Origin of the sequence: Capillibacterium thermochitinicola (assembly GCF_013664685.1) — a bacterium.
In the GTDB taxonomy this organism is placed as follows: domain Bacteria; phylum Bacillota; class UBA4882; order UBA10575; family UBA10575; genus Capillibacterium; species Capillibacterium thermochitinicola.
Genome location: NZ_JAAKDE010000023.1, coordinates 1 through 57,671, shown reverse-complemented (window position 1 = coordinate 57,671; position 57,671 = coordinate 1). Strand labels below are relative to the sequence as shown.

General features: G+C 50.8%; 55 protein-coding genes and 2 other annotated features (1 of these 57 running past the window's edge). Of the genes, 49 read left to right on the top strand and 6 right to left on the bottom strand.

Features of this window, described 5'->3' with window-relative positions; all coding sequences use genetic code 11:
- The 5 genes in view from infB to G5B42_RS09875 are tightly spaced (at most 32 nt apart) and all read left to right on the top strand, a layout consistent with a single transcriptional unit that may run on beyond the window.
- Nucleotides 1-329, top strand: partial view of a translation initiation factor IF-2 gene (infB, locus tag G5B42_RS09895; protein ID WP_181340310.1) — the final stretch only. Its footprint begins 2,218 nt before the window's first position; the window shows 329 of its 2,547 coding nt (coding positions 2,219-2,547); the start codon falls outside the window, past its left edge; it ends in the stop codon at nt 327-329.
- 14 nt (nt 330-343) lie between these two features.
- On the top strand, nt 344-700 hold the full coding sequence (gene rbfA / locus G5B42_RS09890; protein ID WP_181340309.1) for a 30S ribosome-binding factor RbfA: 357 nt from the start codon (nt 344-346) through the stop codon (nt 698-700).
- Nucleotides 701-702: 2 nt separating this feature from the next.
- Nucleotides 703-1,677 carry a DHH family phosphoesterase gene (locus G5B42_RS09885; RefSeq protein WP_181340308.1) on the top strand — a complete coding sequence of 325 codons (975 nt, stop codon included), beginning with the start codon at nt 703-705 and terminating at the stop codon, nt 1,675-1,677.
- 23 nt (nt 1,678-1,700) lie between these two features.
- A complete protein-coding gene (truB, locus tag G5B42_RS09880) occupies nt 1,701-2,633 on the top strand; it encodes a tRNA pseudouridine(55) synthase TruB (RefSeq protein WP_181340307.1) in 933 nt (310 codons plus the stop codon).
- Between the two features lie 32 nt (nt 2,634-2,665).
- Nucleotides 2,666-3,622, top strand: a complete 957-nt coding sequence (locus G5B42_RS09875) for a bifunctional riboflavin kinase/FAD synthetase (RefSeq protein WP_181340306.1) — start codon at nt 2,666-2,668, stop codon at nt 3,620-3,622.
- Nucleotides 3,623-3,755: 133 nt separating this feature from the next.
- On the opposite strand, the gene G5B42_RS09870 is transcribed toward G5B42_RS09875, so the two are convergent.
- The gene (locus G5B42_RS09870; protein WP_181340305.1) at nt 3,756-4,592 is read right to left on the bottom strand and encodes a histidinol-phosphatase; all 837 of its coding nucleotides are present in this window, start codon (nt 4,590-4,592) and stop codon (nt 3,756-3,758) included.
- A gap of 129 nt (nt 4,593-4,721) precedes the next feature.
- Here G5B42_RS09870 and G5B42_RS09865 point away from each other — a divergent pair, with 129 nt between their 5' ends.
- The 4 genes from G5B42_RS09865 to G5B42_RS09850 all read left to right on the top strand — a co-directional run bounded on the left by G5B42_RS09865 (nt 4,722) and on the right by G5B42_RS09850 (nt 7,825).
- Complete coding sequence (locus G5B42_RS09865; protein ID WP_181340329.1) at nt 4,722-5,624, top strand: diaminopimelate dehydrogenase; 903 nt, start codon at nt 4,722-4,724, stop codon at nt 5,622-5,624.
- 133 nt (nt 5,625-5,757) lie between these two features.
- The gene (locus tag G5B42_RS09860) at nt 5,758-6,462 is read left to right on the top strand and encodes a ribonuclease HII (RefSeq protein ID WP_181340304.1); all 705 of its coding nucleotides are present in this window, start codon (nt 5,758-5,760) and stop codon (nt 6,460-6,462) included.
- A 4-nt stretch (nt 6,463-6,466) separates the two neighbouring features.
- The gene (locus tag G5B42_RS09855) at nt 6,467-7,516 is read left to right on the top strand and encodes a hypothetical protein (protein ID WP_181340303.1); all 1,050 of its coding nucleotides are present in this window, start codon (nt 6,467-6,469) and stop codon (nt 7,514-7,516) included.
- Nucleotides 7,517-7,543: 27 nt separating this feature from the next.
- The gene (locus G5B42_RS09850; RefSeq protein WP_181340302.1) at nt 7,544-7,825 is read left to right on the top strand and encodes an EscU/YscU/HrcU family type III secretion system export apparatus switch protein; all 282 of its coding nucleotides are present in this window, start codon (nt 7,544-7,546) and stop codon (nt 7,823-7,825) included.
- A 92-nt stretch (nt 7,826-7,917) separates the two neighbouring features.
- Here the strand turns inward: G5B42_RS09850 and G5B42_RS09845 are convergent, their stop codons facing one another.
- On the bottom strand, nt 7,918-8,370 hold the full coding sequence (locus tag G5B42_RS09845) for a hypothetical protein (protein ID WP_181340301.1): 453 nt from the start codon (nt 8,368-8,370) through the stop codon (nt 7,918-7,920).
- Between the two features lie 179 nt (nt 8,371-8,549).
- Here G5B42_RS09845 and G5B42_RS09840 point away from each other — a divergent pair, with 179 nt between their 5' ends.
- The 10 genes from G5B42_RS09840 (at nt 8,550) to G5B42_RS09795 (ending at nt 20,763) form a co-directional block, all read left to right on the top strand.
- Nucleotides 8,550-8,930 carry a YraN family protein gene (locus G5B42_RS09840; RefSeq protein WP_181340300.1) on the top strand — a complete coding sequence of 127 codons (381 nt, stop codon included), beginning with the start codon at nt 8,550-8,552 and terminating at the stop codon, nt 8,928-8,930.
- Entirely contained in the window at nt 8,930-10,465 is a 1,536-nt protein-coding gene (locus G5B42_RS09835) for a YifB family Mg chelatase-like AAA ATPase (protein ID WP_181340299.1), read from the top strand. The genes G5B42_RS09840 and G5B42_RS09835 overlap by 1 nt, the downstream gene beginning before the upstream one ends.
- Nucleotides 10,466-10,598: 133 nt before the next feature.
- Nucleotides 10,599-11,096, top strand: coding sequence for a nitroreductase family protein (locus G5B42_RS09830; protein ID WP_181340298.1), 498 nt, complete (start codon nt 10,599-10,601; stop codon nt 11,094-11,096).
- 175 nt (nt 11,097-11,271) lie between these two features.
- A complete protein-coding gene (gene argS, locus G5B42_RS09825; protein ID WP_181340297.1) occupies nt 11,272-12,996 on the top strand; it encodes an arginine--tRNA ligase in 1,725 nt (574 codons plus the stop codon).
- Nucleotides 12,997-13,265: 269 nt separating this feature from the next.
- Nucleotides 13,266-13,952: a hypothetical protein gene (locus tag G5B42_RS09820; protein ID WP_231133455.1), complete on the top strand. Its 687-nt coding sequence runs from the start codon at nt 13,266-13,268 to the stop codon at nt 13,950-13,952.
- A gap of 18 nt (nt 13,953-13,970) precedes the next feature.
- The gene (locus G5B42_RS09815; protein WP_181340295.1) at nt 13,971-15,038 is read left to right on the top strand and encodes a TRAP transporter substrate-binding protein; all 1,068 of its coding nucleotides are present in this window, start codon (nt 13,971-13,973) and stop codon (nt 15,036-15,038) included.
- A 654-nt stretch (nt 15,039-15,692) separates the two neighbouring features.
- Entirely contained in the window at nt 15,693-15,923 is a 231-nt protein-coding gene (locus tag G5B42_RS09810; protein ID WP_181340294.1) for a hypothetical protein, read from the top strand.
- Between the two features lie 77 nt (nt 15,924-16,000).
- The gene (locus tag G5B42_RS09800) at nt 16,001-17,983 is read left to right on the top strand and encodes a family 16 glycosylhydrolase (protein WP_181340293.1); all 1,983 of its coding nucleotides are present in this window, start codon (nt 16,001-16,003) and stop codon (nt 17,981-17,983) included.
- Between the two features lie 310 nt (nt 17,984-18,293).
- Nucleotides 18,294-18,488 carry a hypothetical protein gene (locus G5B42_RS11970; RefSeq protein WP_231133454.1) on the top strand — a complete coding sequence of 65 codons (195 nt, stop codon included), beginning with the start codon at nt 18,294-18,296 and terminating at the stop codon, nt 18,486-18,488.
- A gap of 13 nt (nt 18,489-18,501) precedes the next feature.
- Nucleotides 18,502-20,763 (top strand): family 16 glycosylhydrolase, encoded by a 2,262-nt coding sequence (locus G5B42_RS09795; RefSeq protein WP_231133452.1) that lies wholly within the window; start codon nt 18,502-18,504, stop codon nt 20,761-20,763.
- Nucleotides 20,764-20,867: 104 nt separating this feature from the next.
- Here the strand turns inward: G5B42_RS09795 and G5B42_RS09790 are convergent, their stop codons facing one another.
- Nucleotides 20,868-22,652 (bottom strand): Rqc2 family fibronectin-binding protein, encoded by a 1,785-nt coding sequence (locus G5B42_RS09790; protein ID WP_181340292.1) that lies wholly within the window; start codon nt 22,650-22,652, stop codon nt 20,868-20,870.
- A 145-nt stretch (nt 22,653-22,797) separates the two neighbouring features.
- Here G5B42_RS09790 and G5B42_RS09785 point away from each other — a divergent pair, with 145 nt between their 5' ends.
- The 3 genes from G5B42_RS09785 to ytfJ all read left to right on the top strand — a co-directional run bounded on the left by G5B42_RS09785 (nt 22,798) and on the right by ytfJ (nt 26,657).
- Nucleotides 22,798-25,485: a cation-translocating P-type ATPase gene (locus tag G5B42_RS09785; RefSeq protein ID WP_269206207.1), complete on the top strand. Its 2,688-nt coding sequence runs from the start codon at nt 22,798-22,800 to the stop codon at nt 25,483-25,485.
- A gap of 184 nt (nt 25,486-25,669) precedes the next feature.
- Nucleotides 25,670-26,245 carry a DUF2953 domain-containing protein gene (locus G5B42_RS09780; protein ID WP_231133448.1) on the top strand — a complete coding sequence of 192 codons (576 nt, stop codon included), beginning with the start codon at nt 25,670-25,672 and terminating at the stop codon, nt 26,243-26,245.
- On the top strand, nt 26,226-26,657 hold the full coding sequence (ytfJ, locus tag G5B42_RS09775; RefSeq protein ID WP_181340289.1) for a GerW family sporulation protein: 432 nt from the start codon (nt 26,226-26,228) through the stop codon (nt 26,655-26,657). The genes G5B42_RS09780 and ytfJ overlap by 20 nt, the downstream gene beginning before the upstream one ends.
- Before the next feature lie 39 nt (nt 26,658-26,696).
- Here the strand turns inward: ytfJ and G5B42_RS09770 are convergent, their stop codons facing one another.
- On the bottom strand, nt 26,697-27,140 hold the full coding sequence (locus tag G5B42_RS09770; protein WP_181340288.1) for a response regulator: 444 nt from the start codon (nt 27,138-27,140) through the stop codon (nt 26,697-26,699).
- A 36-nt stretch (nt 27,141-27,176) separates the two neighbouring features.
- Here G5B42_RS09770 and G5B42_RS09765 point away from each other — a divergent pair, with 36 nt between their 5' ends.
- The gene (locus G5B42_RS09765) at nt 27,177-27,389 is read left to right on the top strand and encodes a ferredoxin (protein WP_407926910.1); all 213 of its coding nucleotides are present in this window, start codon (nt 27,177-27,179) and stop codon (nt 27,387-27,389) included.
- A gap of 4 nt (nt 27,390-27,393) precedes the next feature.
- Here G5B42_RS09765 and G5B42_RS09760 read toward each other — a convergent pair whose 3' ends face one another.
- Nucleotides 27,394-30,543, bottom strand: coding sequence for a hypothetical protein (locus tag G5B42_RS09760; RefSeq protein ID WP_231133446.1), 3,150 nt, complete (start codon nt 30,541-30,543; stop codon nt 27,394-27,396).
- A gap of 161 nt (nt 30,544-30,704) precedes the next feature.
- Between G5B42_RS09760 and G5B42_RS09755 the strand changes: the two genes are divergently transcribed.
- The 26 genes from G5B42_RS09755 to G5B42_RS09635 all read left to right on the top strand — a co-directional run bounded on the left by G5B42_RS09755 (nt 30,705) and on the right by G5B42_RS09635 (nt 56,379).
- The gene (locus tag G5B42_RS09755) at nt 30,705-31,424 is read left to right on the top strand and encodes a M23 family metallopeptidase (protein ID WP_181340286.1); all 720 of its coding nucleotides are present in this window, start codon (nt 30,705-30,707) and stop codon (nt 31,422-31,424) included.
- A complete protein-coding gene (locus tag G5B42_RS09750; RefSeq protein ID WP_181340285.1) occupies nt 31,424-32,311 on the top strand; it encodes a site-2 protease family protein in 888 nt (295 codons plus the stop codon). Before G5B42_RS09755 ends, G5B42_RS09750 begins: the two co-directional genes overlap by 1 nt.
- On the top strand, nt 32,277-34,151 hold the full coding sequence (locus G5B42_RS09745; RefSeq protein WP_331274106.1) for a TIGR03960 family B12-binding radical SAM protein: 1,875 nt from the start codon (nt 32,277-32,279) through the stop codon (nt 34,149-34,151). Before G5B42_RS09750 ends, G5B42_RS09745 begins: the two co-directional genes overlap by 35 nt.
- Nucleotides 34,144-34,824, top strand: a complete 681-nt coding sequence (locus G5B42_RS09740) for a TIGR03936 family radical SAM-associated protein (protein ID WP_181340284.1) — start codon at nt 34,144-34,146, stop codon at nt 34,822-34,824. Before G5B42_RS09745 ends, G5B42_RS09740 begins: the two co-directional genes overlap by 8 nt.
- An 11-nt stretch (nt 34,825-34,835) precedes the next feature.
- The gene (locus tag G5B42_RS09735) at nt 34,836-36,035 is read left to right on the top strand and encodes an Rne/Rng family ribonuclease (RefSeq protein WP_331274104.1); all 1,200 of its coding nucleotides are present in this window, start codon (nt 34,836-34,838) and stop codon (nt 36,033-36,035) included.
- A 22-nt stretch (nt 36,036-36,057) separates the two neighbouring features.
- Complete coding sequence (locus G5B42_RS12300; protein WP_331274103.1) at nt 36,058-36,504, top strand: TRAM domain-containing protein; 447 nt, start codon at nt 36,058-36,060, stop codon at nt 36,502-36,504.
- Between the two features lie 44 nt (nt 36,505-36,548).
- Nucleotides 36,549-36,621: a sequence feature (ribosomal protein L21 leader region), on the top strand.
- A gap of 9 nt (nt 36,622-36,630) precedes the next feature.
- Entirely contained in the window at nt 36,631-36,939 is a 309-nt protein-coding gene (gene rplU / locus G5B42_RS09730; protein ID WP_181340283.1) for a 50S ribosomal protein L21, read from the top strand.
- Nucleotides 36,939-37,289, top strand: a complete 351-nt coding sequence (locus G5B42_RS09725; RefSeq protein ID WP_181340282.1) for a ribosomal-processing cysteine protease Prp — start codon at nt 36,939-36,941, stop codon at nt 37,287-37,289. Before rplU ends, G5B42_RS09725 begins: the two co-directional genes overlap by 1 nt.
- Nucleotides 37,279-37,569 carry a 50S ribosomal protein L27 gene (gene rpmA, locus G5B42_RS09720; protein WP_181340281.1) on the top strand — a complete coding sequence of 97 codons (291 nt, stop codon included), beginning with the start codon at nt 37,279-37,281 and terminating at the stop codon, nt 37,567-37,569. The genes G5B42_RS09725 and rpmA overlap by 11 nt, the downstream gene beginning before the upstream one ends.
- A 153-nt stretch (nt 37,570-37,722) precedes the next feature.
- Nucleotides 37,723-38,994 carry a GTPase ObgE gene (gene obgE, locus G5B42_RS09715; protein ID WP_181340280.1) on the top strand — a complete coding sequence of 424 codons (1,272 nt, stop codon included), beginning with the start codon at nt 37,723-37,725 and terminating at the stop codon, nt 38,992-38,994.
- A gap of 382 nt (nt 38,995-39,376) precedes the next feature.
- The gene (gene proB / locus G5B42_RS09710; protein WP_231133465.1) at nt 39,377-40,507 is read left to right on the top strand and encodes a glutamate 5-kinase; all 1,131 of its coding nucleotides are present in this window, start codon (nt 39,377-39,379) and stop codon (nt 40,505-40,507) included.
- A gap of 13 nt (nt 40,508-40,520) precedes the next feature.
- On the top strand, nt 40,521-41,771 hold the full coding sequence (locus G5B42_RS09705) for a glutamate-5-semialdehyde dehydrogenase (RefSeq protein WP_181340278.1): 1,251 nt from the start codon (nt 40,521-40,523) through the stop codon (nt 41,769-41,771).
- Entirely contained in the window at nt 41,768-42,373 is a 606-nt protein-coding gene (gene nadD, locus G5B42_RS09700; protein ID WP_181340277.1) for a nicotinate (nicotinamide) nucleotide adenylyltransferase, read from the top strand. The genes G5B42_RS09705 and nadD overlap by 4 nt, the downstream gene beginning before the upstream one ends.
- Before the next feature lie 153 nt (nt 42,374-42,526).
- A complete protein-coding gene (locus tag G5B42_RS09695; protein WP_181340276.1) occupies nt 42,527-42,784 on the top strand; it encodes an RNA recognition motif domain-containing protein in 258 nt (85 codons plus the stop codon).
- Between the two features lie 133 nt (nt 42,785-42,917).
- The gene (gene yqeK, locus G5B42_RS09690; protein ID WP_231133440.1) at nt 42,918-43,505 is read left to right on the top strand and encodes a bis(5'-nucleosyl)-tetraphosphatase (symmetrical) YqeK; all 588 of its coding nucleotides are present in this window, start codon (nt 42,918-42,920) and stop codon (nt 43,503-43,505) included.
- Nucleotides 43,506-43,545: 40 nt separating this feature from the next.
- Nucleotides 43,546-43,893, top strand: a complete 348-nt coding sequence (rsfS, locus tag G5B42_RS09685) for a ribosome silencing factor (RefSeq protein WP_181340274.1) — start codon at nt 43,546-43,548, stop codon at nt 43,891-43,893.
- A gap of 138 nt (nt 43,894-44,031) precedes the next feature.
- Nucleotides 44,032-44,235 (top strand) — a binding site (T-box leader).
- Between the two features lie 42 nt (nt 44,236-44,277).
- Entirely contained in the window at nt 44,278-46,731 is a 2,454-nt protein-coding gene (gene leuS, locus G5B42_RS09680; RefSeq protein ID WP_181340273.1) for a leucine--tRNA ligase, read from the top strand.
- A 137-nt stretch (nt 46,732-46,868) separates the two neighbouring features.
- Complete coding sequence (gene spoIVB, locus G5B42_RS09675) at nt 46,869-48,215, top strand: SpoIVB peptidase (RefSeq protein ID WP_181340272.1); 1,347 nt, start codon at nt 46,869-46,871, stop codon at nt 48,213-48,215.
- A complete protein-coding gene (gene spo0A / locus G5B42_RS09670) occupies nt 48,212-49,078 on the top strand; it encodes a sporulation transcription factor Spo0A (protein ID WP_331274102.1) in 867 nt (288 codons plus the stop codon). The genes spoIVB and spo0A overlap by 4 nt, the downstream gene beginning before the upstream one ends.
- A 7-nt stretch (nt 49,079-49,085) precedes the next feature.
- On the top strand, nt 49,086-50,207 hold the full coding sequence (gene steA, locus G5B42_RS09665) for a putative cytokinetic ring protein SteA (protein ID WP_181340270.1): 1,122 nt from the start codon (nt 49,086-49,088) through the stop codon (nt 50,205-50,207).
- Nucleotides 50,208-50,219: 12 nt separating this feature from the next.
- Nucleotides 50,220-51,128, top strand: a complete 909-nt coding sequence (locus tag G5B42_RS09660) for a copper transporter (protein WP_181340269.1) — start codon at nt 50,220-50,222, stop codon at nt 51,126-51,128.
- Between the two features lie 6 nt (nt 51,129-51,134).
- Nucleotides 51,135-51,815 carry a glycosyltransferase family 2 protein gene (locus G5B42_RS09655; protein ID WP_181340268.1) on the top strand — a complete coding sequence of 227 codons (681 nt, stop codon included), beginning with the start codon at nt 51,135-51,137 and terminating at the stop codon, nt 51,813-51,815.
- Between the two features lie 89 nt (nt 51,816-51,904).
- Nucleotides 51,905-52,762 (top strand): hypothetical protein, encoded by an 858-nt coding sequence (locus G5B42_RS09650; protein ID WP_181340267.1) that lies wholly within the window; start codon nt 51,905-51,907, stop codon nt 52,760-52,762.
- The gene (locus G5B42_RS09645; RefSeq protein ID WP_181340266.1) at nt 52,763-53,614 is read left to right on the top strand and encodes a deoxyribonuclease IV; all 852 of its coding nucleotides are present in this window, start codon (nt 52,763-52,765) and stop codon (nt 53,612-53,614) included.
- Nucleotides 53,611-55,755 carry an ATP-dependent DNA helicase gene (locus tag G5B42_RS09640; protein ID WP_181340265.1) on the top strand — a complete coding sequence of 715 codons (2,145 nt, stop codon included), beginning with the start codon at nt 53,611-53,613 and terminating at the stop codon, nt 55,753-55,755. Before G5B42_RS09645 ends, G5B42_RS09640 begins: the two co-directional genes overlap by 4 nt.
- A 405-nt stretch (nt 55,756-56,160) precedes the next feature.
- Nucleotides 56,161-56,379 carry an aspartyl-phosphate phosphatase Spo0E family protein gene (locus G5B42_RS09635; RefSeq protein ID WP_181340264.1) on the top strand — a complete coding sequence of 73 codons (219 nt, stop codon included), beginning with the start codon at nt 56,161-56,163 and terminating at the stop codon, nt 56,377-56,379.
- A 258-nt stretch (nt 56,380-56,637) separates the two neighbouring features.
- Here the strand turns inward: G5B42_RS09635 and G5B42_RS09630 are convergent, their stop codons facing one another.
- Complete coding sequence (locus tag G5B42_RS09630; protein WP_181340263.1) at nt 56,638-57,294, bottom strand: hypothetical protein; 657 nt, start codon at nt 57,292-57,294, stop codon at nt 56,638-56,640.
- Nucleotides 57,295-57,671: the final 377 nt, after the last annotated feature.

Below are 57,671 nucleotides of genomic sequence, written 5' to 3'. Positions count from 1 at the left end.
AACCCGAATACCGCGAAGTGGTGCTGGGGCGGGCTGAAGTCAGGGCTACCTTTAAGGTGCCGAAAGTAGGCACCGTGGCCGGCTGCTACGTTACCGAAGGAAAGATCACGCGCAACAGCGAAGCGCGGGTGCTCCGGGATAATGTGGTTGTCTTTGAAGGAATAATTAATAGCCTGAAACGGTTTAAAGACGACGTTCGCGAAGTGGCCAGCGGTTTTGAATGTGGTATCGGCCTGGAAAGGTTCAACGATATTAAAGAGGGCGACGTCATCGAAGCCTTTACCACCGAAGAGATTAAAAAGACCACCACCGAGGATTCGCTGAAATAAAGGGAGGGTCAAGGATGTCCGAATACCGGGCGGAACGCCTTGCGGTATTGATCAAAGAAGAACTCGGCAACATACTGCAAAAGGACCTTAAAGACCCACGGATTGGTTTTGCTTCGATTACCAACGTCCGGGTTTCGCGGGACATTGGGCATGCCAAGATCTATATCAGTGTCTTTGGCGATAAACAGCAGCAAACCGCGACCATGGAAGGGTTGGAAAGCGCAAAGGGCTACATCCGTTCCGAGCTGGGAAAAAGGATCCGCATGCGGTATGTACCCGAGATTAGCTTTGTTTTCGATAATTCACTGGAAGAAGGGGCCAAAGTCCTTTCGCTCCTCAACGAAATCAAGAAAGAGGGAGGCGAAGACTGACTTTGAGTTTACCTTCTTCTTGGGAGCAAGTGATCGCTACGTTAAAAAAACACGACCGATTTACGCTTGGTTGTCATCAGCATCCCGACGGTGATGCGATCGGTTCTTTGTTGGCCCTTGGCTTGTCTTTGGAAATGGTCGGCAAGCAAGTGGATATGATTCTGCCCGACGGGGTACCCCTCACCTTCCACTTTCTGCCGGGGGTTCAAAAAACGGTTAAACAGCCAACCTTTCGTCCGGAAGTGGTGATCAGTGTTGATTGCGCGGAGCGGATGCGTCTTGAGTTACCGGAGGAAATCTTCACTGGCGAACCCTTGCTGGTCAATATCGATCACCATATTTCCAACGACCATTTTGGTCAGGTGAACTTGGTGTTGCCCGAAGCCTCGGCGACCGGGCAGATCATCTATCACTTGCTGGAGAAATGCGCTTTTCCGATTGATGCGGCAATCGCCAGCGCGCTTTACACCGCGATTGCCACTGATACCGGCTTTTTCCGCTATTCGAACACGACCGGAGAAGTATTGTCCATCGCTTCGCGCTTGGTCGAAGACTACAAAATATCGCCTTCGCAGATTGCCGAACGCGTTTATGAGGAGAAAAGTTACGCTTCCATCCGTCTCTTGGGCGAAGTCCTTTCCACCCTGCAGATCTCCGGCAACCAGCGTTATTCCTGGATGTATTTAGACCAGGAGATGATCCGGAGATACGAGGTGGAAATGGAAGAGATTGAAAGCTATGTCAATTACACCAACTCGATCCGGGGGGTCGAGGTTGGCTTATTTTTTAAAGAAATGAAACCCGGCGAAGTGAAGATCAGCTGGCGGTCGAAAGCCGGTGTGGATGTAAGCCGTCTGGCGGCCCATTTTGGGGGTGGCGGGCATTTACGGGCAGCCGGCTGCTCCGTGAAAGGTTCTTTATCGGCGGTGATGGCGGAGGTGCTTTCCTTCGTCAACAAGTATTTTGAAGAGAATTAGGGGGAAGAAATGGCTTTTTTACGATGACGAACAATGGTTTTTTGGTTATAAACAAACCTTCGGGTTATACCTCCCACCAAGTGGTGGCGCAAGCCCGCCGGATTTTGGCGGAACGCCGGATCGGCCATACCGGCACGCTGGATCCGATGGCCACCGGCGTGTTGGTCCTAGCGATTGGGAAAGCAACGAAACTAATCTCTTTCCTGGATGAAGAAAGGAAAATGTACCGGGCGCGTCTGGTCCTAGGTTTGTCAACCGATACGCAAGATCTGACCGGCCGGGAGCTTTCCGTCCAGCCGGAGACGGAGGTTTCCCGGGAAAAGTTGCTGGCCGCCCTGGCCTTCTTCACCGGTGAGCAAGAGCAAACCCCGCCGATGTATTCGGCGGTGAAAATAAACGGGGAACCTTTATATAAACTGGCGCGGGCCGGGAAGGAAATTAACCGGGCGAAAAGAAAGATTACCATTTACCGTTTGGAAGTAGCTGAGCCCTTACTTCCCGTCTACGGCTTTAAAGAAGGGCCGGTCCTTTTAATTGAGTGTTCACGGGGGACCTATATCCGTACCCTTTGTCACGATCTCGGTGCCCACCTAGGGGTGGGTGGTTGTATGGGTGATTTGGTCCGCTTGGCTTCCGGTCCATTCCGGTTGGCCGAAGCCCTGACCTTGGATGAACTGGCGCAGGTGGTAAACGCCGGCAAGCTGAGGGAGTATTTGATCCCACCGTCCGCCGCCTTGTCCCATCTGCCCATGGTGCGGTTAAATGAAACCAATGCCGGACAGATTCGGAACGGCGGTCGGCTTTTCCCCCGTGATTTAACGGAGATACCGCCCCCGGAGGCCTGTCTGGACCGGGGGTTGGTGCAGGCGGTGGATGTTGATGGTTCTCTGCTTGCCGTTCTAAAATACCACCAAGGGCCACCCGCTTTTTGGCAACCAGTACGCGTTCTCACTTAAAAAATAGCACCGCTGCGGGGAGGAATGGGCGGATGAAACTATGGAATTCGTTTTCGATGATGCAAACAGAACTGGCCAAAACCGCTGCTTCCGGCTTGGTGGTGACGATCGGTAACTTTGACGGGGTACACCGCGGGCACCAAAAAATATTGGCGCGGGTGAAAGAGCTTGGTCGCGCCCATGGGTGGCTGGCCGTGGTGGTGACTTTCCGGGATCATACAGCAAAGATTCTAAAGGGGGAAGCACCCGGGCTTCTTCTCTCCGTCGAGGAGCGTTGCGCGCGCTTTGCCGCGCTGGGAATCGACGGCACCCTTCTTTTGGACTTCACTCCGGAGCTGGCCGCCATGGAACCGACGCCCTTTTTAGATCAACTGCTGGCTTTGGGGGTTCGGGCGCTGGTGGTGGGGCATGATTTTCGCTTTGGGATCAGGGGTACCGGTGACACCAATTTGATCTTAACTTATATGCAGAAACACGGATGTTATAGCGAAGTGGTGCCCCCGGTCAAGGTGCGGGGAAGGATTGTCAGCAGTACGCAGATCCGCACTTATTTACAGCAAGGAGAACTGGAGGCCGCCAATGAAATGATTGGCCGGCCCTTTAGTCTGTCCGGTATTGTCAGTAGGGGACAGGGGCTGGGCAGAGTTCTAGGTTTTCCCACCGCCAATCTGTCTTACCCGGCCGGCCGGTTACTCCCGAAGTTCGGTGCCTATTTTGTCCGGGTCTTCCTTAACGCGGAGGTATATTATGGTTTGGCCAATGTTGGCTGCAAACCCACTTTCGACCACTGCGTTCCGTTGGTGGAAGTTTTTATTGATCAGTTTTCCCGCGAAATCTATGGAGAATTTTTAACCGTGGAGTTTTTACATTTTTTACGGGAGGAACGGAAATTCGCTTCGCCCGAAGCGTTAAAAGCCCAGTTGCTTCTCGACCGGAAACAAGGGGAAGAACTTCGCCGGAGGATTCTGGCGCAGAAAGCTTGCAATTGAACTTAAAAAATAAGGGGCCATGTCACTTCGGCCCTTTTTTAACCTTCACTTCGCCAGGAATACTGTGCCAAGTTCAAGTCAGCGGATAAGACCAATTAGCCCATGTGGGGCAGTGTATTGGGGGTAAAGGCAATCACTCGCCCGCGCAGCGGGCAACGGGCGCCCGGTGGTGAGTGCGATTTGCCAAGGAAGACAGGTCGGCCCGTCGCAAACCGTACTGATCGATCAGTCTCTCCACCGCCGCGGTTTCGCCCACATCCTTTGGCTGGTGGGCATCGGAGTTGGCAACGACCGTAATTCCTTTATAACCGGCAGCCAATTCCCAGAAAGGGGAGAGGGGATAGGGAGGACGGAGCCCGGCCGTGGTTTTAAGCATCGGTTTTCGCAACCCATAAGCATTGACCTCTAAGGGAACTTTATAGGCCGCGGCGGCTTCCAGAATCCGTTTTGCACACTCAATGGCGTGTTCGTCCCAGAATTCATAGGAGTTGCCAAAGAGGTCGGGATGGGCGATGAAGGCAAAGAGGCCGGAAGCGATCGTTTCGACCATATGGTCGGCATAGGCCAGCAACGCTTCTTTGCTCTTCAAGTAGGAATGGACTCCCACCCAGCTACCATTATAGGGAACAAAATGGTTGCCGGCGATTAAGTAGTCAAATTTCCTTTTTCCCAATAACTCTTCCCGGTAAAAGGAGCTGTATTCCGGACTATATTCGCATTCCATGCCTTTTAAGATCGTCAGTTCCGGGTAGGTAACCCGGGCTTTTTCGACAGCCTGGTCATAGCTGTCCAGTTCGGACAGGTCCATGCGGATCATGCTCCAACGCGTATCAGGTAAGAAGGGGAGGGGGGTATGATCGGTTACCCCTAAAACCCCTAGTCCTTTTTGTACAGCAACAGCGGCATAATCGACAACATCGGCATCGGCGTGTTTACAACGGTAAGTGTGGGTATGATAATCTTGACGCATGAAGAATCCTCCATTAATATTGGTTTATATATACAAACTTCCGTCCTTTCATACTATTTCCTGCCTTTTACGTTTAGTTTAAACAAAACTTAGCCGTAAGTTAATATTTTAAGGAGGGACTTGATGAAGATGAAACGATACCAGGCGGCAATTATTGGCTATGGTAATATTGGCCGTTTTTTAGTGGATGCGATTGAGACGGCACCCGATTTTCAACTGGCCGGTGTAGTGCGGCGGCCGGAATCGGTGCAAAAATCCGCCGCCCAATTGACGGGCATTCCGGTGGTTACGTCTTTAACGGAGCTGGACACGGTCGATGTGGCTTTTCTTGCTTTGCCGTCCCGTTTGGTTCCCAAAGCAGCGGCGGAAATTCTGGCCATGGGTATTAACACGGTTGACAGTTACGACATCCATAGTGATCTGGTTAATTACCGTCAGCAATTGGAGCCAATTGCCAAAACCCACGGGAAAACCGCCGTGATTGCCGCCGGGTGGGATCCGGGTACCGACTCGCTGATCCGGTGTCTCTTTCAGTTTATGACCCCGCAGGGGATTACTTACACCAATTTTGGCCCCGGAATGTCAATGGGGCATTCCACGGCGGTCAAGGCCATCCCCGGCGTTTTGGATGCGCTTTCCTTAACCATTCCGGTTGGCACCGGCTTGCACCGGCGGATGGTCTATGTGAAGCTGGCCCCGGAGGCCGATCCGGAAGTTGTGGAACAAGCAATCAAGCAAGACCCCTATTTTGTCCATGATGAAACGGTTGTCACCTTTGTCCCCGAAGTGCAAGGTTTGATTGATATGGGCCATGGTGTGCTTCTGGAAAGAAAGGGAGCGTCGGGGCGCACCCATAACCAGCTGCTCAAGTTTGAGATGCGGATTAATAATCCGGCTCTCACCGCCCAGGTTATGGTGGCGGCCGCCCGGGCCGGCTTAAAACAGCAGCCGGGTTGTTACACCATGATTGAAATACCGGTCATCGATTATCTGTATGGGGAGCGGGAAGAGCTCATCGCCAGTCTGGTCTAAATTATTGCTTCAGAAATCTCCGGTTTGACCGATAAAACTAATGGAATGCGTTAATCCGTGACAGCTAAACCTGCCCTGCAGTAGGCAGGTTTAGTTATACTGTTTCCGGGCGAAAAGATAAGGAGCGCGACCCATGGGGAAGAGAAAAGAAAAGGATGAAATCCTCTGGCGTCAACGGGAAGAGGAAAGACTACATACCATGTATCAGTTGGAACACCAGTTGCAAGCTGCCGGTTACCGGCGGATCGCCGGAGTTGATGAAGCCGGCCGCGGGCCTTTGGCCGGGCCGGTGGTGGCCGCGGCCGCCATTATTCCCCCCGCCACTTTTATTGGCCACCTAAATGACTCCAAAAAATTGACGGCCAAACAAAGGGAGTTTGTCTACGAACAACTCATGGCGGCCAAGATCCCCTATGGCCTGGGCCAGGCGTCCGTGGAAGAGATCGACCGCTTAAACATTCTAAACGCTTCCCGGCTGGCGATGATGCGGGCGGTCCGGAACCTACCCGTGCCACCGGATTTTTTATTGATTGACGGGTATGCCTGGGCGGGGGTTGACATACCCCACCGCGGGGTGGTCGGCGGTGATGCGCTCAGTCTTTCGATTGCCGCTGCTTCCGTCTTGGCCAAGGTTACTCGTGACCGTCTGATGGTTGAACTGGATCGGGCCTTTCCCGGCTATGGTTTTGCACAACATAAAGGGTACCCCACTGCCGAGCATTACGCCGCTCTGGCCCGCCTGGGGCCTTGCCCGATCCACCGGCGCAGTTTTAACCTGCATCTTCAGTTAACCTTGGACCAGGCCGCGGGGGCAACTTCGGGGCGGAAAGGAGTTTAGACAGATGAACTCCGGATATTTACCCCCTTATCACCCTGGGACGAAGGGTTTTATCAAGGGGCAACTTGAACAAAGCAAAGACGGGCAGGTGGTTCTGAGAACAAAGCAAGGGGTTTTTCCGGTAAAAGTGGAAGGGGAGGGGATTCCCCTCGGCGCCGAGATTGTCTTCCGCCTCCTCCGGGAAGAGCCGGGACTGGTCGTACTTTCTCCTTACCGTCTGGAGACCCTTTGGGAGACCTTGCCCTTTTTTAAAGAATTGTTTGCCGGGGAGGAAACTTTGGGCCGGCAACTACTCCTTGCCGCCGTCCAGGAAAAATTACCGTTGACCCGGGAAGTTCTCTTAAATCTGAAAAAGGGGTTAATTACGGCGGAAAAAGAATGGGGAGTCCAAATTCATCCCCGTGCCGTTGCTTTTCTACAAGCAAGGAACATTCCGCTGGCACCACGGACCCTCCTGTGGGCCCTTTATCTCTTGTTTCCGGCGGTCCAAAAGGTGATGTGGCAACAGACCGGGGTGCAACCGCCCATCCTTCCCTTTTTGGCCAAAAGCCATGCCGAAGAGGAGGGGGATACCGGGGAGGAAAACCCCGCCGCGCAGACCGGGGACGAGCTTGTGGAGGCGGTTTTCCGGGAAGCGAGGATCTTTATGCGGCAGCAAGCCGACCGGGATCCGGGTTTGCCCCATCTTCTTTTTTACTATTGCCCCACTCCCAAGACGGAGATCCGCTGGGCGGGACGGGGCTTTGGTTTCCCCGAGGAAAAGAACGGAGACGAAGAAAAGGAAGGACGCGAACAAAACCAGCCCTGTTACGCTTTTTGTTTAGCTTACCAATCTCCGGTCTTTGGCAAAATGGAGATTATTGGGGTTAACAATCAGTCCGGCTTAAATCTGAAAGTGTTGGCGGATCGTGCTGTTTTAAGCCAGAATCTTTTTGCCGGTTTGCAAGCCTATCTGGAAGCGAAAGGCTGGCCCGTCCGGTCGGTTAAAGTTGAGGAGTACCAGGCAGGTGAGGCGGCGAGCCTTCAGCCGCTGCGGATTGATGGGTGGTTATAATGCTGCGGATTGCTGGGTGGTCAAAAAATGGAAGAGAAGATGATTAAAGCCATTGCCCTGCGCTACCGGCAGGCGGAGGACGAAGCCCCGGTTGTCCTGGCCAAAGGCCAAGGCTATGTCGCAGAAGCCATTTTGGAGTTGGCTCGTCAGGCCAAAATTCCGACGGTGGCCGACCCCGCTTTGTGTAAGCTCTTGGAAGGCGTTGAAGTTGGTAGCTGTATTCCGCCGGAGGCTTACCAGTTAACCGCGGAGATCCTGGCCTTCATCTGGCAGTTGGAAGAAAAGGCGGGAAAGCGGCGTTTGGTTTAGGGACCTCTCCCGGAGGGAGGTCCTTCTTTTTGTCAAGTAACCTTTCCGAACCATTCTACTACTGGTTCCTATAGTAGGCGGTTCGGCAGAGGTTATCTTTTTAATCTGTAATCTGTTTTTATGTATTTTTTGAACAACAGGCCCAGGATCACCCCAAAAATAACAGCACTAAACAGTTGGGCGTAATAATCACTGATTGGCCGGTACGGAATCAGATTGCGTCCTTCGATCAGCCACATAAAAAGGACTTCCAACAAGATCCAGCTTTGCAGGTTGAGAAAAACGCTTTTTAAAATTAGATTTTCCCAGCCGAAGTGCTCGACGGCCATACGGTATAAGATCAACGCGATACTGGCGCCTAAGGACATCGATAAAAAAGCACCAAGCAACCGGGTGGGCCGGTTTAGGGTAATCATCAAGCTGCTTAACTCGAAAACGCTGTACTTGGCGTATCCCATAAGTTTTAGCACACTGGTCAGTATCTCATAGGGGATGGCCGCTAAAGCACCGATGATCATTGATAACGTCGGTTTATTTGTTTTCATGGAAACTCTCCCGTACCGTTTATGCCTATTTTTAACGATAAAACAAGAGGTTATTCGGTTTAAAAAAAGTGGGTCAATAACGGTGTCAAAAGCCAAAATATACTGTTATTGGGAATAAATTGAAGGAAAAGAAAAAAGGAGCGCGAAATCTAAGCACAAAACTGGTAAAGGTGAGGGTAATGGACCGACGGCGGCTGGGGAATTACGGCGAATTCATCGCCCGCCGGCTCCTGGAGGAACGGGGTTACCGGATATTGCACCAAAAGTATTACACCCGTTACGGGGAGCTTGACCTGATTGCCAAAGACGGAACGCAAATTGTCTTTGTTGAAGTAAAGACCAGAAGCGGGAAAGCTTATGGCGGCGGTCTGGAGGCGATTACCAAACGGAAAAGGAACCATTTGGTCCGCGCCGCCCTTTATTTTTTACAACAACACAATTATCAGGATCTGCCCTGCCGGTTCGATATTCTTGCCCTCGAGTTGGACCGCCAAGGAAAACTGCTTACCTACCAGTTAATCACCGATGCTTTTGGGGTGGAAGGGGGTAACTATTACTGATGTTTGCCAAGGTGACTAGTGGTACGGTGGTTGGCATTGACGGGTTTCCGGTCGAAGTGGAGGTCGATCTTTCCGCCGGACTTCCTTCCTTTGATTTAGTTGGTTTAGCCGATACTGCCGTCAAAGAAGCAAAAGAACGGGTGCGGGCGGCGATCAAAAATTCCGGGTTTTCTTTCCCGGGCCACCGGATCGTAATTAACCTGGCTCCGGCCGATTTACGCAAAGAGGGAAGCGGTTTTGACCTTCCGATTGCCCTGGGTATTCTTTTGGCTCAGGGTTGTTTTGACGAAGAAGCCCTGAATGGTGGATTCATCGTCGGGGAATTGGCCCTTGACGGCTCAATCCGGCCGGTCCGCGGGGTCTTACCGTTGGCGCTCGCCGCCCGCGACAGCGGACGGGAGTTCCTGATGTTACCGGCCGGTAATTTTTCAGAGGCCTTGGCCGTAAGGGGGATTAACTTAGTCCCGGTTTACCATCTCCGGGAAGCGGTTGAGTATCTGCAAACAGGAAAAATTCCAGCAGTCAAAGCAGAGGGACAGGCCGAAACCGCCGCTGCTGTTGAGACGGAAGACTTTGCCGATGTCAAGGGGCAGGAAACGGCGAAACGAGCCCTGGAGATTGCTGCGGCCGGCGGGCATAATATAATTTTGGTTGGTCCGCCCGGCTCCGGAAAAACGATGCTTGCCCGGCGGCTCCCTTCCATCCTGCCCGACCTGAGCCAGGAAGAAGCCCTTGAACTGACAAAGATCTATAGTATCGCCGGTTTGTTACCGCCGGGCGTCACTCTTTTACGGCAACGCCCCTTTCGTAGTCCGCACCATACCACCACCAAAGCCGGTTTGGTCGGCGGAGGAAACTATCCGCGGCCCGGTGAAGTGACTTTAGCCCACCACGGTGTCCTTTTCCTCGACGAGTTCCCCGAGTTTCCCCGGGAGGTGCTGGAAGTCCTCCGTCAACCACTGGAGGACGGCAAAGTGACCATCGCCCGCACCACCCTTACCCTGGTATATCCCAGCCGGTTTATGCTGGTGGCGGCGATGAACCCCTGTCCGTGTGGTTTTTACCGGGATCCGCTCCAGGCTTGCCGGTGTACGCCCACTCAGATCCAAAGGTATTCAGCGCGGATCTCCGGCCCTTTGCTGGACAGGATCGATTTTATGGTGGAAACCCCACGGCTGCGTTATGAAGAAATGACCGCCCCCGGCAAAAACGGAGAAGAATCAAAACAAATCAAGGCCAGAGTAACGGCTGCCCGCCGGCGGCAGGAAGAGCGGTTCAAAGGAAGAGGTTTGTATTGCAACGCCCAGATGGGCCCGAAAGAAATAAAAAAATACTGTGCCTTGGATCAGGAGGGGAAGAAGTTAATGGCCGCGGCGGTACGCAGTTTTGGGATCACCGCCCGGGGCTATAACCGTCTGCTCTGCGTGGCGCGGACGATTGCCGATCTGGCCGGCCAGGAAGCGATCGAACCTGCCCATTTGGCCGAGGCCCTTCAGTACAGGCGGTTGGAATTCTTGACGCAGGAGGGGAGATAGTATCCGCCACCGAGATTGTTATAATTGGTTAAAGGAAAGGAAAACTGCGGAAAAAGTCAAATAGATCCAAAGGGCCATAAGAATCACCACAAAAGTGGCCCCTAAAACATTACACCGGGGGGTTGGGTTAACGATGAACGCAATCGAGGTAATCAAAACAAGAAGAAGCATTAGAAAATACAAAAACCAGGAAGTGCCGAGGGAAATAATTATGGATATTCTAGACTGTGCCAGGCTTGCCCCTTCCGGGTACAATAATCAGCCCTGGCATTTCGTGGTGGTGACCGATCAGGAATTAAAAGTGAAGCTTTCTCAGCTCGCCAAGTATGGCAGATTTATAAAAGATGCTTATGCGATGATTGGGGTTTTCTGCCGGAAGGATGCGGCTTGCTTTTTTGAAGACGGTTGTGCGGCAACAGTTAATATCCTCCTGGCGGCCTGGAGCTATGGCCTGGGAACCTGCTGGATAAATTCATATAAAAAGGAACACTCGGAAGAAGTAAAGGCTTTGCTGAAATGCCCGGAATCCTACGAGCTTATCTCGATGATTTCCCTAGGCTATCCGGATGAAACTCCTGTCGTCAAGAAAAAGGAGTTAAAAGAATTAGTAAGTTTCAATGGTTTTTGCTGATGAAAAGCATGAGGCGCCATAGGCCATAAATTGGCGCGGTTCACAATAAATCTTTCAGTTGCAAAGAAGAGCTGATTTGGGTAATATATAGTAAATAGGGGACTTGTGTTAAGTTCAAGGGCAATTAGGCTTTGCCGATGTGAAAAATAGGATTATGACGAAATAAGGGAGAGCAATGCAGACGAACAGTTATCTTGATTATAAGGAAATAATCGCGGATACAGTAGGAAAGGTGTTAGCGGAGACCGGGTTGGAAAAGCAGGCGATTTACGCTTTACTTGAATACCCACCCGACGAGAAGTTGGGTGATCTCGCTTTACCCTGTTTTCAATTGAGTAAAATCTTGAAAAAAGCCCCCAACTTGATTGCTCAGGAGTTGGAGGCCAAAATAGATCCGGCTCCTTATTTTGAAGCGGTCAAGGCGACCGGACCCTATCTGAATTTTTTCGTGGCTCCGGTTACGCTGGCCGGAGAAGTATTGGGCAAAATCATGACTTGCGGGTCCAACTACGGGGCACACGCCATCGGCGGGGGACAGAATATTGTCATTGATTTTTCGGCTCCTAATATCGCCAAACCTTTCCACGTAGGTCATTTGAGCAGTACAGTGATTGGCAATGCCCTGTATAAGATCTTTGAGTTTCTGGGCTATAACTGTGTTGGCATTAATCATTTGGGCGACTGGGGAACCCAGTTTGGCAAGCTGATCACCGCCTACAAGAAATGGGGATCCGCCGAAGCGGTGGAAAAAGGACTAATCAAAGAGTTGCAGCGGTTATATGTCAAGTTTCATTCCGAAGCGGAGCAGGATCCATCGTTGGAAGATGAGGCCCGCGAATGGTTCCGGAAAATCGAGAACGGGGACGAAGAAGCCCTTTCCCTCTGGCGGTGGTTTAAAGATATCAGTTTGGAAGAGTTCCAAAGGGTCTATGACCTGCTGGAGATCTCTTTTGACTCGATGGCCGGCGAAAGTTTTTACAATGATAAAATTGACGCCGTGCTTGACGAGTTGAAAGAGAAACAGCTGCTGGTGGAGAGCGATGGGGCCGCCATTGTCAACCTGGAAGACTACGGAATGCCGCCCTGTTTGATTTTGAAAAAGGATGGCAGTACCCTCTACGCCACACGGGATATTGCGGCCGCCCTGTACCGCAAGAAGACCTATCAGTTCGTAAAAGCGCTGTATGTAACGGGGGCTGCGCAAAGTCTCCATTTCAAACAGTGGTTCAAAGTGGTGGAACTGATGGGCTACGATTGGGCGAAAGATTTAGTACATATTCCTTTCGGCCTGGTTAGTCTTGAAGGTGAAAAGTTATCCACGAGAAAAGGCCGGGTTGTTTTACTGGAAGACCTGTTAAGGACAGCGATCGAGAAAACACTGGCCATTATCAATGAGAAAAATCCCGGCCTTGCGCGGAAAGAAGAAGTCGCGCAGATGGTCGGGGTTGGGGCCGTTGTTTTTGGGGCATTGAGTGTCAACAGGATTAAGGATGTAACTTTCTCATGGGAAGAAGCATTGAGTTTTGAGGGCGAGACCGGCCCGTATCTCCAATATACGCACGCCAGGGCGTGCAGTATTCTGCGTAAAGCCGGGTTTTCGCCGGAGGTGGACACTTTTGCCCCGGAAAAACTCAACGACCCGGCGGCGCTGCGCGTCGTCAAGACGCTATATCTCTTCCCGGAAAAAGTGCTTAGTGCCGCCAATGAATATGAGCCTTCCATCATCAGCAGGTATTTAATCGACCTTGCCCACGCATTCAACGGGTTTTACCATGAATGCCAAGTTTTGGTGGATGACCCGGATCTACAACGAGCAAGGCTTGTTTTAGTTTGGGCAGTTAAAACCGTTTTAGCAACTGGTTTGGGTTTGCTGGGCATCAAAGCGCCGGAGCAAATGTAATAACGGGAGTGTTGGTACCTTCCAACGATCCAATCCTGGTGGAAGGTTGTGTGACGATGAAGGCGTTACTTCGAATCTTGTCTTTATGTTTATCCGTAACGGTTTTTCTCTCCGGTTGCGGATGGGAACAGGACTCCTTTTATTACCAGGGAATCCTTTTTGAGGGTTTTGATCCTGCGAAACACCAGCCTTCACCCGCATTTCTTAAGAATATCACGCCTACAAAAGTTACGCTTTCCCCACGGCAGATTAAAGCCCTCAAAAAGTGCGTGGACTTATTGTGCGAACACGGCTTACGTTATTTACTGGAGTATCCCGATCGTTTTGTCATCGTTGAAGCTCCCTACTCTTTTGCCGACAAACCCCAGATGATTGTCTACCTTGACAAGGAAAAAGTTAATTTGACTTTCACCATCGACGATGACTGGGAGAACAAACTGCTCAACGCGAACCTGGGTTTAATGGAGCACAGTGGACAGTTTCATTTTCAAGGTACGCCAAAGCTGCCTAACCTCCTGCGGATTATCATTCATGAGATCGGTCATTTAGTCGAGTTTGAGCGGTTGAAATTTAACTGGCAAGGTAAATTTGTTCCCCATCCTTTAAATAAGGAGTTCGTCAATATCTCTTGGGACCAGGACCGCTACTGGCAGGATAAAGAAGGTTTCTCGGAGAAACTGCACAATATCCAATCGGTTGAGGGTTTGCTCCTTTTTCTGCAGTGGTTTAAAGAAGAATCCTCCTTTTTCAGTCTAAGCAGCAGTATGGGGATGAATGAGGATTTCGCCGAGGCTTTTGTTTATTATATTTTGAAAGAGTACTACAACTACGAAATCAATTTTGTTTATCAAGGCCGTGTAGTGCTGGACAACTTACAAGCGCCCAACCGTTACCGCAGACAAAAAATGGCGTTTGTTGCCAACTTGCTGCAGAACGAACTGATGGAGAATAAATGAACAATGGGAGGAAGGACGATGCGCCGAAAAATAACTGGTTTCCTATTGCTCCTCATGTTGTTTGTGGTATTAGCCGTACCCGGGCGCACGGAAAATTACAGTTTGCAACTGACGGCCGCCACTGCCAACGCCGCCGGTGAAGTAGGGGCGGTGGTGTTAACCGAATTTCAAAGACTGGTTCAAGAACGGACCAAAGGTTATATCAATGTCGTAATTTGCTTGGATGGTGTTTTAGGCAGTGACCAGGAACTGGTCAAAGGACTGCAACGGGGAACGGTCGACATCATTACTGTTTCCGCCTTTAAATATGCCGAGTATGTACCGGAATTTACCGTGCTGGAACTGCCTTTTCTCTTTTTCTCCACCGACCATTTGAAAACAGTTATGGCGGGGACTTTGGGAGAGGTTTTGAAGGGAAGAGCCCTGGAAAAGCGGGGCGATTATGTTTTAGGGTATATCACCGACGGACCCGTCAATATCGTCAGTAACCGAGCCTTAACCAGTTTGTCCCAGAGTCGCGGGCTCCGTTTTCGTACGTTGCTTCTGCCAACGCACCGCCGAACCTGGGAGATTATGGGCATTACCCCGGTGACCCTGGCTTATTCCGAATTTAAAATCGGTTTGCAGGTGGGGATGGTGGATGCGGTCGAAACCAATTTCATTGACTACAAAAAGATGCGGGTTTATGATACCGCCCGTTTTATCCTCCAAAGCGAGCATTACTTTCCTGTCCAAATCCTCATGTTAAGTAAGAGAGCCTGGCAAAGGATCCCCATGGCTTACCGGGAAATCGTCCGGGAGTGTGCCCGGGAAGCCGTTGCCTATGGTAGTGATGAACTGATTTGGCAGAACCGGGAAACCGCCCGGGAATTAACGGAGAAATACGGGGTAAGAATTACCGAACTAACCCTCCCGGAGAAAAAAACCAACTACCAAAAGTTGGTTGCTTTCCAGGAAGAAACTTTTAATGCCTACGGTTTGAAAGAGATCTGGCCGGAAGTGAAAGCTACTTATTTGGAATACCAAACGCAATTAGAAGCGGAGCTCGAAAGGATCAGGCAAAGCCGGGAAAAGGAGAAAGAATAGTGACATAAAAATGTACCCAGCGGATAAAAGCCCTTTCCAAATGGAAAGGGTTTTTTGTGTTCTTGGAGGGTCCATAAAAAGTGTCGGCCCAAAAATTTTTGCTTTAAGAAAAAGGAAATATCATATTAATGTCGAATGCTACTTTCGTAAAAAGAACAAATTGGTATCAAATATTTTACCGATTTTTTAACAGGAAAACCGAAACCGTTTTCGATTTTTAAATCGTCATAGGGAGGATAATCTTGGCGCCTGCTGATAGATATAAGAAAGGAAGCTTGGGTTTTTATTTTTAAATTTATTATACCAAAGACCGAAACCGATTTCGTAATTAAAATATTATAATTGAGATTCTAATCGATATCTCTAGTTTATATATATGAAATAGATAATAGTTTATTTGGTTTGAATTGTTGTCCATTTCGCGAAAGGTGAGCTATCGGCATAAAAAAGGACAACCATCAAATGTAGACCGGGATTAAACGCAATTATTTCGGTTCTTTTCGCCGAAAACCGAAACCGTTTTCGATATCTGAATTGCTTACTTTTAATTGTTGGACAAAGAAGGGGGTGGCTAAGTTCAACAATGGGTAATAGCATTCAATAACGTGCAATACGGAGGAACTCGAGTTTTTAAGAGGAAAAGGAGGTTCTGTTATGTTTAAACGTAAGAAACTAGTTTTATTTACTTTGTTGCTTATTACCTTCATCGTCGTTTTATCGGGTTGTTTTAAAAGTGGAAATGGCAAAAAAACTGCTACATATCAATTAACAGTCAATGTGACGGAGGCAACGGAAGGCAATCCCATCTATGGCGATATCATAGTTTTATCCGAAAAAGGCGCAAAAGTCGCCCAAAAAACTGGCAATGCAGCCCAGTTTAATTAAAAAAGGGGACATATACCGTAAAGGTTAATGATCCCGGTTTTGAAACCTGGTCGCAAAAAGTATCAATCAGCAAGAACATGACGCTGTCTGTTGTTTTACAACCCAAAAACCAGGTTGCAAATGGGGATTTCAGCAAAAATTTCTTGTCTTCGACAACTGACGGGGCAAGCGTATGGGATACAAACGGGACCTGGCAATTGGCCTTGAATGTAGCAGAGGCAGCCGGCAATGCTTATGCTGAAAATGGCATCGGGGTCGTTGCAGTCACGGCCGGTGCGGGCGGTGAAGGATGGAATGTGCAGCTTTTGTACGCGCCGGTCGCCGTTGAGAAAGGTGCAACTTACCGGGTTTCCTTTGACGCCAGAAGCGAAACAGCGGGAAGCCAAATTGCGTTTATCGTTGGCGGCGGCGAGGACGTTGGTTGGCGTAAATATTTCAATGCGAGCTTTAATTTAACTACGGAGATGAAGAATTACACTGAAGATTTTATCGTGGAAGTTGATAGCAATGACAACGCCCGTGTTGAAATTTGGCTCATAAACAACGATACTTATTATTTTGACAATGTCAAGCTGATCAAGATCGCCGAAACCGACTTTGCTAGCTTGCCACAACCGGGTACTTTAACCGAAGCTGACGAAGATAAAGTTGAAGACTGGCAGTTAGTGTGGAGCGACGAGTTTGACGGTCCCGAGATTGAACGCAGCATCTGGAACTTTGAAGTCGGGAACGGACACGACAAAGGGATTCCCGGTTGGGGTAACAACGAGCTTCAGTATTATACCGATGGCGAAAATGTATCCATTGAAGATGGCAAACTGGTTATTGAAGCAAGAGAAGAAGTAAGAACCGATCAGTATGGTACTTATCAATATACCTCCACCAGAATGACGACGGAAGGTAAATTCGAGATCAAATATGGCCGTGTTGAAATTCGCGCGCGGCTTCCGATCGGAAAAGGGATCTGGCCTGCCTTCTGGATGCTGGGTAACGACATCGGTACCGTAGGCTGGCCAAAGTGCGGCGAAATTGATATTATGGAATATCTGGGGCATCAACCGGACACCGTGTATGGAACCGTGCATGGGCCGGTATCGCGAGAAATGGGAGTCAGCTCCGGGTATAGGCTGGAAACTGGGAATTTCCACGAGGAATTCCACGTCTTTGCGATGGAATGGGATCCCGATGAGATCGAATTCTATGTTGATGACCAGCTTTACCACGTGGTAAACAAGTACGAAATTGGTTTAAGCGACTGGGTATTTGATCATCCCCATTTCTTCATCATCAACCTGGCGGTTGGCGGCAACTGGCCGGGTTATCCGGATGAAACCACAGTTTTCCCGCAGAGAATGGAGATTGATTACATCAGGGTATATGAAGACGTAAATCCGGACAGTATCGATGGCCTCGAGGAGTGGGACTGCGATTATGAAAGATGGTGGAAAACTGAACCGGAAGTGGATCGCGTAACCGGCGACAAAGATCCGGAATACTACTTTATGGCCGACGATCCAACACTTATTGATGTCATATACGGTTGGGATCCTAACTCAAAAGATGGGGATATTACTTTGGACACGTGGGGAACATGGGCTCCTTATAAAATCGACGCATTTTATGCCGGAAAAAATTGCTGGGAAGTTACCGCAGCAGGGGGCTGGAGTCCAGAGGTGATGGGATCAGCACTGGCTTTGATGGGTGATGTTTATAGTACAGGTGCGCCACCGGCCGATTTTCCGGCAGACCTTTCAACCTATGACTACATCAAGTTGGAAGTGGCCGTCAGTGAAGGAAGTACATTTAACGATATAAAAATTAAATTGGCCCTGCCTCAAGGGAAAGGACATCTTGAGCCTGAAATTAGCCTAAAGGATTACGGCTTTGATCCGGCTGTCCAGGGCGAATGGCAGTCTATTTCGATTCCTCTGTCGGCCTTTGAATCTACAACCGGTGAATATGACTTAAGTGAAGTTACCCAAATCGGGCTGTTCTCTACCTTTGGACAAGTAGGTGTCGATAAGTATTATGTAACCGACTATTATCTCCTCAAGATCTAGTAAGATCGGTCCGTGCGTTTTTGCAATTAAAGTACCAGCTTAACCTGGACTGTAAAGGACGGGATCCAAAGAAAGGACGGTGTCCGCCCCGCCGGGCGGACACCGTCCTTTTCTGGGAACGAATCCTTCCATGCAGCCGAAAATTTTCCGGGCGTACCGCCAAAGCTCATGCCAAATCTTGTCTTAGGTTGCTTGCAGCAATAATTCGTCCGGGGCGACCTGTCTGGTTGGCCCCGTTTCATTATTTGCCGACGGACCGCACGGGAAAAATCCATGTAAAACAGGAAGGGGACAAGGAAATGCCTCCTGGATGCCGAAAAATGGTATTATGGAAGAAGCGCGGCCTGGCATTAAATATTTCCCAATTACTTTATCGCCATTCGAAACCGTTTTCGGCAAGCACTCACTTTGGCTTTCAGGGAAAAAGAAGGGACAAGCAAGGGGGTGGCTGTTTCGGCGTACGTTAAAGTTAACCCAGATTAAAGGGGAGGAAAATAGTGTTTAAAGGAGGTCTATCCATGTATAATCCGAAGAAACGGGTTTTCCTTTCTTTGATGGTTGTTGTTTTCATGATCGGTTTAATGGTGGCCGGAAAGGTACTAGCGGCCGAAACCTACCAGTTAATTGTCGAGGTGACCGAAGAGACGGAGGGCAATCCCATCACCGCCGAGGTAACTGTAATTGAAGGGGACAGGGTGGTTGCCCAAAGCCACGGCAGTATCGTTCAGTTTAAATTGGGAGCAGGCGATTATACGGTACAGGTTGCCGATTTTGGCTTTGCAACTTGGACCAATAAAATCGCGTTGACCGGGAACACGACGCTGCCGGTTGTTTTGGTGCCGGAGAATCTGATCCTAAACGGCGATTTTAGTAAAGATTTCATCCCGTTTACCAATGCCGGCGCCGGGGTGCTGGACACGAACGGCACCTGGCAACTGGCGTTGAATGCGAAGACCGCAACCGGTGAAGTTTACATCGAAAACGGCGAGGGGAAAGCGGTGATCGCGACCGGTGCGGGCTCCTATAATGTCCAGCTTTTAAACGCCCCGGTGGTCATTGAAAAAGGCGCCACCTACCGGGTGACCTTTGACGCCAGAAGCGAGAAGGAGGGTAGCACGATATGTTTTGCGATTGGCGGGGGCGCCGATGTCGGCTGGCGCAAATATCTGAGTGAAAACGAAGGGCGTTTCGCCTTAACGACGACCATGCAGACCTATAGCAAGGAATTTACCATGCATTCCCCGACGAATGAATATACCCGCATCGAAATCTGGATGTTGAACAATGATACCTATTACTTTGACAATGTCAAGCTGATCAAGATCGCTGAAGCCGACCAGGCAAGTATGCCGCAACCAGGTACTTTAACCGAAGCCGACGAAGATCAGGTGGAAGATTGGGTGCTGGTCTGGAGCGAAGAGTTTGACGGGGAAGAGATTGACCGCCGGATTTGGCGCTTTGAGATTGGCAACGGCCACTACAACGGCATTCCCGGCTGGGGGAACAATGAACTTCAGTATTATACCGATGGCGAAAATGCCTTTATCGAAGATGGGAAACTGGTCATTGAGGCCAGAAAAGAGAAGAGAACCGACCAGTACGGTACTTTTGACTATACTTCCACCAGGATGATTACCAAAGACAAGTTTGAGATCACCTACGGGCGCGTGGAAATTCGGGCGAAACTTCCCATTGGACGGGGGATCTGGCCGGCTTTCTGGATGTTGGGAAGCAACATTGATACCAAAGGCTGGCCAAGCTGCGGCGAGATCGATATCATGGAATATCTGGGACACCAACCGGACACCGTCTACGGGACCGTGCACGGGCCGATCTCGGCCGGACCGGGGGTCGGCTCCGGGTATACGCTGGAAGCGGGGAACTTCCACGAAGATTTCCACGTCTTTGCGATCGAGTGGGATACCGACGAAATCGAATTTTATGTCGATGACCAACTGTACCATGTGGCGAACAAGTATGAAATCGGGGCCAATGACTGGGTGTTTGATGAACCCCACTTCTTCATCATCAACCTGGCGGTCGGGGGGAATTGGCCGGGTTATCCCGATGAAACCACAACTTTCCCGCAGCGCCTGGAGATCGATTACATCCGGGTATATGAAGACCGGGACCCGCGAAGCATCGACGGCCTTGAAGAATGGGACTGTGCGTATGAACGCGCCTGGAAACAACCGGTAAGCGGGCCGCAGGGGACGCCGGAGGCGCCGGTGGTAATCCAAGTGACTGGGGACCAGGATCCCGAATACTACTTCATTGCCGATAATCCGTCCCTCGTCGATGTGGTATATGGCAGTAATCATAATGCCCATGACGGCGATATTGCGTTGGACCCGTGGGGCACACCCTATACCATAAAACAGAACGTTACTTTTGCGGGCAAGAACTGCTGGCAAGTGACGGCCTCCGGCGGTTGGGGATCGGTAATGGCTTTCATGGGGGATGTCTATAGTCCGGCGGCACCACCGGCCGCCTTCCCGGCCGATCTCTCAACCTATGACACTATCGAGTTAAAACTGGCCGTCAGTGCCGGGAATACCTTCGCCGACATTAAAATGAAATTTGCCGGTGCCGAGCATGAGTTTAGCTTGATCGACTACGGTTTGGACCTGGCGGCGACCGGGTGGCAGGAGATTACGATCCCCCTGTCCGACTTTGCTTTTGATCTGAAAACCGTTACTCAGATTGCCATCTTTGCGCTTGGGGGCAAAACGGGTGCCGATCACTTCTATGTGACCGACTATTATCTGAAGGCGGAGTAAGTTTGGGATGCGCTTTACCGTGCTGAAAGTAGAGCCTAAAGACTTAATCAACCTTAAATAACGGTCGGAAGAATCCAGGAGAGCTAGGTCTCCGCCCGGCGGTTTTATTGGACGGAAGGGTCTATGGCCCCCAACCGGGCCAAGATTTCGGGATCCGGCTCAATAATCAGGGTTTGGTAACGGTTATAAACCACAAACCCGGGAGGAGCACCGGTGGGTTTGCGCAGGTGTCGTCTTTCGGTGTAGTCAACTGGGACTTTGCTGGACCCGCGGGCTTTACTGTAATAAACGGCCAGGTTGGCAGCGGCCAGTAAAACGTCGGGCGGAACCGGCTTCCCTTGGGTGCGGATGATCACATGGCTGCCGGGGATCTTTTGGGTGTGCAGCCAAAGGTCATGGGGGGCGGCGGTTTTCATGGTCAGTTGGTCGTTTTGTTTGTTATTGCGGCCGACCAGGATCTCCCAACCGTCAGCCGCCCGGAAAAGGGAAGGCCGGTTTTTCACCGGAGTGTTGGTCTGTTGTTTAGGTTGGTTTTTAGCTTTAAGAAGACCGGCTTCGGTCATTTCCGCCTCAATTTCTAACAGATCGGCGAAAGAAAGGGAGTTTTCCAGGGCACTTTCCAGTGAAGCATAGTATTCCAGTTCCACTTCGGTCCGCTCCAGTTGGGCGCGGATCTTTTCCAGCCCTTTTTTGGCCTTGTTGTATTTTTTGTAATATAGCTGGGAGTTGGCGACGGGACTCAAAACCGGATCGAGGGGAATGGTCACTTCCGCGGCTTGCGGATGGTAATAGTTCGGGGCGACCAGTTCGGTTTGGCCCCGTTTAATTTCGTGTAGATGGGCGGCGATCAACTCTCCGTACAACCGGTAGGTTTCGGCATCGGCCGCACTGGTCAGCTCGGCCTGTTGCCGGGCGCGTTTTTTGGCGGCTTTTTGGATCGCCTTTTTAATTATGCTTTTAAGCTCGGCCCGTTTTTGTTGGTAGACTGCCTCCTGGTTGCGCCGGTGCAGGGTGGCGACGATGGCGCTGTTGACATCCGCGATTGGTTCTAACCTTTCCGCGGGGAGATGAAGAGGTTGGTATGGGAAGAAGTCCAGGGGTGAGCCGGAGGGATCAAGATAAAGAAAACAGACCGGCTCTTTCGCAATCCGCCGGTGCCAGGCGATAACCTCGTCATATAGGCGCCGCAGCAAATCGGTGGTGGCTTCGGCCACGGCCATGGTCGTGGTCACGCCCGCCCGCTGCATAGTCTCTTCTAGGAGCGGGCGGGAAAGTCCGAAGATCTCTTTCGCCAGGACCGTTCCGATCGCTTGTTCGCCGGATGAAAACTGAAAGATCCTTTCCCACTCCGCCCGGGTGAGGTTGGCCGGATGGTAACGCCCGGGTGTCGCCGGCGGCAAGTAAGGTTTGCCGGGAAGGATCTCCCGCTCCCGCTGGGTTGTTTCGGCAAGCCGCCGCAGCGCATCAACGATGATTCCCTCTCCGTTAACTAAAATAAGATTGCTGTTGGGGCCCATCGCTTCAAAGACCAACGAAAACGTCGTTAAACCGGCTTCCGGGTCGTAGACTTCAATTTGCAGGCGGATAATCCGTTCCCATGTAGGTTGCTCCAGCCGGATAATCCGCCCCCCTTGCAAATATTTGCGTAGCAGCATACAAAAGGCCGGAGGGCGGAGGGGATTCTCCGGCTTCTCTGTAACCAGGTGGGCGCGGTAAAACTGAGGGTGGGCCGAGATTAAAAGCTGGAGTTCACGCCGGGGAAAAGGATGGAAAACTTCAATGATCACCGTTTCTTTATCGGGTTGATAAATTTTGTCGATCCGGCCGTTCCTCAAGTGTTCATTTAATTCTTTGGTTAAATGCGCAATCGAAAAAGCGTCAAAGGGCATGCTGATTCCTCCATTTCGCCAACAGTATAGCATTCCAACCGGTGGTTCGCAAGGAGATTCCGGACATAAAACCATTTTTACCCCGCATAGGAATAGAGAGATAAACTTCTGCGGGGTGAAACCTTTGTCCAGACACTGGTGGCAAATGACACCGGCCGAATTGGCAATGAAGCTCCAAACCGACATTAACCGGGGCCTGCGGGTGGCGGAAGCACAAAGACGTTTGGCGCAGGATGGTGAAAACCGGTTACAGACAAAAAACCGCCTTTCCCCTTGGAAGTTGTTCTTTACCGAATTTGCCGATTTCATGGTTTTGGTTCTCTTAGGTGCGGTTGTGATCTCCGTTGCCCTCGGCGAATGGCACGATGCCCTGACGATCCTGGCCATTGTCTTTTTGAATTCAATTTTAGGCTTTGTCCAGGAGTACCGGGCGGAACGTTCTTTGGAAGCCTTGCGCGAATTATCCGCACCACAAGCCCACGTCATCCGGCAAGGCGCGCGAAAAACCATTCCGGCCAGCCAAGTAGTCCGGGGCGATCTGGTTCTGGTGGAAGCCGGTCACCGGGTGCCCGCGGATCTGCGCTTATTGGAGGTTACCGGGCTTGAGGTGGATGAATCACCGTTGACCGGGGAATCGATCCCTGTCCCGAAAACCAATCGTCCGCTTGATTCCCCCCAATTGGAGTTGGGAGACCGTAAGAATATGCTCTTTGCCGGTACCACTGTGACGCGGGGACGGGGCAAGGGAATCGCGGTAGCCACCGGGATGCACACGGAGTTAGGGAAGATTGCCGGAATGCTGGCCGAAAGCGAAGCCGGACTAACCCCGCTCCAGAAACGTTTAGAGCATTTAGGCAAGATTCTGGTGCTGGTTTGCATTGTTATTTGTGTGTTGGTCGGCGTCATCGGGATCGCCCGCGGTGAAGACTTCCGGCTCATGTTTCTCTCCGCCGTTAGTTTGGCCGTGGCCGCGATACCCGAAGGTTTACCGGCCATCGTTACTATCGCCCTGGCTTTGGGGGTCCAGAGGATGATCAAACGATCGGTGATTATCCGGCGTCTCCCCGCAGTTGAAACTTTGGGTTGCGCCACCGTGATCTGCTCGGATAAAACCGGAACTTTAACGCAGAACCAAATGATGGTGACCACCTGTTATCTTGGGGGGAAAGAGATTGAGGTGACGGGGGACGGGTTTGCCCCCAGTGGTCACTTTAAATGGCAGGGCCAAGAAATCCGACCATTAGAAGATTCCTCTGCTTTTCCCGACCCATCTGGTTTGCGGATGCTTTTGGCCGCGGGTTTGTATTGTAACAATGCGGACTTGGAATTAATACCCAAGACAAAACAATGGCGCTTGACTGGTGATCCGACGGAAGGGGCGCTCCTGGCCTTGGGTTTAAAAGCGGGACTTAACCGGGAACGGGTCAAACGCCTGGCGGAACTGGAGTTTACTTCGGAGCGGAAACGCATGAGTGTCCTGGTGGAGGAGAACGGGGCCCGTTTTCTTTACACGAAAGGGGCGGCCGATCTGCTTTTGGAACGGTCGACCAAGATCCGGTGGTGGGGAACGGAAGTAGCCCTCGATGAACGGCATAAACAGCAATTATTCCAGGCCATGGAAAAAATGGCCCGCCGCTCTTTACGGATCCTGGCTCTGGCTTACCGGCCTTGGACCGCCGAAAAGTCTACTTTATCCGAGGATGACGAACGGGGACTGGTCTTTTTAGGGATGGTTGGGATCAAAGATCCGGTGCGCCCGGGGGTCAAAGCCGCGATCAACCTGTGTCGTCAGGCCGGGATCCGGACCATCATGATCACCGGCGATTTTCCTGTTACCGCCCGGGCCGTCGGCGAGGAGTTGGGGTTGCTGCGCCGGGACGGTTTGGTCCTGACTGGTACAGAGTTGGATCGTCTGTCTCCGGCGGAGCTACGGCGCATCATTGGCCAAGTGGATATCTTTGCCCGGGTTAATCCCTACCATAAATTAAAAATCGTCCAGGCTCTGAAAGAGCAAGGGGAGATTGTGGCGATGACCGGTGACGGGGTGAACGATGCCCCGGCGATTAAGGAAGCCGACATCGGCGTGGCGATGGGGATCAGCGGGACTGATGTGACGAAGGAAGCTTCGGCGATGGTGATTACCGACGATAATTTCGCCAGTATCGTTGCGGCCGTCGAAGAAGGCCGCGGGATCTACAGCAATATCCGTAAGTTCATCCGTTACTTGTTGGGTTGTAACATTGGGGAGATCCTGACCATGTTCAGCGCGGTCCTTCTCCGGCTGCCTTTTCCGCTTCTTCCCATCCAGATCCTCTGGATTAATCTGGTCACCGATGGGCTCCCGGCGATTGCCCTCGGGGTCGAACCGACGGAGCGCGGGCTGATGCAGGAGCCGCCCCGTCCGCCACAGGAAGGGATCTTCAGCCGGGGATTGGGTTATAAAGTGTTAATCCAGGGGGTAACCATCGGTCTGATCACAACAGCTGTTTTCAGTTTTGCCTTGAAAACCGGAGCCAGTATGCCGGTCGCACGGACAATGTCCTTTTGCACGCTGGTCTTTTCCCAACTGAGTTACGTTTTTGCCTGTCGTTCCGAAACCCAGCCTCTCGTCAAGATGCGTTTATGGACCAACCTTTATCTTCTCGGTGCCGTCGCCATCTCCGGGTTAATGCAGTTTATGGTTGTCTCTCACCCCTTGGCACGAAGACTGTTCCAAACGGTGGCGCTGCCGCCAAGCGCCTGGGGAATCGTCTTTTTGGGGGCTATTGGTTCAGTAGTGGCGGCGGAAACGGTGTCTTGGGTTGGGCGTTATGTGAAAAATAAGTTGGCTTAGTTTTGCTTTGGGCATAGTTTCCGGGGCAAATGTGGCAAACTATTCCCAGAAATGAAAGAGGTGGAATGTTTTGTCCACATTTGTCCCGTTTTTATTCCTCTTCCTGTTTGGCTTTTTACCAGTATCTTTCCATCTGCATTACCACTGCCGGGGAAAAGACGATCACTTCGTTTTGGAATTACGCTTGTCCAAACTTTATATCTTTCGTTATGAAATTCCTAGTATGGTATGGGAAGGAACCGCCGGTCTAAACCAAAAGATCTTGACCGCGGCGGAAGGTTTTGGTTTCGAAGAAAACCGCACCCAAGAAAAGAGGATGGGGATCGACGCTTACCTGGCGAATTTGTTGGAGATCGGCCGGGCTTTAAAAAAATACGGGTTAGGGGGGACTTTCTTCTATTTTTTTCTTCCGGAGAAGTACCGGCGGTGGGTTACCGTCGAAGAAAGATTTGAGCGGAAAGGACGTTTTAACAGGTTTGTCTGGCGCACGGTACTTGGTGGGGCCGAGCCGGCGGTCCTCGGACCGACCACCGGACTTTGCTGGGGGGCAAAAGGGGTGATCGTCGGTTTTCTGGCCAACGAATATCGCTTCAAAAAACCGCCCCGGATCATGGTGGTACCCAACTTTCGGGAGAAAAACTGGGAAACCATGCTTGACTGCATATTTGAGATCAAGTTAGGACATATTATCGTTGCCGGAATTAAGAACTATCTAAGCCAACTTGGAGGAGGGAAAAACCATGCAGGGACACCCGATTGAGGGATTAATGAAGACGGCGATGGAGAGCATAAAAGATATGGTGGATGTCAACACCATTCTCGGTGATCCGGTGGAGACCCCCGATGGGAGTGTGATTATTCCTGTTTCAAGAGTCTCGTTCGGGTTTGCCGCCGGGGGGAGTGAGTTTGCTGGGCAACAAAAAGCGGACCAAAGGAATCAGGAAACAGACCAGGCGGTTCTGCCTTTCGGGGGAGGAAGCGGAGCCGGGATTACCCTAAATCCCGTGGCTTTTCTGGTGGTGAACAAAGAACAAACACGCCTGTTACCGGTGGATAATAATGTCTTGGTGGATCGGCTGCTTGATGTGGCGCCCCAAATTATTGATAAGTTCCAGAATATGATGGATAAACCGAAGACAAAAAAGGTTGAAGAAGTGACCGTCACCCAATAAAGCAAGACGCTGCTTTGACGGACAGTCATTTTCCGAGCGTCAGTCCAAGATTAGATAGCGGGGGTAATGGTGGATGAGGGTCGCCCCCACCATCAGTTTGTTAACCGCCGCACACACTTGTTCTTTCCGGAAAGGTTTGACCAAAAAATCTTTCGCTCCTTGTTTTAAAGCACGGGAAACATAGAATTTATGCTGCATGGAGGAGCAGATCACAATATTTGCTTTTGGGTCATAGGCCAGTAGTTTCTCCATGGTGGTAAACCCATCCATTACTGGCATTAGCAGATCAAGAAGGACCACCATCGGTTTCAATTGGGAATATAATTCCAAAGCTTCCAAGCCGTTGCTGGCTTGTCCCAGGACTTTAATCCCTGTATCGGTCAGGATAGAGCTTAAAACCAAACGCATGATCCGTTGATCGTCGACAATGAGGACACCCTGGTTTTTTGTTTGGTTAGGGTCAAGCATAGAAATCGTACCCACAATAATCCCTCCTAAGCTATAGGATAAAGCCCGCCCATGTCGTACAAAGGGGGTGATCATCTGAAAACAAAGGTTGATCCGGAGCTCTGTATCGCCTGCGGTTTATGTATTAGCATGTGTCCGGACATATATTCTTGGGATGACGACGGCAAAGCCCATGCTATTGAGGGGCCGGTTCCCGAGGATCAAGAATCTTGTGCGGAGGAAGCCGCCGAAAACTGCCCAACCAGTGCCATCAGCACCGAATAATCAGTTAATCGGCCCCGGCTTTAAGCTGAAAATAGGGCACGGCCATGAGCGGATTTGGGAAAAGGGCAAATTCGCCGTTTTTGAATTTAACCACGAAACGATAACTGGTTCCATGATCAGGTAACTGTTCAAGTCGGGAAAAAGCGATCCCATATTGATCTTCGGCATTTTCCTGCTCCAACGTTACCTGATTTATTTTTTTATCTGCATTTTTGTAATAAAGAATTACCTTTTCCACTTCCCGGGCCGGACGTACCGTACATTTGAGGGTTTTTTCCTCCGGTCCGGGGGGAAAATGAAAGATTGTCGGGGTATAGTCGCCGGTGTTACGGATATTAACGGTCAAAGGATAGTCAAAGCTCCCGAGGGAGCCGGTTTTCCCTCCACTGTCCATGGCGGTAATATAATAATTGATTAACTCGCCCTGCTCCAAATAGACCGCGGGGATGGTGGCCACAAACTGGTCGGTGGTGACCGGCGTCATCATTACCATATGGTAACCCCGTTCGTTTTCCGTTTGGTAATTCAGGATCACCTGTCCAATCGGATTAACTCCGGTCACCGTAGCCCGGATGGCTAGCGGTTTCCCGCGTTCCCAGGCGGTGATTGGAGTATGGGTGATGAGCGGAGAAACCGGATGAATGGTCAAGGCCGAGACAAACCAATTGAAATTTGGCCGGGAGGAGAAAGTAAAGGTTATTTTCCCCCCGGTAACTTCGACGGTTTCCCGCAGGTCGACCCTTTGTCCGGGGGCGATCACCAAGTCCGTGGCGATCACTTGATCATTAATGGTAATCTGCATCGGTCCGTGCCGCCGCGGATGGGGGGAACGGTCGTAAAAAGTCAGGTGGACTTGATAAGAGCCCGGGCTTAAATCCACCTGGAAAGTGGCGGGTGTTTGGGACCAAACCAGTTTGTTGCAGAGCAGGTCACCATAGGGAAATGGTTGGTTGGTCTCGGCGTCCATCGAGAGCTTAAGATCATGTTCGCCCAGCCGCACGGCGGGTGCCGGCGTCGCCTGCAATCCGGTGGGATTAAGCCAGCCATAACCGCGTTCCGGATCGTAGCTCGTCCGCGGATCAACAAAGGTAAAACCTTCCTCCACGTAATAATCTGGGAAAACGCTCCGGTTTATCTCTTGGGACGGCACCGTAGTCGGAAGTCCACCGAAATCAAAGCCGATCAGGAAAACTCCCCTGGTGCGGTATTCGGCGAGCAGAGTCTCGATTCTTTTTTCGTCTTCCAAAAGCAAGAGGCGCTGTTCCGGCGGACGGACGGTAAAGGGAAGCTTTTCCCAGGAGAAGCGGGCTTCTTTCAGGAAAGCCAGGGCTTTTTCCAGGCAGCTGAAGTCTTTGGTTGCCGAGAAAAACGCCAGTTCAATTGCAGCTTTTGTTTTGGCACTGTGGTACAGAGCGAAACGGCCAAGGAGTTCTGCCCAGAGCAGCGTCTGTTCCCATTCCGTGACAAACCGGTTTTCAGTGCTGAGGGAAACCTCCTGTAACGCGCGGACTTTTTCGATGATCTCCGTTCCAAGCCGGCCGAGTTCGGCGGCGACGGCAGGTGGAGCAACTTTGGTAAGTTCGGTCCGGTTCAATACGGCATGGACATACTCACGGCAGTCGGCAAACAAGGCCGGATCGGCCGTTGGTCTTCTCAGGTAAAAGGGGAGAAGACCACCGGTGTCGAGAGCCGGTTCCCAGGCGGTTGTTGCATGGAAGGTGTTATACAACGGGAGTACTTTTCCGGTTAAGTGGTAGAGAGCGGCCAGATCGTTGCCTTTTTCTCCGAACCGCCGGTGGAAATCGCGGATTAGTACGGCGCCGTTGGTTTGCGGGTAATAAGCTAATCGGCCGCACAGGTGGAGCTGGTACCAATAACGTTCATATTCCCAGTGCGTCGGCGTTTCTAGCTTCTCCCCAAACGGGGTTGATTCTTCCCCAGCGGTGGTCGGCGCCGTAAGCTGCAGGCCGTCATAGTCCGCATCGATTAAGGCCGGGAGGAGCTGGTAAAGGTAGTCGGGATCTCCCCATGGTAGTTGGGAAGGGATTGGCATTTGGTAAACGCGGGAGATCCGCCCGGCGCCACCGGCCGGGAAAGGATCGTTTTCCCCATGGTCTTTGAGATAGGGTAACCCCAACTTCGAACCCCAGCCTTCATTCACCAAAGCGCAGTCAATCCCGGTGGTGACCAGGAGCTCCAGGGTGTCGGCCGTGATTTGGTTGGCGTAAAAAGCCAGACTGATTTTGTTTCCGTGGTCCTGGACCGCCTGTACAATGGTCTGACGGCAGAATTCGGGCGTCAAAGGTGCGGACTGGAATCTAAATTCAAGGCCGGATATTTCCGGGCAATTAAAAAGGAGTTGTTTAAGGGCGAGGTAATAATAGGAGCCGACTTTCTCCTCGTCCAGTCCAAGTCCTTGGAAGGGAAGGGGAGAATGGCCGGAGTAGAAATTCCAGAACCCAACTTGAAAAGCCAAACCGGCTTCCACGGCGAGTTCTCCCAAAGCCTTCAAAGCCTCTATGTTTGTGGCACGTACTTCATCGGAGATATGGCGGGGGTTTACCTCCGGATGCTCCGGAATAGTGAAGAAATAAGGAAAGACCGGTGCCGGGGAAGGAGAGGCCAAGGCCAAAGTGAAGCTGTTGAACCGGTTTTTGATCAGCATTTCAAAATAAGACCGCCAGCAGGCAGGGGAGAAGGTGAGCCCCTTTTTCAGGTCCGCCGCCGGGAGAAGGTGAAGAATGCTCCGGTGTTTAAAGGTCGGACGTTCACAGACCGGTTGGTACAACGCGGGAACCGATTGGGCGTTAATGCGGGCGGCCAATTCATAAAGGACATAAAGGAGGCCGCGGGTATCATACGCGCAAGCCCAAAGGGCGGTATGATTATTGACAGTCAATTCTTGGATCATAATTGCTTCCTGGTTTAACGGGAGTGGGATTTCTTCTTTGGCGACCAGATCCCTTATTATTGGGCTTTTTTCGTAGGAACCAATGAATAGATCGGCTTGGGGTAACTGCTCCGTATATAAGCACGGTTGGATTTTGATATTTTGTTGGGCAAAAGCATCACGCAGAGCGGCAAAAGCTTTTTGGGTACACAACTCAAGACCATCTGGATTGAGAATTCCGATTTTAATCCCCACGCGTCGCACCTCGCCAAAAAAATAACATTCTTCATAACTATTTTCGATTTTATCCGGTCTTTTCCTCTTTCTGAGAAGGGTTTATCTTAAATCTTCCGGGTAACGGCTTGTTCTAGAATCGAAAAGAAACCCATATAACTTTGGTATAAGGAAAAAATGAGGAGAGAACCATGGAACAGTGTGAACAAAGGACGCTTCAAGTTGAAAGGGAACTGACACCGGGAGCCGCGGGCGAAGGGGAAAACGAAGCGTTCACTCCCCAAACCTCTGCCCAAACCTCTCCCTTTGACCGCTTGGAAACGGTACTTTTAAAACAGATTTTGGTCTGTATTTTTATCATTTTTTTCCTGTGGATGATCGGCCATATCCCCGGGGTTGGCCGCGGTGTGATCGACCGTTTTCGCCATGTCTTGAAATATGGCGATTCAAAACGTACCGAAGAAAAAATAACCGCTTTTGCCCGCGAGCAATGGCACAAGGTGAAAAACGAGGTTTCTTCCTGGTTTGCCGTTCAGTTTCAACCGGTAATGGCTCCCGCCAAACGAAGTATCCAGCTTTCTTCCCCTCTTTTCTATTTTGAACGCCGGGAGGTTTATCCGGACCGGATTCGTTTTCTTCCCGCCCCCAACTCGGTGGTTTACGCTTCCGCGTCGGGGGTCGTTCGGGTGATCGCGCTGGAGAAAGGCGGATGGAAATTGGATTTGGACCATGGTGAAGGCTGGCATAGTCTCTATTATCCCTGCCCACAGGTTTACGTCAAAACCGGAGAATGGGTCAATCCGGGGCAGGAGATTGCCAGCACCGGCCGGGAATTTTTTTGGGAGGTCACCAATGACGGCTTGCCCGTAGACCCCCGGTTATTCATTGAAGAACAGGGTTTATGGCGCTGATGTTCAAGATTAAACTAAATCCCTTTTTGTACCCCCTTTTTTTTCTGGCCGGTTTAACCGGTGAAATCTCCACCGTGGTTCTGGCCTTCTTCTCGGTTTTATTGCATGAAACCGCCCACTTGGTTACGGCTTTTAGTTTTGGTTACCGGACTTTGTGCGTTGAATTGTTTCCTTTCGGCGGGGTCGCCCGAATGGAAGCCTCTTTATTTAATGATCCGGTGGCGGAAGCGATCACTGCGGTGGCCGGACCAGTGCAAAGTATCCTTCTGGCTTTCTTCTGCAGAACTTTCGCCCCTATTCTCCATTTGCCGGCGCTGACCGGAGATTTGGCCCGGATCAACCTGGGTTTGGGTCTTTTCAATCTTTTGCCCCTTTTTCCGCTGGACGGGGGAAGAATCCTCCGTTCGGTTCTGGTCCGTAAACTGGGATACAAAAAAGCAACCACTTATACGAACAACTGGACAAAGGCGGTTGTTTGTCTGGCGGGTCCCCCCCTGGTCTGGTTAAGCCTGAAAAAAATGGTTCCTTTCCAGCTTCCTTTGGTCCTCTTTTTTCTCCTCATTGCGGATAGGGAGAACAATCATTTCTATTCCTACCTGGCCCAACAAACAAGAAGAACATCCTTGTTGCGCGCAAATGGGCTTTTTTCCACCAAAGTATGGGTCGTCGACGCCAAGCGTAAAGTCGGTGAAATCCTTCCCTTTTTAACCGGCAAGGATTATCATCTCTTCTTTTTGGTTGACAAACATGGTAAAATTTTAGGTGAAGTCACGGAAGAAGAACTAATACGCATGATAAACGAGGACAATATGTTTAACCTAAAGATTGAAGAGATCGGGGTGTTAAACAACGATCAACCACGACCAGCAGGAGGGAATAAAGATTAAAGAATACGACCGCATACTGGAAAGGGTGGAAAAACCGGCGCGTTATATCGGTGGAGAACTAAACGCCGTGGTAAAGCCCTGGGAGCAGGTGAAAGTCCGCGTTGCCCTGGCCTTTCCCGACATTTACGAGATTGGCTTTTCCCATTTGGGTTTGCGCCTCCTTTACCACCTGATCAACGAACAAGCTGACTATCTTGCCGAGCGGGTTTACGCTCCGGCCACCGATATGGAACAGGAATTGCGGAAAGCGGAGTTACCCCTTTTTACTTTGGAAAGTCGGCGCAGTCTGGCGGAGTTTGATCTGGTCGGCTTTACCCTGCAATATGAGTTAAGTTACACGAATATCTTGAATATGCTGAATCTGGCGGGAATACCATTAAGAAGAGAAGAACGGGGGGAAGGAGATCCGCTGATCATCGGCGGTGGACCCGGTAGTTATAACCCGGAACCATTGGCCGATTTTTTCGATCTTTTTTTATTGGGTGAGGGCGAAGAGGCCATTCTCGAGATCCTGGAGAAAATTGCCCTCGGTAAAGAAAAGGGCTGGTCAAAACAGGACATTAAGCAAGAGCTTTTAAAAGTCCCCGGGGTGTATATCCCCGAGTATTATACCGTTGAGTATACGGATGAGGGGAAAATTGCCGCCATCAACCCTCTTTCTCCGGCTCCACCGGTTGTCCGGAAAAGAGTTGTGCGCGATTTTGACCGGGCCTACCTTCCCCAAAAGGAGTTGGTTCCGTGGGTGGAACCGGTTCACGACCGGGCAATGGTTGAACTCTTCCGCGGTTGTACCCGCGGGTGCCGGTTTTGCCAGGCGGGAATGGTCTACCGACCGGTTCGCGAACGCTCGCCGGCGGTCCTGACCGACTATTTAAAGAAGATAATTCCACAGACCGGTTATGATGAGATCTCGCTGACCTCTTTAAGCAGCGCCGACTATACGAAGATCGAGGAAGTACTGGCGACGCTCGCCGATTGTTTTGCGGCCCAGAATGTCAGGTTATCATTACCTTCTTTACGAATTGATTCCTTCTCGCCGGAACTGGCGGCCCATTTTCAAGGAGAGCGCAAAGGCGGCCTCACCTTCGCACCGGAAGCGGGAACCGAACGCTTACGCCGGGTGATCAATAAAAATCTTACCGATGAACAGATCATGCGGACAACGGAAGCCGCTTTTACCGCGGGCTGGCAGCGGTTGAAACTCTATTTTATGATCGGTCTGCCCACCGAGACCGATGAGGATCTGCAGGGGATTGTGGATCTGGCCCGGGCGATTCTGTCAGTTGGGCGCCGGTTGCACGGCCCGAAAGCCGGCCGGGTGCAGGTGACGGTGAGCGCCTCAACCTTTGTGCCCAAACCCCATACCCCGTTTCAATGGCGTCCACAGCTCTCCCTGGCGGAAACCAAACGCCGTCAAAGCTTTTTACAAGAGCGCCTGGTTGGACGGGGCTTGCAGTTTTCGTGGCACGATCCGACGTTAAGTGTGATGGAAGGGGTTTTATCCCGCGGCGACCGCCGGTTGGGCAAAGCGCTGGCCAAAGCCTGGGAACTTGGTTGTACCTTTGATTCCTGGCCCGACCGGTTCCGCTGGGATCTATGGCAGCAAGCCCTATCCGCCACCGGGTTGCGAACCGAGGATTATCTCCGGGCCCGATCTTACCAGGAAATCTTGCCCTGGGACCATCTAAATGCCGGATTGGAGAAGGACTATCTCCGCCGCGAAGACCAACGGGCGGAGGAAGAAAAAATCACTCTTGATTGCCGCACCCGAAAGGGTTGTACAATTTGTGGGGTTTGTTCCCACATGGGTGCCGGCCCGCGACTGGCAGGAGGTGAATAAAATTACATATCGAATAAAATATAGTAAGAAGGGTCTGGCCCGCTTTACTTCTCACCTTGATGTCCTGCGTATGTTGACCAGGACTCTACGCCGGACCGGCTTGCCACTCGCCTATTCTGCTGGTTTTAACCCCAAACCAATCCTATCCTTCGGTCCACCACTTCCTTTGGGGGTGGAAAGTGAAGCCGAGTATTTTGATCTGGAGTTAACCTGTGATTTACCTGAAGAAGAAGTGAAAAAGGCTTTGCGAGAACAGCTTCCGCCCGGGATGGAAGTGGAAACCGTTGAGAAACTGGCGCCGAAGGCACCGTCCTTAATGGCGGCAACCACCAGTATTTCTTACCAGTTTTTGTTACGGCGGAGAACCCCTCTCACCGATGATGAGGTCAAAGCGTGGTTTGCCTCCTTGTGGTCGCGTCCTGAATTGATGGTCACGAAAATGACAAAGCAGGGGCAGAAAGTGGTTAATCTCCGCCCGCTTTGGAAAGGTTATGAACTTAAAATTCAGGATGACGGGTTGATCCTTTTCGATTTTGAAGTGGCCTTTGGCCCCCAGGGCACGATCCGCCCTGACGATTTTGATTCCTTGTTGGATGCCGCTTTTCAGATTGAGCAGCGGAAACGAACAGCGGTTAGTTTTAAAGCTGGAGAGAGGCACCGGAAGGTTTTTTAGGAAGTGTTTGGATGTCGAAAGAGTTTTTAATCAATGTGAGCCCCAGTGAAACCTGGATGGCTGTGCTGGAAGATGGAAAGTTAGTCGAGCTCTCCAAGGAAAGTCATTCCACCCAACGACACATTGGCAACATCTACCGGGGAAAAGTGGAAAACGTATTGCCGGGGATGCAAGCCGCCTTTATTGACATTGGCATGGAAAAGAATGCCTTTCTGTTTATTGATGATCTCCGTCCGGAGAACGGCGACCAAGGTCCGGTTTCGATCAGTGACTTGCTCCATGAAGGCCAGGAGATTATCGTCCAATTGGTCAAAGAACCCATGGGCAATAAAGGAGCGCGGGTGGTAACGAATCTAACCATTCCCGGCCGGTATTTGGTGCTGATGCCAAACGTGGATTACATCGGGATCTCCCGGCGGATCGAAGATGAAAAAGAACGGGAACGGCTGAAAAAGGTCGCCATGCAATTAAAACCACCGGGGATGGGGTTGATTGTAAGGACCGCCGCCGAGGGCCTTACGGAAGAGGAGTTGGAAGCCGACCGGAACTTCCTCTTTAATCTGTGGCAAAAGATTCTCAAGCGAGCGAAGAAGGGACCAACGCCAGCCTTACTCTTCCACGATCATGATCTGCTCTACCGGATTTTGCGGGATCTTTTCACCACCGAGGTGGACCGGCTCGTCATCGATGATCTGCCCACTTACGAAAAGGCCCTGGATTTACTGGCTTTTTTAGGGCCCCATCTCCGGGACAAGGTCCATCTGTTTACCGGTCATTCCCTTTTTGCCCTCTATGGCATTGAACAACAGATTGAAGAGGCCCTTCGCCGGAAAATATGGCTAGAATCCGGGGCCTACCTTGTTTTTGATCAGACTGAAGCCCTGACGGTGGTCGATGTTAACACCGGCAAATATACCGGATCTACCTGTTTGGAAGATACGGTTTTGCATACCAATCTGGCGGCGGCCAAGGAGATTGCCCGCCAGATTCGTTTGCGGAATATTGGGGGTATCATAATCATCGATTTTATCGACATGGCTGATGAGGAAAACCGAAAGCAAGTCCTGGATTGCCTCGCCCACGAACTACAGAAGGACAAAGTGAAAACGAACATTCTAGGTTTTACTTCCCTCGGCCTTTTGGAGATGACCAGAAAAAAAAACCCGGCCCAGTCTGAGGGAACAATTACAGCAACCTTGTTCCTGTTGTGAGGGGACCGGTTACAAATATTCATTGGATACCCAAGCTGCCCGCGCCGAACGGCGGATCATCGAGTTGAGCGCCGATTATCCTAAAGACGAAGCCTTGTTGGTCGGGGTGAACACTGATCTGGCCGCGCTCCTGATCGGTCCCGGTGGTAACCGGTTAAGCGCCCTGGAAAAGATGGTGAAGAAGACGGTTTTTATCCGGGGCAAAGACGAGATTCCGCCGGCGGAAGCCCGGATCCTCGCGGCCGGCGAACGGGAATATATTCAATCCGTGGCGCTTCCGGTTAAAGAGGGGGACCGGCTGGAAGTAGAAGTGATCGAGCCGCACGCCAACAACCCGGCGGATGGGATTGCCCGTCTGGACGGTTATATCATTGATATTGAAAATGGCGGGCACTTTGCCGGACAACGGCTTAAGGTAAAAATTCAAAAGTTATTCAAAACCTACGCCAAAGCAGTGATCGAAGATTGACAGAAAGGCCTGCTGATGGTATTATACTAGTTGTGGGTTTTTAAAACCTGTTTCAACCGCACAGTTTTGGCTTTGAAAACCTAATGGTGCCAAAAACTGGCGAGTCTAAACGGGAGGTGCATAATTATGTACGCGATTGTTGAAACGGGCGGGAAACAATACCGGGTTCAACCTGGGGACGAGTTTACCGTCGAGAAGTTGCCGGGTGACGTCGGTTCGGAAGTCGTGCTTGACCGGGTCTTGCTCATTGGGGGCGAAGAAACCAAAGTGGGTACCCCCTATGTGGAAGGGGCAAAAGTAAAGGCCAAGATTGTTCAACAGGATAAAGCCCGGAAAATCCTGGTCTTCCGGTACAAACCGAAGAAGAACATTCGGAAAAGGTATGGCCACCGTCAACCGTTTACCCGTTTACGGGTTGTTGCCATTGAAGGCTAATGACTTCAGTTCAGTTCTTGCGTGCGGGCACGCGCTTCGTCGGCTTTAAGGCAAAAGGTCATACCGGTTATGCTCCGGCGGGGCAGGATATCGTTTGTGCCGGGGTTTCAACCTTAGTACAAACCGCTGTCCTCGGTTTGCAGAAGCTGGTTGGGTTGGAATTGCAAATTGAGCAAGAACAAAAGGGTGGACTGTTTAATTGCCGGATCGCAGGTGCCGTCGAAGAAAAGAAACTGGAGCAGGCCGATTTGATTTTAAACCTGATGTATCTGGGTTTACAACAGATTGCGCAGGAATACCGGAAATACGTGCAAGTATCCGTTAAGGAGGTGCAAAACGATGAACTTTAATCTTCAATTCTTCGCCCAAAAGAAGGGCGTGGGGAGCACCCGGAACGGTCGGGATAGCGAGGCGAAGCGTCTAGGGGTGAAAAAGTTTGCCGGTCAATATGTCTTGGCGGGTAATATCCTCGTCCGTCAACGGGGAACCAAATTCCACCCCGGTAACAACGTAGGAATTGGCAAGGATGATACCCTTTTTGCGTTGATTGATGGCTATGTTGCTTTTGAACGCAAAGGGAAAAGGGATAAAAAAGTAAGCGTTTATGCCGAGCCGGTCATTACCGCCTAACAAAAAACCGCCGTTGGGCGGTTTTTTTGACTCTAAATTGCCACTAATTAATCGTGAAATTCTTGGGCCCGTGGTCTTCCACTGAAAGGATTATCAATAATTGCGGTAGAATAATATGTGTTAAGCATGGTTTCAAGCTAAAGGGGATTCTGGATGTTCATTGATGAAGTCTCAATTAAAGTGGTGGCGGGTAAAGGCGGGGACGGTGTCGTCAGTTTCCGGCGGGAAAAATATGTGCCTTTTGGCGGTCCCGACGGCGGTGACGGGGGCGATGGGGGCAGTGTCTACCTTGAAGCCGATGAGGGTTACAACACCCTTAGTCACCTCCGCTATAAGAAACTGTACAAGGCAGAGGCCGGACAGAACGGCAGGGGTAGTAACCGTTTTGGTAAAAAAGGTGCCGATTTGGTGATTAAAGTGCCCGTGGGGACGCTTGTCCGTAAAGAAAACCGTCTCATTGCCGACTTGACCGAGCATAAAGAACGGTGTTTGGTGGCCAAAGGAGGACGCGGCGGTCGGGGAAACGCCCGCTTCACTGGTGCTTCGCACCAGACACCCCGTTTTGCCGAACGGGGGGAACCGGGAGAAGAAGCGGTTCTGGTTTTGGAACTGAAAGTCCTGGCCGATGTCGGTTTGATTGGTTATCCGAATGCCGGTAAATCCACTTTTCTATCGGCAATCTCGGCGGCCCGTCCGAAAGTGGCGTCCTATCCGTTTACCACCCTCAATCCGGTCTTGGGCGTCGTTGATTTGGATGATGATAGTTTTGTTGTTGCTGATTTACCCGGTCTGATTAAAGGAGCCCACCAGGGAGTTGGTTTGGGGATTGAGTTCTTAAAGCATGTGGAGCGCACCCGCCTCCTGGTCCACTTGGTTGACCTTTCGGCGCCGGCCCCTTGGGACGCCTTTCTTGAGATCAATCATGAACTGGCCAGTTATAATCAGGCCTTGGCCCAAAAACCTCAGCTTGTTTTGGGGACCAAGATCGATCTCCCGGCTGCTTCTGCGCAGAAAGAGGAGTTTAAAGAAAAAATCGCCAGCTTCGGATATGAAGTTGACTTTATCTCCGCGGTAACCGGCGAAAACCTCCGGCCAGTCTTATACCGTATTAAAAAGAAACTCGAAACTTTACCGAAAGTTGGTAAGTTGCCGGTTGAACCGGAACCGTTCGCTACAGTTCCCCTAAGCGGTCCACCGGAGTTTTCCATTACCCGAGACGGGGATGGTGTTTACCGGATAAACAGCGAAGCCTTAATAAAAAGACTCATGCGCTTTAACCTGGAACAGAATGAGGCTTTACTCCGCCTTGATCAATACTTGAAGCGTTGGGGCATTATTTCGGCGCTTGAAGATGCAGGAGTAAAGGAGGGTGATCTGGTTCGCATTGGTGACTTAGAATTTGTCTTTGAACCGGAGGACTACTAGTTTATTTTGGCTTTTTGGGAGGTTATATGGTTATGTCCTGCTTGAGTTGCGGGAACTGTAAGGAAGACACGGACCTTTATTTCTGCCCATCGCAAAACGAATTTGTCATCCGTGAAAAAACGATCGTCCGTGCGCGCGAAACCCGGTGGAAAAAAGGGGACCCGAGCTACGAATCACACCGCCGCCGCCAACGGAAAGAACGGGAAGATCAGAAAATTAGTTAATTAATAGTTAATTAATATATTTTTATATTTGCGATCAGACACTGTGTCCCAGTGTCTTTTTTATTTTAATCTGGGGAAAACCCGAAATTTGTAGTATAATTAAAAAGATCTAGATCTATTATAAACTGGAAATGGGGGTTTTCCTTGCCTTGGCAGAGTTGCGAAGTCGGCTGAAAGAAGCCCAAACGATTGTGGTGAAAGTGGGGACCAGTAGTCTAACTTATGCGACCGGTCGTCTGAACCTGAAAAATATGGAACGCCTTGTCCGCCAGATCGCGGACTTACATAATTCCGGAAAAAAAGTGGTGCTTGTTTCTTCCGGCGCGGTGGGGGCGGGTGTTGGCGAACTCGGGCTTACCAGCAAACCGCGGACGATTCCGGAACGGCAAGCCGTGGCCGCGGTGGGACAAGGTTTTTTGATGCAGGTTTACAACAAATTTTTTCTGGAATACGGGATCGTTACCGCTCAGATCCTTCTGACCAGGGATGATATGGGGGACCGGCGCCGTTATTTAAATGCCAGGAATACGCTGATGATGCTCCTCAATGAGTATAAGGCTTTGCCGATTATTAATGAGAATGATACCGTCGCCACGGAAGAACTGCAGCTGAGGTTTGGTGACAATGATACCCTGGCCGCCTTGGTTGCCGGTTTGATCGGGGCCGATCTGTTGATCCTTCTTTCCGACATCGGTGGTTTATACACCAGCGATCCCCGGAAAGACCAAACAGCGAACTTGATCCCGGTCGTGAAAGAGATCTCCCCCTCCATCTGGTCGTCGGCGGGAGAGGCCGGGACGAGTAGGGGAACCGGCGGGATGATCACCAAACTGGAAGCGGCCCGGATCGCCACCCGCTCGGGCATCACGATGGTACTCGCCTCCGCGGAAGAAGACAGTGTTTTAAGCCGGATTGTCGCCGGGGAGGAGATTGGGACCCTGTTTTTGCCCAATGACGATACTCTGGTTCAACGGGAAAGATGGATTGCCTTCGCGGGACAACCGCAGGGGGCCGTCGTCATTGACGAAGGTGCCGTTACCGCCTTACTGGAACGGAAGAAAAGTTTGCTGCCTTCCGGGGTGATCGCCGTCAAAGGCAAGTTCGGCGTGGGCGACTTGATCCGGGTCTTGGATCCGCAAGAACAGGAGATTGCCCGGGGTTTAAGTAATTTCAGCACGGAAGAGATTGAAAAGATCAAAGGGGCAAATACCGCCCAATTGCCAAAAGTGCTGGGCTACAAAACCTTTGAAGAAGTGATCCACCGGAATAATCTGGTTTGTTTTGAATGAGGGGGGAAAGCCGTTGTCGACCGAGGTAACTGTTTTAGGGCAAAAGGCAAAGAAGGTCGCTGCGACCTTGGCCAATCTGGATAGTACCGCCAAAAACGAAGCCCTGCTCAGAATCGCCGACGGATTGCTGGCCAACCAGGAGCGGATCCTGGCCGTAAACCAGGCGGAAGTGGCAAAGGCCAAAGCTGATGGCTTAAAGGCCAGTTTAGTCGAGCGGTTGATGCTCAACCCGGACCGGATCAAAGCGATGGTGGAAGGGTTACGGGAAGTGGTCCGGTTGGAGGATCCGGTCGGTACCGTGGAAAAAATGTGGCGCCGTCCCAACGGGCTTGAGATCGGTCTTCTGCGTGTCCCTTTGGGGGTGGTGGCCATTATTTACGAAGCCCGGCCCAACGTCACCGTGGACGCTGCCGCTCTATGCCTAAAGACAGGGAATGCGGTGATTCTCCGCGGCGGCTCGGAAGCGCTCCAGACCAACCAAGTCCTGGTCGAGGTCATCCGGGAATCCTTGCGGAAGACGACGGTTCCGGAAGATGCGGTCCAGCTGCTTGCTTCCCCGGAACGGGAGGCGGCGGTGGCTTTGATGAAAATGCGCGAGTATGTGGATGTGCTTGTCCCCCGGGGTGGGGCGGGCCTGATTAAAACCGTCGTCAGCAACGCCCTCGTCCCCGTCATTGAAACCGGGGTCGGGGTCTGCCATACCTATGTGGATGCCAGTGCCGATTTGGAACAGGCGATCAAGATTGTGGTGAACGCGAAAACTCAACGCCCTTCCGTCTGTAACGCCCTGGAAACCCTGCTGGTCCACCAGGCGATCGCCGCTGCTTTTCTTCCCCGGTGCGGGGAGGAACTCCGCCGGGCGGGGACCGAGATCCGGGGTTGTCCGCAAACCCTTCTCCATCTCCCCTGGGCGACCGCGGCGACAGAGGAAGACTGGGCCACCGAATACCTGGATTTGATCCTGGCCGTAAAAGTGGTCCCCGATTTTGCGGCCGCCGTTGACCATATTGCCAAGTACGGAAGCGGTCATTCGGAGTGTATCATTACTACCGACTACGCAACCGCCCGGAAATTCCTGCAAGTAGTGGATGCCGCTGCGGTTTACGTTAATGCTTCCACGCGCTTTACCGACGGTTATGAGTTCGGTTTGGGGGCCGAACTGGGAATTTCCACCCAAAAGTTGCATGCCCGCGGGCCGATGGGGTTGAGCGCCCTGACGACCACCAAATATATTATTTATGGGGACGGACAAATTCGCCAATGAAAGCCATAGGTATTTACGGGGGAAGTTTTGACCCCATCCACCTTGGCCATCTTCTCCTGGCGGAAACGGCCCGGGAAGAGTTGGCTTTAGAGCAAGTAATCTTTGTTCCGGCGGCCCAATCGCCATTGAAAAAGCACCGCCCTTATATCAATGATGCCGACCGTGTAGAACTGATCAAACTGGCCATCAGGGAAAACCCCGGTTTTACCCTTTCGGAAGTGGAGCTAAAACGCAAACCGCCTTCGTATACCGTTGATACCCTGAACTTCTTTCGCCAGGCCTACCCCGACCATGCGCTGTTTTTATTGATGGGACAAGATTCCCTGAATACCTTAACCGGTTGGCACCGTTTCGAGCAGCTTTTTACTTTGGCGACCTTGGCCGTGGGTGTCCGCCCTGGTTTTCCGGCCCAAGTACCCCCGGCCCTTGAGGCCTTCCGTGCACCGTCCGCCCAGAGTAAAGGGATCGTTTTTTTCCATAATCCGGAGGTGGCGATTTCGTCCAGCGCCATCCGGGAACGTCTGCGGCTCGGGAAATCTGTCCGTTATTGGCTGGAACCCCAGGTGCTAAAGTATATTTTAGCCAATAAGCTCTACACTTAAATAACAATATCACCGCTTCAACCTTTTCAACTTCTGTATGCGAATTTGAAAACAGTACTTTACCTTAGTTTCAATAATATTTGCCCTGGCGGGCAAAATAATTTCGGGCCTGCAAAGAACCTGTGATTCATGGCCGGAAACGAGGTGAAGCTGGTGAGTAAAACCCTGTATGTCGGCAATTTGCCCTGGGCCACTACGGACGAGGATTTGGCCGCTTTTTTTTCCAACGCGACAGAGGTATTGGCCAGTAGGGTAATTATAGACCGGGCAACCGGACGCTCGAAAGGCTTTGGCTTTGTTGAGGTGCCGGAGGACCAAGCCGAACAAGTAATTGCCATGATGAATGGCAAAGAATTAGGCGGGCGGGAGATCATTGTCAACGAAGCGCGGCCACTAAATACCACAAGCTGAGGGGGTGCCAGGCACCCCTTCTTGCTTAAAATGTAAAGAGCCGGTTTCAACCAGCCTTTTGTCGTTTTAGCGGCAGGGAAATGCGTAGCTTTGTGGAAAAAGATTTAATATACTATAATTAATCTTAAGCTTAATGGGGGTCTATATGAACCTTGAAACGCTCAGCCGCAAATTAAGTCAGACGCTTTCCCCGCCCCGTTTTCAACATTCATTAAGGGTAATGAATTTTGCCCGGGAACTGGCCCGCCATTACCAAATTCCGGAGGAGCCGGTGGCGGTGGCGGCTTTAATGCATGATGTCGCCCGCGAAAAAGACGGTCCGGAAATGCTCGCCTTGGCTAGTTCTTACCAGATTCCCATCTTGCCCCTGGACAAAAAGGCCCCCGTTTTACTTCACGGACAGGTTGGCGCCGAGCTTTTAAAACGCGAGTGGGCGATCACCGCCGAGCCGGTGCTTGAAGCGGTGGCCTACCATGTCACCGGCGCGCCAAAGCTGGGGATTGTAGGCGAATTAACGATCATCGCCGACTTTGCCGAGCCGGCCCGTCAGTTTTTTGCCGCCCAAGTTGCGCGGGAACTGGCCTTTCGAAACCGCCTAGCGGCTTTAAAGTACATTTATACTCAGAAGATTAGATATATTTTGGATGCCGGTTTCCTGTTGCATCCATTGACGCTGGAAGCCCGGAACATGCTTTTGCTGAATGAATCCGGCGAGGAGTAAATAAACACGGAAGGAAATTATGGTCGGAGGTTTAGGATGAATGGATTTTGACAAGGTCTTATCTGCTGCCTATACGGCAGTGATCGATCAGAAGGGGGAAAATCCCGTCATATTGGACTTGCGGGAGTTAACGGTGGTGACCGATTATTTTTTAATCACGACCGGCCGTAATCCTAATCACCTTAAGGCCTTGGCCGATCATCTCCTTGAAAAGCTTGGTGATTTAGGTTTAACCCCTTTCCGCCGGGAAGGGGATCAAGATGCCCGGTGGATCCTGCTGGATTACGGCTTTTTGGTTATTCATCTCTTAGGCCAGGACGAACGCGATTTTTACCGCCTGGAGGAGCTTTGGTACGGTGCAAAAAGATTAACTCCGACCATCGCTTGACATTTAAACCGCTCTGATTTATACTTTTATAAGGTTTACCAATCCCAAATAAGGTAAACTTTTCTTTTAAAAGATTGCCTCAATCGAAGATAAAAACCAGTGTTTCTTATTCTCGGCAACGGTTAAAGACTTAAAAGATGAGAACTGATGAAGGGGAGTAGTAGGTTGGATTAAGGGCTTAGAGAGCCGGTGGGTGGTGCAAACCGGACCCGGGATCGGACCGAACTCACCCCGGAAGTTCAGGAATGAAAATTCCTGACCTGTTCCAGGGTTAATGGACAAGAGGGCATTCCGGAGGAATGCCGAAACAGGGTGGTACCGCGACTGTTGTTCGCCCCTGGTCAGAAAATGACCAGGGGTCTAAATTTTATTGGAGGGATTTTGATGACGACAAAATACGACCGTTATCAGCCGCGCAAAATTGAACCTTTTTGGCGGCAAAAGTGGGAAGAATCGGGCCTTTACCGTTCGGTAATCAGGAAGGATAAACCGAAATTTTATGCCTTGACCATGCTGCCTTATCCCAGTGGTGATCTGCATATCGGTCACTGGTATGCCATGGTTCCTTCCGATGCCCAGGCCCGTTTTAAACGGATGAACGGTTATAATGTCTTGTTCCCGATCGGCTTTGACGCATTCGGTCTTCCGGCCGAGAATGCTGCCATCAAGCGGAACGTGCACCCGCAAAAATGGACCATGAACAATATTGAACGGATGCGGGAACAATTAAAGTCGATGGGCGCCATCTTTGACTGGCAACGGGAAGTGATTACCTGTTTACCGGGTTACTATAAATGGAGCCAATGGCTTTTCCTGAAGCTTTATGAACGGGGTTTGGCTTACAAAAAGATGGCCCCGGTAGACTTTTGTCCGACCTGTAATACCACTTTGGCGCGGGAACAAGTTTGGGGCGAAGACCGCCATTGCGAACGGTGTGAGACACCTGTGGTGAAAAAAGAACTGGACCAGTGGTTCCTGAAAATTACCGACTATGCCGAGGAATTGCTGGACTTTTCCAAGATCGACTGGCCGGAACGGGTTGTCTCCATGCAGAAGAACTGGATCGGCAAGAGTGAAGGGGCCGAGGTTGACTTTGAATTGCCGAACCAGGAAAAACTGACGGTCTTTACCACCCGGCCGGATACTTTATGGGGAGTCACCTTTATGGTGCTGGCCCCGGAACATCCCTTGGTGGATAAGCTCACCACGGAGGAGTATAAAGAGCAAGTTAAAGCTTATCAATATGCGGCCAGCCGCCAAAGTGAGATTGAACGCCTGGCCGTTGATAAGGAAAAAACCGGTGTTTTCACTGGAAGTTATGCGGTCAACCCGGTGAACGGTGAAAAAATTCCGATTTGGATTGCCGATTACGTCATGATGGGCTATGGTACGGGGGCGATCATGGCGGTTCCCGCCCATGACGAGCGGGACTATGCCTTTGCCCGGAAATATAATCTCCCAATTAAGGTAGTCATCTCACCCGACGAGGGGTTGCCCGAACCCTTGACCGCCCCTTACACCGAGGTCGAAAATGGTAAGATGGTCAATTCCGGCCCCTTCACCGGCGTACCGGCGCAGGAAGGGAAAGCGCGGGTCATTGCCTGGCTTGAGGAAAAAGGACTGGGCCGTCGAGCCGTCAATTACCGTTTACGGGACTGGCTGATCAGCCGCCAGCGGTACTGGGGGACCCCCATTCCCATCGTCTACTGCGATAAATGCGGCACCGTTCCAGTTCCCGAGAAAGACCTGCCTGTTCTCTTACCGGAAGATGCCGAGTTCTTACCAACGGGCGAATCACCGCTGAAACACCATGCGGGTTTCCTGCATACCGAATGTCCCCGCTGTGGGGGTCCGGCCCGCCGGGAAACGGACACGATGGATACCTTTATCTGTTCTTCCTGGTACCAATATGCTTATCTCAGTCCTTATTATGAAGGGCCCATTCCCTTTGACCGGGCGGAAGCGGATTACTGGCTCCCGGTTGACCTGTACACCGGCGGCGTCGAGCACGCTTGTATGCATCTGATCTACACCCGTTTCTTCACCAAAGCCATGCGCGACCTTGGCCTGGTTGACTTCGACGAACCAATGCTCGTTCTAAGAAACCAGGGGATCATCCTTGGTGAAGACAGTGAGAAGATGAGTAAATCCCGGGGGAATGTGGTGGCGCCCGATGATCTGGTTAACACCTACGGGACGGATACAGTCCGGGTTTACCTCATGTTCGGGTGGCGCTGGGAAATGGGCGGCCCCTGGGACAGCAAAGGCATTGAAGGAAGCTACCGCTTCTTGAACCGGGTTTGGGAACTGTTGCTATTCCCGGTGGAGGAGAAGGTAAATCCAACACCGGAAATGGTTGAGACTTTACAAAGGAAACTGCACCAGACGATTAAACGGGCAACGTTGGACCTGAAAGACTTTGCCTTTAACACCTATATTGCCGCTTTAATGGAATTCTCCAACCTCCTTTCGAAGGTCAAACCGGCTTTGTGGGAAACGGAAAGTTGGCAAGAAGCAGCAAAAACCTTTACTCTGCTCTTGGCCCCGGCCGCACCCCATCTGGCCGAGGAGCTCTGGTCACGTTTGGGCGGCGACTACTCGGTACACGACCAACCCTGGCCTCAGTGGGATGAAGCACTGGTCTTAGAAAAACAGGTGGAAATCGTCATCCAGATCAACGGAAAGATTAAAGAGCGTTTGGTCATCGCAGTCGATGCGCCGGAAGAAGAGGTGAAAGAGCAGGCTTTAGCCCTTGCGGGGATTCAAGCGGCGCTCGGCGGCAAAACTCCGCGGAAGACCATATACGTTCCGGGACGTCTTTTAAACATCGTCGTTTGAAACTAAGAGCATAGGCGTTAGGCGCCTATGCTCTCTTTCCAAACTCCCTTGTTTTTTCTTCGTATAAAGGCCGATCTTAACGGGGATTTTATCAGTGAATACACCTTATAGCTGCGGTTTTATTGGAGGAAGATATGATGCCACCCCGTTACCGACGACCTTTTACCCTAGGCGTTGCTCTACTCTTTGGAATCGGTCTCCTGCTTATTTTACCCCAAGCGATCCAGGTTCAACTTTTCCCCAGTCAACTACGGATTGTCCCTGGACAGAACTTTCAATTATCCTTAAAAAAACCCTTCAGTATTTATTTGGAAGCCAACCGCCTTGACGGGATTATTGGTGCCAATGGCCGCAAGGAACTGGCCAAAGGACAAAGTGGAACCTGTTCACAGGTGATGGTCCGTTCGGAACGTGAAGGCACCGGGACCCTGGAGTTTCGCTTGTTCGGCATTCCGATCCGCCGGGTTAACCTAGTTGTGGAAAAAATGCCGGAAGTGATCCCGGGCGGACATGCCATCGGCGTTTTGGTTGCCAAAGAAGGCGTCATCGTCACTGGGCATCTTCCGGTCCGTGATGACACGGGAAAGGAGTTTTATCCGGCCGCGGAGGCCGGGGTCAAGGTCGGAGATCTGCTTGTTGCCATTAACGGACAGGTTGTCCACCGTATCCATGAGGTGGACCGCATTATACAGCAGGAAGCGGCCAAGGGTATGCCGCTTAGATTAACGGTTCTCCGGGGGGAACAGTCCCTCCAGCTTACGATTAAACCGGTCAAACGCACCAACCGGCAGGACGGAACCGCCCGTTATTACCTTGGTCTTTATGTGGAAGACCCGGCGGCCGGGGTCGGTACTTTAACCTACTACAACCCGAAAACCAATTATTATGGCGCTTTGGGCCACAAAATTGTCGGCTTTAGCAATCAGGAACTGCCTTTGGCCCATGGGAAGATTGTGGCGGCCCGCATTACCGGGATTAACCAGGGCAACCGCGGCGAACCCGGGGAGAAGATTGGCGTTTTTTCCGGGAATAGCGACATCATTGGGGATATTGTCGGAAATACCTCGATCGGAATTTTTGGGACTCTCCGGCAGGGACTCATTAACCCATGGTATCCCAGGCCCATTCCCGTTTCCACCATCTCGCAGGTACAGCCCGGTCCCGCGGAAATGCTGACGGTTGTGAAGGGGAACGAAATTCGCCGCTTTACCATTGAAATACAAAAGGTATACCACCAAACCAGTCTCCGGGACAAAGGCATGGTCATTAAGGTAACCGATCCGGAATTGCTGAGCCGGACCGGCGGAATTATCCAGGGAATGAGCGGCAGCCCAATTATCCAAAACGGCAGATTGGTGGGGGCCATTACCCATGTTTTTGTCAACGATCCAACCCGTGGTTACGCCGTCTTCGCCGAATGGATGCTACAAATGGAAGAAAGCCTGGTGGGAAAGTTTACTCCTGCGCGTGATTTGGCATCTTGATAACAGAGATTTTTGGAGGAATTACTCTTTATTTAACGAATTTTTATAAGCAAAGAGTTACGAACGGAGGCGGGCATAATTTGAGTGTATCAGGGAAGATAAAAATAGGTATTGCCGAAGATAATCTGGAGTTTTGCCAAGTTTTGCGTGATTATCTTGAATCCTATCCTGATCTCACCGTAACTGCCGTTGCCAATGACGGATTAGAAGCCTTGGAAATTATAAGAACCAGCTTACTGGATCTTTTAATTCTCGATATGATTATGCCAAAATTAGATGGAATTGCAGTACTTGAACGAGTTAAAAAGATGAATAATAAACCTAAGATCATTATTCTTTCCGCTTTTGGCCACGAGGAGATCACCCGCAAAGCAGTAGAACTTGGGGCCGACTATTTTATCGTTAAACCTTTCGACCTGCAAATCCTCGTCCAAAGGATCCGGGAGGTCTGCGGTGTCCAGCCGCAGTCCGAATATAATTACGTTTCCCCCTTGGCGAGACAGGAAGCCCAAACGGAACGGGAAGTCACCGAAATCCTACAAAAACTCAAGATTCCACCCCACTTTAAAGGCTACACCTATTTGCGGAAGGCGATCCTGCTATGCGTGAAAGAACCGGCCCTGATCAATGAAGTGACCAAAAAACTATACCCACGAATTGCCGAAGAGTACAATTCCACGCCAAACCGGGTGGAACGTTCGATGCGGTTTGCCATCGAAACGGCTTGGAGTAAAGGGGAGATCGAATATCTTCATGAACTGATGGGGCCGATTGTTGACGAGAAAAAAGGCAAACCAACCAACGTCAGTTTTATCGCGAAAATTTCCGACAAAATTCGTCTAAATCATAAATTGCGAGGCTAAGGACAAATTGGAGATTCGGGGAACAGCACGAAAAAACAGTCGAACCAAGGACTTGGTCAAGAAACTTAAACCGGGAGAGATTGCCGTGATCAATCATCCCGATCTGGACCAGGTTGCGGCCGAATCTCTAATCAAAGCCGATGTCAAAATGGTCATCAACGCCAGTCCCTCCATTACGGGACGGTACCCTAATTTGGGGCCGATGCTTTTGGTGGAAGCGGGAATTCCCATCCTGGATGCGGTCGGCCCCGACTGTTTCAACGCCCTCCCCGAATGTGCTGAGATTGAGATCAAAGGGGGCCGGATTTACCGGCAGGCACAATTGTTGGGGGAGGGTGTTCTTCTTACTCCGGAACGGATCCGAGCCGCAATCGAAGAGGCCAAAAAAAATCTTAACCACGAATTGGACAAATTCATCCAAAATACGCTGGAATATGCTCTGGTGGAAAAGGATCTGCTCCTCGGGGATTTAAAACTGCCTCCGCTCCGGACCAGTCTCTATAAAAAACAGGTTTTGGTTGTGGTCCGAGGCCAAAACTACCGGGAAGATTTACGGACCATCCTATCCTATGTCCGCGAAGAAAAGCCGGTTTTAATCGGCGTGGATGGTGGTGCCGACGCGTTACTCGAGTTTGGCCTGAAGCCCCACCTGATCATCGGGGATATGGATAGTGTTTCGAACCAAGCTTTACGTTGTGGCGCTGAATTGGTTGTCCACGCCTATCCCAACGGCCGTGCCCCCGGTTTAAAGCGGATTCGCCAGCTGGATTTGGAGGCGGTGACCTTCCCGGCCCCGGGGACCAGCGAGGATCTGGCGCTGATTTTGGCCTACGAAAAAGGGGCCGATCTAATCGTGGCGGTGGGAACCCATTCCAACATGATTGACTTTCTGGAAAAGGGCCGCCCGGGAATGGCCAGCACATTTCTGGTTAGACTAAAGGTAGGTTCAATTCTGGTCGACGCCAGGGGCGTCAGTAAATTATACCATAGCAGGATCAAAGGCGGGCAGATCTTTATGATCTGCTTGGCTGCTTTTATCCCCTTTATTCTGGTTTTATCCTTAAATAAGTTTTTTTGGGACTGGCTTCGTCTCCTCTGGCTTAAACTGCGCTTGCTACTGAAGATATAGGAGCGGGTCACCATGCCACTGGACTTCAGGTATTATATTTCCTCTTTGGCGGCAATCTTTCTCGCCCTCGGCATTGGGATTGTCATTGGTGGCGCATTAATGAACAACGACGCCATGGGAAGAAGGCAGGAGCAACTAATTCTAAATTTAGAACGGGAATTCGACCAATTAAGAGCGGAAAAAAAGGCATTGCAGGCCGGACTGGCTGACCGGGAGGTTGAACTGGAGGTCCTCCGGCAATTCAACCGGGAGGTCCTGCCTCTTATGGTCAACGGACTGCTTACCGACCGTTCGATTGGCATCGTCAAAACCAACCATACCGTACCGAATACCTTGAAGGAGGACCTAATCACCATCTTGGAGCTGGCGGGCGCTCAAGTCCGCCGTCATATTGATTTTAGCCTCTGGCCCCCTTCGCCCACCGCCCACCAGGCGTTGGCGGCCCATTTGGGTGTTCGGGAAGATGATTCCTGGTTCAACCAGGTTTTGAGCGCTTTTATCACCGAAGTAGTATTAGGCCAGGAAGGCGCTGTCTTGACTTCGCTACAAGCAAACAGTTTAATCCAGCTGAACCAAGTAGCGGCCGGTCCTGTTGATACCCTTATTTTGCTCGGTGGTAGCTATGAGGAGAAAGCGGACCGGGTTGACCAGCTTGATCTAGTTCTGGCGAAAGCCGCCAAAGAAAAAGGGGTAACCGTGGTTGGCGTTGAACCGTTGGCGGCGTTAAAGTCATATATTTCCCGCTATAAAAATGCCGGGCTGGTCACGATTGACAATATTGACACCCTTCCGGGACAGGTTGCTTTGGTATTAGCCCTGGCGGCGGGTGAAAACGGCCATTACGGGGTTAAAAACACCGCCCGGAGTCTGCTCCCGAAAACGTTCCTTACCCGGAGCGCCCGGAACGGGGAAGGAAGGTGAACCGTCGTGACGGAATTTACGGCCTCTGTCCTGATTCCGGCCTTCAATGAGGAAGCAAAGATTGCTGAGACGGTCCGGGCCAGCCAAAAGATTCCGGGTGTCACCCAGATTATTGTGATCGATGACGGTTCTACGGACCAGACGGGGCACGAAGCGGAAAAAGCCGGTGCTACCGTAATCCGGTCCCAGAAAAACCGGGGGAAAGGGGGCGCCTTAAACCTGGGCCTGACGGCGGCCAGTGGCGAATATTTGCTGTTATTGGATGCCGACCTTGGCGCGACAGCCCAGGAAGGGAGGAAACTCCTGGCAATGGTCACGCAAGGAAAAGCCGATCTCGCCATCGGCCGTTTTCCTGCCGGGTCCAAAAAGAGTGGATTCGGCTTTGTCCTTTATTTTGCCCGCAAAGTCATCCGCCGGTTTACCGGTTTAACCCTGTCCGCACCGCTTTCCGGACAACGGGCTTTGAACCAAAAAGCGCTTAAGGCTTTGGGTGGAAAATTCGCGGAAGGTTTTGGTGTGGAAGTGGCGATGATCATCGACCTGGCCCGGCAGGGCCTGGTCATTAAGGAAGTACCGGTGGCGATGGCCCACCGGAAAACCCGACGGAATTTGGCGGGTTTTCTTCACCGGGGACGGCAGTTTCTCCACATCTGCCTGGCGGTTGGGCGGCGGCTTCTTCAGTATTAGTCCTCAATTTTTTCCTAGAAAATTGGCCCAATATCCCAAATTACATGGTATAGTTGCGATAAATTCCACGATACGCTCAGGTGAACGCGATGCGTCTAATCTTCCCAATGATCCTTGGCTTTCTTGCCGTAAAAGTTAGTCTGCCACACCTTGCCCGGCTCCTATGCAAACAGGGGATTATAAAGGAAAATTACCGGCGCGAGCCCATTCCGGCCGCTTTGGGTTTGGTCTTTCCTTTAACCCTGCCCCTGCTCTTCCTGGTTCAACTGGGGTTGGAACTTTTTTATGGACCCGCACCGGGGATAAACCGGGGGGCGTTTTTTGCCTTTCTTTTTTTGACCACCGGTTTTGGCCTTCTTGGTTTGGCGGACGACCTTTTGAAAAACGATGCCGAAAAGGGCTTTCGTCAACATCTAAAAGCACTATATGAGGGAGAACTAACTTCCGGTGGTTTAAAAGCGATTTTTGGCTTTGCTTTTAGCCTTGTTTTCGGGATTGGCGTCTGGTTGACCACCGGTGGAAGCTGGTGGATGGTATTCCCCTCCGTCCTGGTGGCGGCGCTGGCACCCAATATCGTGAACCTTTTTGACTTGCGGCCAGGACGGGCTGCTAAAGTTTTTCTGGCCGCTATGGTCCTTTTAATGGTAAAATCGTATTTGGAAAAAGGACTTAATTCCACGTTATTTTTGGGGGCGCCGGTACTGGGCGGAGTGGCCGCCTACTTACCCTCCGATCTAAAAGGCCGGGCTATGCTTGGCGATACGGGAGCCAATTTTTTAGGAGGGATTCTTGGCGGCCTTGTGGTTTTGGACGGCGACCCAGTTTTTACCGGTTTAACCTTGGTGCTTTTTATCTTTTTGCAACTCTTAGCCGAAAAGATTTCTTTCACCAAATTTATTGAAAAAAATCGGTTTCTAAAATTCTTGGATGAGATGGGGCGGGATTGAATGCGTTTTGGGGTGCATGTTTCCATTGGAAAAGGTCTGGCGGCTGCGGTGCAGGAAGCCAAAGATTTAGGCTGTGATGCTTTTCAAATCTTCAGCGGAAATCCCCGGGGGTGGCAAAAAAAACCCCTGCTCGCGCAGGACGTGGAGGCCTTTCGCCAAAAGGTGCAAGAATACGGTTTAGGCCCAGTGGTTGTTCATTTGTCTTATTTACCGAACCCCGCGGCCGAAGAGGATGAACTTTACATAAAATCAATCAGTGCCATTGCCGAAGAGTACCAGCGGGCGGTCGCCATTGATGCCGACTATTTTGTGGTCCACCCGGGTAAAGCCGGTAAGCAAAGCATGGAGAATGCCTTGGACAAAGTGGTACGGGGCGTGGAAAAGATTCTCACTCTTGTCCCCGGGCGGACCCGTTTTCTCCTGGAGAACCAGGCGGGGGCCGGAACCGAAGTTGGTGGTGATCTTTCGCAACTGGCCGCCATCTTAAAAGCGATCAACATGCCGGACCGTACCGGTCTTTGTCTTGATACGTGTCATGCCTTTGCCGCCGGTTATGACCTGCGCACGAAGGCGGGGATTGACCGTTTACTGGCGGAGGTGGAAACCGCCGTCGGCCTGGAAACGCTTCATCTTCTCCATCTCAACGACGCGCTGGGCGAACTGGGGTCCCATTTGGACCGGCATACCCACATCGGAGAAGGCCGCATCGGCTTGGAAGGTTTTGGTCTTTTCCTGACCGATCCGAGGCTGTCTGCGTTAACCGGCATTCTGGAGACCCCGCAAACGAAACCGGAGGATGATCTTAAGAATTTGGCGGTTGTCCGCCGTTTGGCCGCAGGGGGTGCAGGATGAACCAGGAATTTGCGCCCCACCAGGCCCTAGGTAAGAACGGGCTTTTTGCCACTCAGTGGCCCGCCTTTGAATACCGCCCGGCTCAACAAGAGATGTCCGCCCTAGTCTGGACCATCTGCCGGGAGGGTGGTTATGCTTTAATTGAAGCCGGGACCGGGACCGGGAAATCCTTAGCCTACCTTTATCCTGTTTATCTTGCTTTTCAGGAAAACAACAACGACAAAGGTCCGGTGATTGTCTCCACCCATACGATCAACCTCCAACAACAACTGATCGAAAAAGAGATTCCGTTCTTAAACAAAACACTAAACTTGCCATTGCAAGCCACCGTCCTCCTGGGCCGGAGCAATTATTTATGTTGGCGGAAATTACAATACTTCCAACATAACCACGATGTTTTACCGGACGGGCTAAAGAGCCAGTTTGAACGGGTCTACCGTGCTGCGACCAACGGGATTGGTTGTGTTGAACAACTGGGTTATGCTTTGAGTTCCGCTTTGAAAGAAAAAATAACATCGGAGTCGGCCACCTGTTTGCGAAAACACTGCCCCTTTCAGGAACAGTGTTTTTGGCTCATGGCTCGGAAAAAAGCCTTCTCCGCCCAGCTGGTGATCGTTAACCACCATTTATTCTTTACCGACCTTGCCCTGCGCCAACCGGGTGATTTTTCCGCCGACGGGTTGGTTTTACCCCCCTACCGGCTGGTGATCTTTGATGAAGCGCACCACTTGCCGGAAGTGGCGGCTGAACATTTGGGCGCCCGCCTCGACCAAAAAGAGGTTAACCATTTTTGCCACCGGTTACTGCACCGGGAGGGGAAGTGGGGGTACGGATGGCTCCCTTCCTTACGGCAAAGGCTCACCGGAAACGTTCGGGATTTAGCTTTACTGCAAAGGTTAATCGGGGTCTTGGAGCATGACTTGATTCCCGGCCTGCTTAATCTACAAAACTATTTTAACGCTTTTTTCCCGACTTTAGGGCAGGTTATCGGCCTGACATCCGCTTTTTCCCCGGAAGAAGAAGAGAACAAAAAACGCTTTACGGCCAATTTATTGCTTGAACCGGCTTTACAAAACCAAGTTTACCGTCTGCAAGAAGAGCTTGATAAGTGGACCGGGCAACTGTCCCGTTTTGTTGATGAGTTGGCGGAGGAAGAAAACTTCCGGGAGGACTTTTATTTTTTGGCGGAAACGGGTCAGTTTTTTACCCAAATCGCCACCCTCTTGCCCATGCTTCTCGATGGCAGTGATGAGTGTTATGTTTCTTGGTTGAACCTCCGCGCTGACCGTGGCGGTGAAAACAACCATTTTAGCTTAAACCGCGTTCCTTTAAATTTGGGAAACCTCCTGTACCACCAGCTCTTTTCCCAAGTGGAAGGAGCGGTCCTTACCTCCGCCACTTTAACGGTGGAGGGCGATTTCGGTTACATCAAGGAACAACTGGGTTTGGATTTGTTACCAAAACCCGGTTGCCAAGAAGCCGCTTATGACTCCCCATTTGACTATGAAAACAATGTCCTCGTCCTGACGGGTGAAGATATTCCCGGTCCCGACCAGCCCGAATATCTGCCAACCATTACCGGTCTCCTGCCCGCTCTCATCCAGGCGGCCGGTGGCCGCAGCCTGTTATTGTTTACCAACCGGCGTCAGATGGACGCGGTTTATACCCGGATTATGCCCGTTTTAACCGGAGCCGGGTATCATCTTTTCCGGCAGGGGGAAGAACCCCGCCACCGCTTGTTAAAAAAATTTCAGACAACTGACCAGGCCGTATTGATGGGTATGGACAGTTTCTGGGAAGGGGTGGATATCCCGGGGCCGCAGCTATCAAACGTGGTCATTATGCGGTTACCCTTCCGGGTGCCAACCGAACCGCTCTTTCAAGCCAAGTGGGAGGCTTTGACCAAGGCGGGAAAAGACCCCTTTTTGCATTTAAGCTTGCCGGAAGCGGTAATCAAGTTCAAACAGGGTTTTGGCCGGTTAATCCGGACCAAATCCGACCGGGGAGTTGTGGTCATCCTTGACCAAAGAATCATGACCAAATGGTACGGCCAGGTTTTTCTCGGCTCAATCCCCGGTGGTAAAATCGTGACCGCGCCCCGGAGCGAACTGCCACTCCTGATCGAAAAGTGGCTTAGCTAAAGGGTCGCATACAAAAAACAACAGCCCCTTAAGAGGGCTTTTTTTATCCTTAATGATTGAAAGGAGAGCGCTTTATATTTGTTTACATTACAAGAATAATATTGTTTCGAATAGGGACTAACCCCTAGATAAAATGGGGAAAAATCCTTATGTTTTTTTTTAATTTTTATACCGAATAAAAAAAGGGTTTGCAGGCTTAAGGTAATTCTGAAAATTCACCGGGCTGCCAATGTAAGGGTTTACAACTAGCCAAAAATAGGCAGAAGACCTCATTGCGAAATTAGTGTGAGAAAACGATAATAAAAATGTAATATTTCCCATTAATTATTTTTATCGTTAAAAGAACGAAATGTACTATTTGGATAATTAAATATTACTATCAAATGTTAGGAAGGAGAGAAATCGATGACTTTGCTTGAGTTGCGAAGACTTATTAACCAAAAAAAGCAGGAGCTATATCTTTGTTACCGGGAGCAGGGCATTACTGATGAAGTTCTAAAACTTAGCGAAAATCTTGATCATTTGATTTACAAATACCATTTAATGAATTCCCCTTTGTTTTTTGAAAGAGAGATTTTTCAGCGTGAGGCCACGGAAATTCAATTTATAGCAAAAACAAACTAAAAGATAATCTAGAAATCAACTAGATGTTGTAGGAGGAGTCATTCTTTTTCCAAAGGAAGCCCGGGTAAAGAAGCTAATGTTAGGACAAATATAACCGGAACAAGACAAAGCAGGGAGGAAAGTTGAAGAACTAACAAGAGATCCTCCTTCGTGACGAAAGGAGGATCTCTTATCTCTTCAGATTTTTAGACCAGGCGATTTAGTATGGATAGCAGGTAAAGATTCAGAGGTACTATTAACTTCCCGTGGGAGAATTAATTAATCGATAAATTCGAAACCGCGAACCACAAGACCATCTTCCAATTTATATAGAATGTTAGGCCTTTCTTCACCATCACCTTCTTCCTTAGCCTGTCCAAACATAATTTGGTTATTGTTTAAAGGCTCCTCTAGGTCTTTCGGATATTTTCCTTCAAGATCAAAGTCCCCTTCGAGGATGATTACTGCGAAGAAAAAATACTCTTTGCCGATATACTTACCGGGTAATTCGCATTCAATAAGATTACGGCCGGTGGTTCCCTTGAATACATAGTCGGCCTCAAGCGGTAACTTTGTTGTATCAACTATAGCATAGAATTTTACAGTTTTCCCGCTGGGAATCGGGGTACCTGTGACACATTTAGTTGGCATTTCAAACTTGATCACACCATTAGGAATCGGGCCGTGAAATTCAAAATCATCAACATGGATACCATTGGATAACGCGTGTTCTCCTTCGGTCTGACCGTACAGAATTTCCCCTTTTAAAATCGCCGCTTGTACGTCTTCCTGTGTTTTTCCGTTTAGCGTAAAAGAAGATTCTTTTAGATAGATCACTGCTGCAAACTTGCGCACTTTGCCGACGAGGTAATCCGGTAAAGTACGGCGCATTTCAGCTTGGCCAGTTGTTCCGGTAAAGATATGGTCGGTCTGCATTTTTCCGTTCTCGTCAAAACCACTAACAGAAAAATTTTGATTTCCAGGTTAGAGGGTATATCGTACTGGTCTGGATTAACGAACTTTTCCATAATACCCGCGTGGAAATGTTCAGCGACTGAATAGACCCCGCCTACAGCGGCCAAAGACAAAGTTAAGCCCGCCCATGCATTAGCGGGTGACTTCAGATCAGTCAGCAACAAATAAGTAATGAACAATGGTAAGAAGAGAAAGAGAGTATCCATTAATCAACCTTCTTAATTCGAATTGTTTGGTTTGATGATTCCTTTCGTTTTTATTTTAATAATAGCATCTTTGTTTGTGGTAGTATAAGAATACCGAGAATGGCAGTCTAAAATTCCATAGTTCGGTAAAAA

What these genes read in the sequence shown, in the direction of transcription:
- rbfA (WP_181340309.1), top strand. Translation starts at nt 344, where the DNA reads ATGTCCGAATACCGGGCGGAACGCCTTGCGGTATTGATCAAAGAAGAA.
- truB (WP_181340307.1), top strand. Translation starts at nt 1,701, where the DNA reads ATGACGAACAATGGTTTTTTGGTTATAAACAAACCTTCGGGTTATACC.
- G5B42_RS09875 (WP_181340306.1), top strand. Translation starts at nt 2,666, where the DNA reads ATGAAACTATGGAATTCGTTTTCGATGATGCAAACAGAACTGGCCAAA.
- G5B42_RS09870 (WP_181340305.1), bottom strand. Translation starts at nt 4,592, where the DNA reads ATGCGTCAAGATTATCATACCCACACTTACCGTTGTAAACACGCCGAT.
- G5B42_RS09865 (WP_181340329.1), top strand. Translation starts at nt 4,722, where the DNA reads ATGAAACGATACCAGGCGGCAATTATTGGCTATGGTAATATTGGCCGT.
- G5B42_RS09860 (WP_181340304.1), top strand. Translation starts at nt 5,758, where the DNA reads ATGGGGAAGAGAAAAGAAAAGGATGAAATCCTCTGGCGTCAACGGGAA.
- G5B42_RS09855 (WP_181340303.1), top strand. Translation starts at nt 6,467, where the DNA reads ATGAACTCCGGATATTTACCCCCTTATCACCCTGGGACGAAGGGTTTT.
- G5B42_RS09850 (WP_181340302.1), top strand. Translation starts at nt 7,544, where the DNA reads ATGGAAGAGAAGATGATTAAAGCCATTGCCCTGCGCTACCGGCAGGCG.
- G5B42_RS09845 (WP_181340301.1), bottom strand. Translation starts at nt 8,370, where the DNA reads ATGAAAACAAATAAACCGACGTTATCAATGATCATCGGTGCTTTAGCG.
- G5B42_RS09840 (WP_181340300.1), top strand. Translation starts at nt 8,550, where the DNA reads ATGGACCGACGGCGGCTGGGGAATTACGGCGAATTCATCGCCCGCCGG.
- G5B42_RS09835 (WP_181340299.1), top strand. Translation starts at nt 8,930, where the DNA reads ATGTTTGCCAAGGTGACTAGTGGTACGGTGGTTGGCATTGACGGGTTT.
- G5B42_RS09830 (WP_181340298.1), top strand. Translation starts at nt 10,599, where the DNA reads ATGAACGCAATCGAGGTAATCAAAACAAGAAGAAGCATTAGAAAATAC.
- argS (WP_181340297.1), top strand. Translation starts at nt 11,272, where the DNA reads ATGCAGACGAACAGTTATCTTGATTATAAGGAAATAATCGCGGATACA.
- G5B42_RS09815 (WP_181340295.1), top strand. Translation starts at nt 13,971, where the DNA reads ATGCGCCGAAAAATAACTGGTTTCCTATTGCTCCTCATGTTGTTTGTG.
- G5B42_RS09810 (WP_181340294.1), top strand. Translation starts at nt 15,693, where the DNA reads ATGTTTAAACGTAAGAAACTAGTTTTATTTACTTTGTTGCTTATTACC.
- G5B42_RS09800 (WP_181340293.1), top strand. Translation starts at nt 16,001, where the DNA reads ATGACGCTGTCTGTTGTTTTACAACCCAAAAACCAGGTTGCAAATGGG.
- G5B42_RS11970 (WP_231133454.1), top strand. Translation starts at nt 18,294, where the DNA reads ATGCCGAAAAATGGTATTATGGAAGAAGCGCGGCCTGGCATTAAATAT.
- G5B42_RS09795 (WP_231133452.1), top strand. Translation starts at nt 18,502, where the DNA reads ATGTATAATCCGAAGAAACGGGTTTTCCTTTCTTTGATGGTTGTTGTT.
- G5B42_RS09790 (WP_181340292.1), bottom strand. Translation starts at nt 22,652, where the DNA reads ATGCCCTTTGACGCTTTTTCGATTGCGCATTTAACCAAAGAATTAAAT.
- G5B42_RS09785 (WP_269206207.1), top strand. Translation starts at nt 22,798, where the DNA reads ATGACACCGGCCGAATTGGCAATGAAGCTCCAAACCGACATTAACCGG.
- ytfJ (WP_181340289.1), top strand. Translation starts at nt 26,226, where the DNA reads ATGCAGGGACACCCGATTGAGGGATTAATGAAGACGGCGATGGAGAGC.
- G5B42_RS09765 (WP_407926910.1), top strand. Translation starts at nt 27,177, where the DNA reads ATGTCGTACAAAGGGGGTGATCATCTGAAAACAAAGGTTGATCCGGAG.
- G5B42_RS09755 (WP_181340286.1), top strand. Translation starts at nt 30,705, where the DNA reads ATGGAACAGTGTGAACAAAGGACGCTTCAAGTTGAAAGGGAACTGACA.
- G5B42_RS09750 (WP_181340285.1), top strand. Translation starts at nt 31,424, where the DNA reads ATGTTCAAGATTAAACTAAATCCCTTTTTGTACCCCCTTTTTTTTCTG.
- G5B42_RS09735 (WP_331274104.1), top strand. Translation starts at nt 34,836, where the DNA reads ATGTCGAAAGAGTTTTTAATCAATGTGAGCCCCAGTGAAACCTGGATG.
- rplU (WP_181340283.1), top strand. Translation starts at nt 36,631, where the DNA reads ATGTACGCGATTGTTGAAACGGGCGGGAAACAATACCGGGTTCAACCT.
- G5B42_RS09725 (WP_181340282.1), top strand. Translation starts at nt 36,939, where the DNA reads ATGACTTCAGTTCAGTTCTTGCGTGCGGGCACGCGCTTCGTCGGCTTT.
- rpmA (WP_181340281.1), top strand. Translation starts at nt 37,279, where the DNA reads ATGAACTTTAATCTTCAATTCTTCGCCCAAAAGAAGGGCGTGGGGAGC.
- obgE (WP_181340280.1), top strand. Translation starts at nt 37,723, where the DNA reads ATGTTCATTGATGAAGTCTCAATTAAAGTGGTGGCGGGTAAAGGCGGG.
- nadD (WP_181340277.1), top strand. Translation starts at nt 41,768, where the DNA reads ATGAAAGCCATAGGTATTTACGGGGGAAGTTTTGACCCCATCCACCTT.
- yqeK (WP_231133440.1), top strand. Translation starts at nt 42,918, where the DNA reads ATGGGGGTCTATATGAACCTTGAAACGCTCAGCCGCAAATTAAGTCAG.
- rsfS (WP_181340274.1), top strand. Translation starts at nt 43,546, where the DNA reads ATGGATTTTGACAAGGTCTTATCTGCTGCCTATACGGCAGTGATCGAT.
- leuS (WP_181340273.1), top strand. Translation starts at nt 44,278, where the DNA reads ATGACGACAAAATACGACCGTTATCAGCCGCGCAAAATTGAACCTTTT.
- spoIVB (WP_181340272.1), top strand. Translation starts at nt 46,869, where the DNA reads ATGCCACCCCGTTACCGACGACCTTTTACCCTAGGCGTTGCTCTACTC.
- G5B42_RS09660 (WP_181340269.1), top strand. Translation starts at nt 50,220, where the DNA reads ATGCCACTGGACTTCAGGTATTATATTTCCTCTTTGGCGGCAATCTTT.
- G5B42_RS09650 (WP_181340267.1), top strand. Translation starts at nt 51,905, where the DNA reads ATGCGTCTAATCTTCCCAATGATCCTTGGCTTTCTTGCCGTAAAAGTT.
- G5B42_RS09645 (WP_181340266.1), top strand. Translation starts at nt 52,763, where the DNA reads ATGCGTTTTGGGGTGCATGTTTCCATTGGAAAAGGTCTGGCGGCTGCG.
- G5B42_RS09640 (WP_181340265.1), top strand. Translation starts at nt 53,611, where the DNA reads ATGAACCAGGAATTTGCGCCCCACCAGGCCCTAGGTAAGAACGGGCTT.
- G5B42_RS09635 (WP_181340264.1), top strand. Translation starts at nt 56,161, where the DNA reads ATGACTTTGCTTGAGTTGCGAAGACTTATTAACCAAAAAAAGCAGGAG.
- G5B42_RS09630 (WP_181340263.1), bottom strand. Translation starts at nt 57,294, where the DNA reads ATGCAGACCGACCATATCTTTACCGGAACAACTGGCCAAGCTGAAATG.